At 59.7% G+C, this 56,807-nt stretch carries 53 protein-coding genes and 1 tRNA gene (1 of these 54 running past the window's edge); 13 read left to right on the forward strand and 41 right to left on the reverse strand.

Annotated elements, in window-relative coordinates:
- Window positions 1-98 precede the first annotated feature (98 nt).
- Together HMPREF2920_RS03795 and HMPREF2920_RS03800 are read right to left on the reverse strand one after the other, a co-directional pair.
- Window positions 99-180, reverse strand: a tRNA-Tyr gene (locus HMPREF2920_RS03795).
- A gap of 180 nt (window positions 181-360) precedes the next feature.
- A complete protein-coding gene (locus HMPREF2920_RS03800; protein WP_070566360.1) occupies window positions 361-1,416 on the reverse strand; it encodes a polyprenyl synthetase family protein in 1,056 nt (351 codons plus the stop codon).
- Between the two features lie 118 nt (window positions 1,417-1,534).
- Between HMPREF2920_RS03800 and HMPREF2920_RS03805 the strand changes: the two genes are divergently transcribed.
- Window positions 1,535-2,887 carry a geranylgeranyl reductase family protein gene (locus tag HMPREF2920_RS03805; protein WP_168163878.1) on the forward strand — a complete coding sequence of 451 codons (1,353 nt, stop codon included), beginning with the start codon at window positions 1,535-1,537 and terminating at the stop codon, window positions 2,885-2,887.
- A 51-nt stretch (window positions 2,888-2,938) separates the two neighbouring features.
- On the opposite strand, the gene HMPREF2920_RS03810 is transcribed toward HMPREF2920_RS03805, so the two are convergent.
- The 5 genes from HMPREF2920_RS03810 to HMPREF2920_RS03830 form a co-directional block, all read right to left on the reverse strand.
- Window positions 2,939-3,631 carry a demethylmenaquinone methyltransferase gene (locus tag HMPREF2920_RS03810; protein ID WP_070601339.1) on the reverse strand — a complete coding sequence of 231 codons (693 nt, stop codon included), beginning with the start codon at window positions 3,629-3,631 and terminating at the stop codon, window positions 2,939-2,941.
- Window positions 3,632-3,641: 10 nt separating this feature from the next.
- The gene (locus HMPREF2920_RS03815) at window positions 3,642-4,850 is read right to left on the reverse strand and encodes a glycosyltransferase family 4 protein (protein ID WP_070601338.1); all 1,209 of its coding nucleotides are present in this window, start codon (window positions 4,848-4,850) and stop codon (window positions 3,642-3,644) included.
- A 4-nt stretch (window positions 4,851-4,854) separates the two neighbouring features.
- Complete coding sequence (locus HMPREF2920_RS03820) at window positions 4,855-5,346, reverse strand: DUF3592 domain-containing protein (RefSeq protein ID WP_070601337.1); 492 nt, start codon at window positions 5,344-5,346, stop codon at window positions 4,855-4,857.
- 67 nt (window positions 5,347-5,413) lie between these two features.
- On the reverse strand, window positions 5,414-7,228 hold the full coding sequence (gene menD, locus HMPREF2920_RS03825) for a 2-succinyl-5-enolpyruvyl-6-hydroxy-3-cyclohexene-1-carboxylic-acid synthase (RefSeq protein WP_083308229.1): 1,815 nt from the start codon (window positions 7,226-7,228) through the stop codon (window positions 5,414-5,416).
- 101 nt (window positions 7,229-7,329) lie between these two features.
- Entirely contained in the window at window positions 7,330-8,355 is a 1,026-nt protein-coding gene (locus HMPREF2920_RS03830; protein WP_070601336.1) for an o-succinylbenzoate synthase, read from the reverse strand.
- Window positions 8,356-8,368: 13 nt separating this feature from the next.
- Between HMPREF2920_RS03830 and HMPREF2920_RS03835 the strand changes: the two genes are divergently transcribed.
- Window positions 8,369-9,349: a 1,4-dihydroxy-2-naphthoyl-CoA synthase gene (locus HMPREF2920_RS03835; RefSeq protein WP_016422029.1), complete on the forward strand. Its 981-nt coding sequence runs from the start codon at window positions 8,369-8,371 to the stop codon at window positions 9,347-9,349.
- A 108-nt stretch (window positions 9,350-9,457) separates the two neighbouring features.
- Here the strand turns inward: HMPREF2920_RS03835 and HMPREF2920_RS03840 are convergent, their stop codons facing one another.
- The 14 genes from HMPREF2920_RS03840 to arfB form a co-directional block, all read right to left on the reverse strand.
- Window positions 9,458-10,117, reverse strand: coding sequence for an ABC transporter ATP-binding protein (locus tag HMPREF2920_RS03840; protein WP_080969612.1), 660 nt, complete (start codon window positions 10,115-10,117; stop codon window positions 9,458-9,460).
- Between the two features lie 179 nt (window positions 10,118-10,296).
- A complete protein-coding gene (locus HMPREF2920_RS03845) occupies window positions 10,297-11,346 on the reverse strand; it encodes a FecCD family ABC transporter permease (protein ID WP_042389120.1) in 1,050 nt (349 codons plus the stop codon).
- 95 nt (window positions 11,347-11,441) lie between these two features.
- The gene (locus HMPREF2920_RS03850; protein ID WP_224783767.1) at window positions 11,442-12,563 is read right to left on the reverse strand and encodes an ABC transporter substrate-binding protein; all 1,122 of its coding nucleotides are present in this window, start codon (window positions 12,561-12,563) and stop codon (window positions 11,442-11,444) included.
- Between the two features lie 214 nt (window positions 12,564-12,777).
- Window positions 12,778-14,178 carry an MATE family efflux transporter gene (locus tag HMPREF2920_RS03855; protein ID WP_016422025.1) on the reverse strand — a complete coding sequence of 467 codons (1,401 nt, stop codon included), beginning with the start codon at window positions 14,176-14,178 and terminating at the stop codon, window positions 12,778-12,780.
- Window positions 14,175-15,260, reverse strand: a complete 1,086-nt coding sequence (locus tag HMPREF2920_RS03860; protein ID WP_246816263.1) for a PLP-dependent cysteine synthase family protein — start codon at window positions 15,258-15,260, stop codon at window positions 14,175-14,177. The genes HMPREF2920_RS03855 and HMPREF2920_RS03860 overlap by 4 nt, the downstream gene beginning before the upstream one ends.
- Window positions 15,261-15,280: 20 nt before the next feature.
- Entirely contained in the window at window positions 15,281-16,774 is a 1,494-nt protein-coding gene (locus HMPREF2920_RS03865; protein WP_016422023.1) for a type III PLP-dependent enzyme domain-containing protein, read from the reverse strand.
- A gap of 31 nt (window positions 16,775-16,805) precedes the next feature.
- Window positions 16,806-17,804 (reverse strand): ornithine cyclodeaminase, encoded by a 999-nt coding sequence (locus HMPREF2920_RS03870; protein WP_070653449.1) that lies wholly within the window; start codon window positions 17,802-17,804, stop codon window positions 16,806-16,808.
- A gap of 164 nt (window positions 17,805-17,968) precedes the next feature.
- A complete protein-coding gene (locus HMPREF2920_RS03875) occupies window positions 17,969-18,721 on the reverse strand; it encodes an ABC transporter ATP-binding protein (protein ID WP_016422021.1) in 753 nt (250 codons plus the stop codon).
- The gene (locus tag HMPREF2920_RS03880) at window positions 18,718-19,668 is read right to left on the reverse strand and encodes an ATP-binding cassette domain-containing protein (RefSeq protein WP_016422020.1); all 951 of its coding nucleotides are present in this window, start codon (window positions 19,666-19,668) and stop codon (window positions 18,718-18,720) included. Before HMPREF2920_RS03880 ends, HMPREF2920_RS03875 begins: the two co-directional genes overlap by 4 nt.
- The gene (locus tag HMPREF2920_RS03885; protein ID WP_016422019.1) at window positions 19,665-20,492 is read right to left on the reverse strand and encodes an ABC transporter permease; all 828 of its coding nucleotides are present in this window, start codon (window positions 20,490-20,492) and stop codon (window positions 19,665-19,667) included. Before HMPREF2920_RS03885 ends, HMPREF2920_RS03880 begins: the two co-directional genes overlap by 4 nt.
- Entirely contained in the window at window positions 20,485-21,423 is a 939-nt protein-coding gene (locus HMPREF2920_RS03890; RefSeq protein WP_224783768.1) for an ABC transporter permease, read from the reverse strand. Before HMPREF2920_RS03890 ends, HMPREF2920_RS03885 begins: the two co-directional genes overlap by 8 nt.
- Before the next feature lie 135 nt (window positions 21,424-21,558).
- Window positions 21,559-23,229, reverse strand: a complete 1,671-nt coding sequence (locus HMPREF2920_RS03895) for an ABC transporter substrate-binding protein (RefSeq protein ID WP_016422017.1) — start codon at window positions 23,227-23,229, stop codon at window positions 21,559-21,561.
- A 223-nt stretch (window positions 23,230-23,452) separates the two neighbouring features.
- Complete coding sequence (gene pdxY / locus HMPREF2920_RS03900) at window positions 23,453-24,379, reverse strand: pyridoxal kinase PdxY (protein ID WP_222865278.1); 927 nt, start codon at window positions 24,377-24,379, stop codon at window positions 23,453-23,455.
- 41 nt (window positions 24,380-24,420) lie between these two features.
- On the reverse strand, window positions 24,421-24,864 hold the full coding sequence (gene arfB, locus HMPREF2920_RS03905; protein ID WP_070854045.1) for an alternative ribosome rescue aminoacyl-tRNA hydrolase ArfB: 444 nt from the start codon (window positions 24,862-24,864) through the stop codon (window positions 24,421-24,423).
- Between the two features lie 141 nt (window positions 24,865-25,005).
- Between arfB and HMPREF2920_RS03910 the strand changes: the two genes are divergently transcribed.
- From HMPREF2920_RS03910 to HMPREF2920_RS03935, 6 genes are all read left to right on the forward strand, one after another.
- Window positions 25,006-25,788: an SDR family oxidoreductase gene (locus HMPREF2920_RS03910; RefSeq protein ID WP_070546372.1), complete on the forward strand. Its 783-nt coding sequence runs from the start codon at window positions 25,006-25,008 to the stop codon at window positions 25,786-25,788.
- Between the two features lie 16 nt (window positions 25,789-25,804).
- A complete protein-coding gene (locus HMPREF2920_RS03915) occupies window positions 25,805-26,485 on the forward strand; it encodes an alpha-ketoglutarate-dependent dioxygenase AlkB family protein (protein ID WP_070546371.1) in 681 nt (226 codons plus the stop codon).
- Window positions 26,486-26,518: 33 nt separating this feature from the next.
- Window positions 26,519-27,748 carry a sensor histidine kinase gene (locus tag HMPREF2920_RS03920; protein WP_049192988.1) on the forward strand — a complete coding sequence of 410 codons (1,230 nt, stop codon included), beginning with the start codon at window positions 26,519-26,521 and terminating at the stop codon, window positions 27,746-27,748.
- Window positions 27,749-27,800: 52 nt separating this feature from the next.
- Window positions 27,801-28,508 carry a response regulator gene (locus HMPREF2920_RS03925; protein WP_070546369.1) on the forward strand — a complete coding sequence of 236 codons (708 nt, stop codon included), beginning with the start codon at window positions 27,801-27,803 and terminating at the stop codon, window positions 28,506-28,508.
- A gap of 116 nt (window positions 28,509-28,624) precedes the next feature.
- The gene (locus HMPREF2920_RS03930) at window positions 28,625-29,368 is read left to right on the forward strand and encodes an ABC transporter ATP-binding protein (protein WP_049172353.1); all 744 of its coding nucleotides are present in this window, start codon (window positions 28,625-28,627) and stop codon (window positions 29,366-29,368) included.
- Entirely contained in the window at window positions 29,365-30,798 is a 1,434-nt protein-coding gene (locus tag HMPREF2920_RS03935) for an ABC-2 family transporter permease (RefSeq protein WP_070549784.1), read from the forward strand. The genes HMPREF2920_RS03930 and HMPREF2920_RS03935 overlap by 4 nt, the downstream gene beginning before the upstream one ends.
- 23 nt (window positions 30,799-30,821) lie before the next feature.
- Here HMPREF2920_RS03935 and HMPREF2920_RS03940 read toward each other — a convergent pair whose 3' ends face one another.
- Entirely contained in the window at window positions 30,822-32,003 is a 1,182-nt protein-coding gene (locus HMPREF2920_RS03940) for a YkvI family membrane protein (protein WP_016422008.1), read from the reverse strand.
- Between the two features lie 99 nt (window positions 32,004-32,102).
- Window positions 32,103-32,759 (reverse strand): peptide-methionine (S)-S-oxide reductase MsrA, encoded by a 657-nt coding sequence (msrA, locus tag HMPREF2920_RS03945; RefSeq protein ID WP_048732380.1) that lies wholly within the window; start codon window positions 32,757-32,759, stop codon window positions 32,103-32,105.
- 102 nt (window positions 32,760-32,861) lie between these two features.
- Here msrA and menE point away from each other — a divergent pair, with 102 nt between their 5' ends.
- Genes menE through HMPREF2920_RS03960 form a run of 3 tightly spaced genes read left to right on the forward strand, consistent with a single transcriptional unit; the run spans window position 32,862 to window position 36,133 of the window.
- Window positions 32,862-34,010: an o-succinylbenzoate--CoA ligase gene (gene menE / locus HMPREF2920_RS03950; protein WP_048732378.1), complete on the forward strand. Its 1,149-nt coding sequence runs from the start codon at window positions 32,862-32,864 to the stop codon at window positions 34,008-34,010.
- A gap of 56 nt (window positions 34,011-34,066) precedes the next feature.
- On the forward strand, window positions 34,067-34,963 hold the full coding sequence (locus tag HMPREF2920_RS03955; protein WP_016422005.1) for a 1,4-dihydroxy-2-naphthoate polyprenyltransferase: 897 nt from the start codon (window positions 34,067-34,069) through the stop codon (window positions 34,961-34,963).
- Between the two features lie 9 nt (window positions 34,964-34,972).
- Window positions 34,973-36,133, forward strand: a complete 1,161-nt coding sequence (locus tag HMPREF2920_RS03960) for an alpha/beta fold hydrolase (RefSeq protein WP_049192983.1) — start codon at window positions 34,973-34,975, stop codon at window positions 36,131-36,133.
- Here HMPREF2920_RS03960 and HMPREF2920_RS03965 read toward each other — a convergent pair.
- On the reverse strand, window positions 36,130-36,489 hold the full coding sequence (locus HMPREF2920_RS03965; protein WP_016422003.1) for a DUF4229 domain-containing protein: 360 nt from the start codon (window positions 36,487-36,489) through the stop codon (window positions 36,130-36,132). The two genes, HMPREF2920_RS03960 and HMPREF2920_RS03965, sit on opposite strands and share 4 nt — an antisense overlap.
- A gap of 193 nt (window positions 36,490-36,682) precedes the next feature.
- Between HMPREF2920_RS03965 and HMPREF2920_RS03970 the strand changes: the two genes are divergently transcribed.
- Window positions 36,683-36,949, forward strand: a complete 267-nt coding sequence (locus HMPREF2920_RS03970) for a hypothetical protein (protein WP_016422002.1) — start codon at window positions 36,683-36,685, stop codon at window positions 36,947-36,949.
- Here the strand turns inward: HMPREF2920_RS03970 and rfbA are convergent.
- From rfbA to HMPREF2920_RS04055, 17 genes are all read right to left on the reverse strand, one after another.
- Complete coding sequence (rfbA, locus tag HMPREF2920_RS03975; RefSeq protein ID WP_016422001.1) at window positions 36,946-37,821, reverse strand: glucose-1-phosphate thymidylyltransferase RfbA; 876 nt, start codon at window positions 37,819-37,821, stop codon at window positions 36,946-36,948. The two genes, HMPREF2920_RS03970 and rfbA, sit on opposite strands and share 4 nt — an antisense overlap.
- A 20-nt stretch (window positions 37,822-37,841) precedes the next feature.
- Entirely contained in the window at window positions 37,842-38,531 is a 690-nt protein-coding gene (locus HMPREF2920_RS03980) for a dTDP-4-dehydrorhamnose 3,5-epimerase family protein (protein WP_016422000.1), read from the reverse strand.
- Between the two features lie 102 nt (window positions 38,532-38,633).
- The gene (gene rfbB / locus HMPREF2920_RS03985; RefSeq protein WP_016421999.1) at window positions 38,634-39,626 is read right to left on the reverse strand and encodes a dTDP-glucose 4,6-dehydratase; all 993 of its coding nucleotides are present in this window, start codon (window positions 39,624-39,626) and stop codon (window positions 38,634-38,636) included.
- A gap of 52 nt (window positions 39,627-39,678) precedes the next feature.
- Window positions 39,679-40,689 carry a c-type cytochrome biogenesis protein CcsB gene (gene ccsB / locus HMPREF2920_RS03990; RefSeq protein ID WP_016421998.1) on the reverse strand — a complete coding sequence of 337 codons (1,011 nt, stop codon included), beginning with the start codon at window positions 40,687-40,689 and terminating at the stop codon, window positions 39,679-39,681.
- Between the two features lie 172 nt (window positions 40,690-40,861).
- Window positions 40,862-42,550 carry a cytochrome c biogenesis protein ResB gene (locus HMPREF2920_RS03995; protein WP_070546362.1) on the reverse strand — a complete coding sequence of 563 codons (1,689 nt, stop codon included), beginning with the start codon at window positions 42,548-42,550 and terminating at the stop codon, window positions 40,862-40,864.
- Between the two features lie 14 nt (window positions 42,551-42,564).
- Window positions 42,565-43,425 (reverse strand): cytochrome c biogenesis CcdA family protein, encoded by an 861-nt coding sequence (locus HMPREF2920_RS04000; RefSeq protein WP_070546392.1) that lies wholly within the window; start codon window positions 43,423-43,425, stop codon window positions 42,565-42,567.
- 23 nt (window positions 43,426-43,448) lie between these two features.
- Complete coding sequence (locus HMPREF2920_RS04005; protein ID WP_016421995.1) at window positions 43,449-44,063, reverse strand: TlpA disulfide reductase family protein; 615 nt, start codon at window positions 44,061-44,063, stop codon at window positions 43,449-43,451.
- 55 nt (window positions 44,064-44,118) lie between these two features.
- A complete protein-coding gene (locus HMPREF2920_RS04010; RefSeq protein ID WP_076772585.1) occupies window positions 44,119-44,817 on the reverse strand; it encodes a histidine phosphatase family protein in 699 nt (232 codons plus the stop codon).
- A gap of 7 nt (window positions 44,818-44,824) precedes the next feature.
- Window positions 44,825-46,171 (reverse strand): glutamate-1-semialdehyde 2,1-aminomutase, encoded by a 1,347-nt coding sequence (gene hemL / locus HMPREF2920_RS04015; protein WP_049190552.1) that lies wholly within the window; start codon window positions 46,169-46,171, stop codon window positions 44,825-44,827.
- A gap of 35 nt (window positions 46,172-46,206) precedes the next feature.
- Window positions 46,207-48,798, reverse strand: a complete 2,592-nt coding sequence (locus tag HMPREF2920_RS04020; RefSeq protein ID WP_016421992.1) for a heavy metal translocating P-type ATPase — start codon at window positions 48,796-48,798, stop codon at window positions 46,207-46,209.
- A gap of 19 nt (window positions 48,799-48,817) precedes the next feature.
- On the reverse strand, window positions 48,818-49,198 hold the full coding sequence (locus tag HMPREF2920_RS04025) for a hypothetical protein (RefSeq protein WP_016421991.1): 381 nt from the start codon (window positions 49,196-49,198) through the stop codon (window positions 48,818-48,820).
- A complete protein-coding gene (locus HMPREF2920_RS04030; RefSeq protein WP_016421990.1) occupies window positions 49,195-49,839 on the reverse strand; it encodes a hypothetical protein in 645 nt (214 codons plus the stop codon). Before HMPREF2920_RS04030 ends, HMPREF2920_RS04025 begins: the two co-directional genes overlap by 4 nt.
- 45 nt (window positions 49,840-49,884) lie before the next feature.
- Window positions 49,885-50,943, reverse strand: coding sequence for a porphobilinogen synthase (gene hemB / locus HMPREF2920_RS04035; RefSeq protein WP_049172406.1), 1,059 nt, complete (start codon window positions 50,941-50,943; stop codon window positions 49,885-49,887).
- Window positions 50,944-50,990: 47 nt separating this feature from the next.
- Window positions 50,991-52,658, reverse strand: a complete 1,668-nt coding sequence (locus tag HMPREF2920_RS04040) for a bifunctional uroporphyrinogen-III C-methyltransferase/uroporphyrinogen-III synthase (RefSeq protein WP_070546360.1) — start codon at window positions 52,656-52,658, stop codon at window positions 50,991-50,993.
- Window positions 52,659-52,862: 204 nt separating this feature from the next.
- Entirely contained in the window at window positions 52,863-53,795 is a 933-nt protein-coding gene (hemC, locus tag HMPREF2920_RS04045; protein WP_049190547.1) for a hydroxymethylbilane synthase, read from the reverse strand.
- Window positions 53,796-53,810: 15 nt separating this feature from the next.
- Window positions 53,811-55,253 (reverse strand): glutamyl-tRNA reductase, encoded by a 1,443-nt coding sequence (locus HMPREF2920_RS04050; RefSeq protein WP_042388369.1) that lies wholly within the window; start codon window positions 55,251-55,253, stop codon window positions 53,811-53,813.
- A 224-nt stretch (window positions 55,254-55,477) separates the two neighbouring features.
- Window positions 55,478-55,720 (reverse strand): glutaredoxin family protein, encoded by a 243-nt coding sequence (locus tag HMPREF2920_RS04055; protein ID WP_016421985.1) that lies wholly within the window; start codon window positions 55,718-55,720, stop codon window positions 55,478-55,480.
- A 164-nt stretch (window positions 55,721-55,884) separates the two neighbouring features.
- Between HMPREF2920_RS04055 and HMPREF2920_RS04060 the strand changes: the two genes are divergently transcribed.
- Window positions 55,885-56,807: the 5' portion of an HAD family hydrolase gene (locus HMPREF2920_RS04060; RefSeq protein WP_016421984.1), read on the forward strand. The gene runs 202 nt beyond the window's last position; 923 of the gene's 1,125 nt are visible here — the first part of the coding sequence; the start codon lies at window positions 55,885-55,887; its stop codon lies off the right edge, out of view.

Genomic DNA, 56,807 nt, shown 5'->3' on the forward strand with positions numbered 1-56,807 from the left:
GGCATGCGGACACACTTTTCTTTACTTAACCCTTACTTAACCCTCAACGGGCCCTACAAAAAAATCACCGCGAGAAAATTCTCGCGGTGATTTCACTGTGCCAGATGATGGATTCGAACCAACGAAGGCAATGCCGACGGATTTACAATCCGCTCCCTTTGGCCGCTCGGGCAATCTGGCGTGCACTCTTAAACGGTGCGAATGGAATGCTACCCACTACTCTGTCATTTACACAAATCGGCAGGTCGAGAGGATATTTCCCTACCTGGATTCACCCCTCAGCAGAACTCACCCCAGAGCAGAGCTCACCTCAGAGCAGTGCTCGCCCCTAGGCCCATCTCGCCGATGGAGCTCAATCCACTACCCCACGCGCTCCACGGTGTAGCGAGCAACGTGACGCAGGGCCTCCTTGGCCGCACAGTCAGGAAGGTCAGCGATGACGCGGTCGGACTCATCCAGCAGTTCATTGACCTTCTCCATCGCGCGAGCCACACCGTTGGTCTGAGCCAGGAGCTCGAGGGCCTCGTCGACAAGCGCGTCGTCGGAGACTGGGCCGACGAGAATCTCGCGGAGGCGGTCAGCGGCTGGGGTGTCCTCCTGCAGCGCGTAGAGAACCGGCAGCGTGAAGACGCCCTCGCGCAAGTCAGTGCCCGGAGTCTTGCCGGACTGATCGGTATTGGAGGAGATGTCGATAATGTCGTCGACAATCTGGAAAACGATACCGATTAGTTCGCCATAGCGGCGCAGCGCGTTGGAAATCTCGGCGGACGCACCGGCGTGATAGGCGCCGAGATAACCGGCCGATGCGATGAGCACACCGGTCTTTTCGGCAATGACCTTCAGGTAGCGCTCGATGCGCTCTTCAATCGGCAGGTCCAAGTCGTTGAGGCACTCGCGCATCTGACCTGTGACAAGAACACCGAAGGTCTCAGCGAAGTGAGCCACGCTCTCGGAGCCGAGCTCTGCCAGCAGGCGGGACGCAGCAGCGAAGAGGTAGTCACCGGCCAGAATGGCGACGGTGTTGTCCCAGCGCGAGTTTGCGGAGGGCACGCCGCGGCGCTTATCCGCTTCATCCATGACGTCGTCGTGGTAGAGCGTCGCCAGGTGCGTCAGCTCCAGCACCGTCGCGGCGGTGATGACCTTATCGCACTCCGGGTTCTCACCGAACTGCGCGGCCAGCATGGTAAACATCGGGCGGAAGCGCTTACCACCAGCGTGAGCTAGGTGGGAAACCCGCTCGACTAGGAAGTCCTCGCCGCGCCCCAGCTCGGTAATCAGGAGGTCCTCGCTCTTGCGCATTCCCTCGGTGATTGTTGCTTCCAGCGCCTCATCAACGAAGTGAGAACTAGTGGCGGTGTGCTCACCAGTGCCCTGAGCACTTCCGGAACTAAGCCCGGAGTAGTCTCCAGTACGCATTCGAGACCTGCCTAACTGACGATAAAAGATAAGAAACTGCTAAATAAACTACCTTACGAGCATAGTGGCTAGCAGACCAGTTCCCATATTTGTTTCAACGTCGTTATACGCTGGGGCAATGACCTCAAGCCCGATTTCGCGAGTTTCCCCCACGTTCGACGGCACCGTCGCTCTACCCAGCAGCACTGACGTGCTCATTGTTGGCGCAGGCCCCACCGGCTCCGCAGCCGCAATTCACGCCGCCCGCGCCGGTTTTTCGGTCACTGTGGTCGACTCCCAGCGCTTCCCGCGCGACAAAACTTGTGGCGACGGGCTCACTCCTCGTGCCATCGCTGAGCTACGTCGTCTAGGGCTTGACGACGAGCTCCTGCGCCGCAACCGCAACCGCGGACTCAAGCTGCACGGCTTCGGCGGCTCCATCACCGCACCTTGGCCAGATGATGCCTCCGGCACTTTTCCCGCTGTCGGATCCGCGATGTCGCGAGTTGAGCTCGACACTTTCTTGCTCAATGCCGCCGCTGATGCCGGTGCGCAGGTCTTTGATGGAGTCGCAGCGCGGAAGGTGGTTCTCGGAGCGCTGAACACTGGCGGCACGCGGGGGCACGGCGTGCGCGCGGTGGAGCTTTCCGACCACGAGGGCAAGCCACACACCATCTCGGCCCGCTGGTTGCTCGTGGCCGATGGGGTCCGCAGTACCGTCGGCAAGCAGCTGGGGCGTGCGTGGCATCGAGACAGCGTCTTTGGCGTGGCCGCACGGTCGTATGTCAGCTTCGACAGCGCAGACGTAGCGGATGACTGGATTCACTCGCACCTGGAACTGCGCGACTCCGAAGGGCATACGCACCCGGGCTATGGCTGGATTTTCCCGCTGGGCGAGGGCCGGGCGAATGTGGGGTGTGGGGCGCTGGCGACATCGGCACGCCCGGCGCGCACGAACGTGAAGAAGTTGCTGCGTGAGTACCACGGACAGGTGCGCGATCAGTGGCAGATGAGCGAGCCGGAGCACGTGACGTCGGCGCTGCTGCCGATGGGCGGTGCCGTGTCGAATGTGGCGGGGCCGAACTGGGCGTTGCTCGGTGATGCTGCGTGCTTGGTCAACCCGCTCAACGGTGAGGGCATTGACTACGGCATGGAGTCGGCGCGGCTAGCGGTGGAGCTGATTAGTTCGATTGGTGCGGGCCGCGATGGGCTGACGCACTCCTGGCCCGCCCTACTTCGCGACCACTACGGCACCGGCTTCTCGCTGGCTCGCAAGTTGGCGCTGACGCTGACGTACCCGAGCTTCCTTCCCACGGTCGGCCCGCTGACCATCGGCGCCCCGTGGGGAAGCCAGCTCATGGGTGTTGCCGCACGCCTGATGGGAAACCTGGTCACGGAACACGACCGCGACGTAGTGGCGCGACTCTGGCGCGCTTCGGGGAGGACAGCGCTGGCCTCCGATAAGTGGTTCGGGCGCCAGCCCTGGCAGTAGGAATCGCTTTACGACGGACCCTGCGACCCAGCCCGACTGAGAGCTAGCGAGCTACTGCACGGGCTTGGTTGCCGAGTGCAGCGCTGCGATACCGAAGGTGAGATTCTGCCAACCGGCATCCTCCCAGCCAGAGGCATTGATGTCGCGGGCAAGCTGCGGCTGGTTTGGCCAGGCGCGAATCGACTCCGCCAAGTACACATAGGCCTCCGGGTTCGAGGAGACGACCTTGGCGATCTGCGGAAGTGCCCGCATCAGGTATTCCTTGTAGAAGGTGCTGAACACCGGCACCACGGGGGTGGAGAACTCACAGACTGTTAGCTGGCCTCCGGGCTTGGTCACGCGGGCTAGTTCGGCGAGGCCCGCCTTGTAGTCCACGATGTTGCGCAGACCGAAGCTGATGGTCACCGCGTCGAAGGTGTTGTCCGGGAATGGCAGCTTCATGCCGTCACCGCAGACCTTGGGAACATCGCGGTGTGCACCGGCCTTGAGCATGCCTCGGGAGAAATCACAGGCAACGACGTATGCGCCAGACTTTGCCAACTCCACTGATGAAACAGCCGTACCGGCGGCCAGGTCGAGGACTTTCTGGCCAGGCTGCAGGTTCAGGCGCTTTGCCGTGCGCACGCGCCAGTAGTGGTCAATGCCACCGGTGAGCACGGTATTAGTGATGTCGTAATTCTTCCCCACGCCGTCGAACATCGAGGCGACTTCGCTGGGATTTTTCGTTAAATCAGCCCTAGACACGATGTCCAGATTACGCGACCGACTTCTGACGCGTAGCAGCACCTGCACGGGAGGCATCAATCGCATCTGCTGCGACCTTGCTTGACGTCTCGGCCGCGGAAACCCCAGAAACCTCCTCGTAGTGGCGAACCAGGTCTGCACACAGTGCTTCCCAGGTGCGTTCGGTCACGGTGTCGCGGCAGCGGTTGCGCAGCTGCTTGCGTGCCAGCTCATCGTCGACGAGCAGTAGCTTGTCGACCGCCTCAGACAGATCGCGGGTGAAAGTCTTGGGTTCCAGCAGGTAGCCGTTGACGTCGTTGGTAATCAGGTCGCGCGGGCCGCCTGCGTTCGGAGCGATGGCCGGCACACCGGAGGCGTGGGCTTCCTGTACCGCCTGGCAGAAGGTTTCAAAGTCACCAGTGTGGACGAACACGTCCAGACTGGCGAATGCCGCTGCCAACTTATCGCCGGTGAGCTGTCCGGTAAAGACGGCATTCGGCATCTGCTTCTGCAGCTTCTGCAGCTCCGGGCCATTGCCGACAATGACCACCTGGATACCATCGCGGCCGTTCAGCGCTGCCAGCCGCTCCACAGACTTCTCCGCCGCGAGCCTGCCGACATAACCAACAATCGGCTTGCCCTCCGGGCTCCACTGCTTCCTGAGCTCTTCACTACGCTTTGTCGGGGTAAAGCGAACCGCATCAACACCGCGGCCCCAGCGGTAGACGTCACGAATTTTGTGATCCTGCAGGTCCTCAATAGTCGGCGACGACGGCGCCAGCGTTCGGGCGCAGGAGTTGTGAATCACGCGCGTCCACAACCACGCGGCCGTGGAGAGCCCCGCCAACTTGTAGTTCTTGGCAAAACCCGCAACGTCCGTCTGATAGATGGCCACAGCCGGGATGCCCAGTGCCTTGGCAGTCAGCGCGCCCGCACCACCGAGCACAAATGGCGAAGCCAAGTGGACAACATCCGGCTTAAACTGCGTCAGCGCCGACGCTACCCGACGGTTCGGCACACCAATCGGCAACGAATCAATCAACGGCACCATCACAGTGGGCACACGCTCAATGCGGTAGTCGCAGTAGAACTCTGCCTCTTCCTGCCAGTCCCGAGCACCCGGCGCAATCACCAGCGCCTCGTGTCCTTCACGGCGTAAGTGTTCCAACACCCGCAGCACGGAGTTTGTCACTCCATTGATGTTGGGCAAGAAGCTTTCAGCAATGATGGCAACGCGCATGGTGCTAGTTTTCCATCTCGTCGGAAAGCGAAAGTGACCCTCTGTTTACCTTTTGGGGATCTCTTTGTAAACGACGGGTTGCGCGCAACGACAACCACCACAACGGCGCGACGACGATAAACGCAACCGAAGCGATGCTGGTCGCCGGGAGAAGCGACAACGTCCATGTGCGTCCGGCGACGCGGACGACATTGGGATCAGTGCGGTCGTATTCGACGCGGACGCGCTGCCCCTCTTCCAGACCAACGGGATAGAGCAAACCGGTTGGTGGCGACTGAAAATCACCATTCTCGTCGACGAAATCAACCGTGGTGCGAAGGAGCTCGACCGAGCGCACATTGGCTACGGACTGCCCCATGTTCGACTCGATATTGCGGTCATTAATGAAGCAGCCAACCACCATGGCCAGACACGACAACAGCAGGCAGATGATTACAAAAAGCAGTACCTGACGAAGGAGGCGCGGCCAATTGGCCAGGGCAGTTTTCCACTGCATGGCGGTCGCGACCTCCTATTTTTCTGTCCCTGATTGTTTCCAGCTCTGATTGGATGCTGCCGGCCGGCTAGTGCTTGTCCAGCACCCCAATCTCCGCATTGTATGCCAGCTTGTGGTGCAACTGCCGACGCGTCGCACGTGTGGTCGCCACCTCGATGACGCGGATGCCGTCGACATCGGTATCCGGGTGCAGCTGCGCGAGCAGATCTGGGAGGCGGTCGACACGCACGTGCTCGACTCCGTAAGCCTGGCAGATGCCCTCAAAGTCCACGTCCTGCGGCGTGCCGAAGATGCGCTCAAAGCTTCCCCGCAGAGCCGGGCTGCCCGCCTCCAGCGTCTCGAAAATACCGCCACCTGCATCATTGGCCACCACGATGGTGAGGTTTTCCGGCCTCGGCTCCAGCGGACCAATCGCCAACGCTGCGGAGTCGTGCTGGAACGTCAGGTCACCCATAAGTGCAATCGTCCGCGGCGGGCGGATCTCGTCGGCATGCTCGCGGTCGGACGCCAGCGCAATACCGATTGCCGTCGCCACCGTGCCGTCGATGCCCGCGGCACCTCGTCCCGCATACGTGTTCACACCCGGGAAAGGCAGGCCCGTGTACGACGCATCGCGCACCGGGTTCGACGCGCCCAGCACCACATTGTCACCCGTGCGCAGGCTGTCCGTCAGAGCCGCCGCCACATGAAATCCGGTCAGCGGTTCCTCCGCTTCAATCGACTCGGTAAGCGTCTCTCGCACGGACTTCACCGCCAACTCGCTGGCGGCCTCACAGATTTTCGTCCACTGCGGGTCCTGCTCCCCCACAGTCTGCACATGCCTAACGACGGCCCTTGCGTTCGCCGTCACATCCGGGAACTCCACCCCAAAACCGTGGTTTTCCGCTTCGGAGACAACGGTCAGCTCGATATCCGGATTGGCCAGCAGCTTAGAGATACCTCGGTGCAGCGTCGGCCTGCCGACCAACACAATCTGCTCCGGCGGAATCTGCGCGAAAGTGCCCGCCGCGAGCGGGTGCACCGGGTGCGCCGGCGCATACGCATTCGGCTCAGCGATGGTTGGCAGATCCTCCAGTTCTGGCAGGTGCGAGGCATTCGAACCCGCAATCACGAGTGTGCGGCGGCTGATGTCAATTGTGGCTGTGCTAGCCGCGTTGGCCGGGCCGGTTGCGGTGGCGGCCACGCCGACGTTGTTGCTGTTGGTAGGCGCAATCGTGGTCCAGGGGCCGCCATCGGCGCGGCCCTCGGGGATGTCGGCGACGGAGTCGTCGTCAGGCACGAGCGGTTCGACAAAACGGACGTTAAGGTGGCCGGCGCCGGATGCCATGGCGGCGACAACGCGATCAATGCGAGCGCGGATCTGCGCGGCGGTGGCCTTCGTGACCGGGGCGGTGCCGTCCAGATCGAACTCGACGACGGAGGCATCAGCGAACAGGCGGTCCTGGACGATGGTCTGGTTCGCGCCAGTGCCGCGATAATGCGCGGGGCGGTCGGCGGTCAGTGCCAGCAGCGGAATGCCCGACGCGGTGGCTTCCACCATGGCGGGCACGAGGTTCGCCACTGCTGTACCGGACGTTGTAATTACCGGGGTCACCTTGCGGGTGCGCGAGGCCAGGCCGAGGGCGAGGAAGGCGGCGGAGCGTTCATCGATACGTACGTGGAGGCGAACCTTCGCCGCGTCGGCGGCCTGGACCAGAGCGCGGGCGAGCGGGGCGGACCGGGAACCCGGGCACACCACGGCATCGACCATGCCGAGACGCAGCAGCTCATCGACGATGAGGCCCGCTACCACTGCGGATGGGGCTTGTGTGGACTGGACGGCGTGAGTGGTTTCGACCGCGCCGGTGTCCGGGTCTTGAGAGGTGTCCTGGTTATTGTTCACACTCAATAGGCTACTTGCCGGGAGTTACTGACTAGGTTTATGTCAGTTTGGAAGCCGTTTTTCGGGCTCAAAGTGTCATAAACCTAGTCACTTTCTTGGCGTTATAGATGGGCGTACGCCGCGCGGAGGCGGTCGAACCACCAATCGCGGCGGGGGCCCGGCGCGGCGAGCTCGGCCAGGCGGGAAGGGTCGGGAGCGGGGTTGGTGACGGGCAGTCGGCCATCGATAAGTGGCCGGGGCTCGATGACGTCCTCGATAAACAGCGAGGACGTGGCCAAACCCGCCGCGTTCGGCTCCGGCTGCAGCTCTGTGGCAGGCAGGGCCGCCGCCGTGAACAAACCGGCGGCCATGCCAACACCGGTGTCCAAAGCGCTGGCGGCGGTCACCTTCATCTCCAGTTCCTCGGCCAACCGAAGCAAGCGGCGTGGTCCACCAAGGGGCGCGACCTTCATTACGCCCACGTCAGCAGCCTGCTCGCGCGCAACCAAATACGGGTCCTCGGCCTTGCGAATCGACTCATCGGCAGCAACCGGGCAAAACTCCCCCACTGCGTCGCGGACCTCGCGCAGCTCGGCGACAGTCGCAACGGGCTGCTCCATGTACTCCAGCGGCCCCAACTCATGAGCGGCGCGGATGGCCTGCTCCACCGACCAGCCACGATTCGCATCCACCCGCACCACAGGTTCATAGCCATAGGCTTCCGCCACCGCGGTGCGGACGGCGGCTACGCGCTCGATGTCGTCGTTAAGCGATTGGCCGCTCTCTGCGACCTTGACCTTAAACGTGCGGCACCCGGGGTAGCGCGCCACGACCTCCGGCACCTGGTCGGGTGTGACGGCGGGGATGGTGGCGTTGACCTCGACAAACTCGCGCTTCGGGATGGGCAGGCCGACGTATGCGCATTCGATGGCCGAGCGCAGCCACGCGGCGGCCTCGGACGCCTCGTATTCCAGGAAGGGAGCGAACTCGCCCCAGGTGACGGGGCCGTCGATGAGGAGTGCCTCGCGAGTGGTGACGCCACGGAATTTCACTGCCATGGGCAGAGCCACGACGTGGGCGCGGTCGAGGATGTCGTCGATTGGCGGAAGCTGGATGTTGGGCGCAGCGGACACACACATACCCCTCATGCTAGAGACCTTTATGCTGGAAGCCATGACTGATACCGCGAAGTACTCGACCGATAACCCCTTCCGCCCCGAGCAGTGGAAGACGGTTGATGGTTTTGAGGATTTGACCGACATCACCTACCACCGCCACGTCGGCGAGGGCCGCGAAAACGGCATTGTGCGTATTGCGTTTGATCGCCCGGAGGTTCGTAACGCATTCCGCCCGCATACCGTCGATGAGCTCTACCGCGCGCTCGACCACGCGCGTCGCACCCCGGATGTCGGCGTTGTGCTGCTGACCGGTAACGGCCCGAGCACCAAGGACGGTGGCTGGGCATTCTGTTCGGGTGGTGACCAGCGCATTCGCGGTCGTTCCGGCTACCAGTACGCCACATCCCACGAGCATGACGACGCTACCGCGGACGCATCCACCATCGATACCGCGCGTGCCAAGGTCGAGGGTGGCCGCCTGCACATCCTGGAGGTGCAGCGCCTGATTCGCACTATGCCGAAGGTTGTCATTGCCGTGGTCAATGGTTGGGCCGCAGGTGGCGGACACTCCCTGCACGTGGTGTGTGACCTGACACTGGCATCCCGCCAGGAGGCCCGCTTTAAGCAGACCGACGCTGACGTGGGATCTTTCGATGCCGGCTATGGCTCGGCCTACCTGGCGAAGCAGGTTGGTCAGAAGTTTGCCCGCGAGATTTTCTTCCTCGGCCGTTCCTACGACGCTGAGACCATGCACCGCATGGGCGCTGTCAACGAGGTCGCCGACCACGCTGAGCTGGAAGATGTCGCGGTGGAGTGGGGCCGCATGATCAACGGTAAGTCCCCAACGGCGCAGCGCATGCTGAAGTTCGCTTTCAACCTGACCGATGACGGACTGATGGGCCAGCAGGTCTTCGCGGGCGAGGCTACTCGCCTGGCGTACATGACCGACGAGGCCGTCGAGGGCAAGGAAGCGTTCCTGGAAAAGCGTGACCCGAACTGGGACGAGTTCCCGTTCTACTACTAGGGGCAGTTAGGGGGGGCGCCGGCTGGGGCGCTCGTCGGGCCCTGCACTTTAGCGCTCATTCGTGGCTGTAGAACAGCCGAGAGCGTGCGCTACAGTCACGGGTCTGCGCTAGAGTGCCTCCGACGCTTCGACCGCCAGCCCGCCATTGCGAGTCGGGAGCACCGCACCTTCTACCTGATAAACCTCTCGCAGCATAGCTTCATTAATGACCTCTGCCGGAGGCCCTGCACTGCTGACCCGACCATCGGCTAGAACAACCACATGTTCGCAAAAGCGCGCCGCTTGCCCCAGGTCATGAAGTGTCATCACTACCGCGCAGGGCAATTCCCGCGCACACTTGCGTACCTGCCCGAGAAGCATCAATTGGTTACGCAGGTCGAGTGCGCTGGTGGGCTCGTCGAGAAGCAATACCCGAGGTCGTCGCACAACCGCCTGCGCAAAACTCACCAACTGCCGCTGTCCCCCAGACAACTCAGACATCAGCCGCGATGACAACGCAACCAACCCAAGTCGTTCAATGGTGGCCTGCACTTCTGCCCGCACTGTGGATCCGACACGCAGTGCGGAAAACCCAGAAAACGACTGTTGCCGGGCAAGCAGGACGCTTTCGTACACGGTCAATGAGCTCAGCGGCGGAGGGTCCTGTGGCAAATATAGAGATCTTTCAGCACGTACCTGCCCCGAGCAGTTTTCAAGGCCCGCCAAACACCTCAGCAGTGTCGATTTGCCAGCTCCGTTGGGACCGACCAACGCAGTCACGCTTCCCATCGGAAGAGGCCCAACGTCGACATTGTGCAGGACATGATGGCCGTCGTAAGCAAAAGACACTCCTCGCGCGCTAAGAGCGGACGATTCTGGAGGGGTTTCGCCGAGGGGTTTACCGTCAGGTTTACTGGGGCTGTCGTGATGACCATGTACAGCGTCGTTCCCGACAAAGCGACTTGCCTTTAGCCAACCCACATTTTCCTCCTCTGGCCAGCGATAATCGCGACAAATACGGGCACTCCTACAATTGCGGTAATAATGCCTACGGGAAGAATTACACCCGGTTGAATCACCTTCGACACTGCCGATGCCGCAACCAGAAGCAGCGCCCCTACCAAAGTCGAAGCAGTAAGAAAATAACGTTGATCTTCGCCTACCAATAAGCGCGCAACGTGTGGGCCGACGAGACCGATAAATCCAATCGTACCGGCCATCGACACAGCGGTTGCCGCCATAAAGGACACCACGATAAGGGTCAGCGCACGCAGTCGATCAACGTCTACGCCAAGGGCTTTTGCGCGGTCATCGCCCATCCGGAATGCAGTCAGCGACCAGGCATTGAGGTAAAAGAAGAGTAGCCCCATCACGAATATCACCGCGAGCAACGCAATCTGCGTCCAGTTCGAGCGGGTGAGACTACCCATCGTCCAGAACACAACCTGTTCCAACTGCGTCTCCGAGGCCAGGTATTGCATCAGGGCCAGTAGAGCGTCGAAAAAGAATACAATCGCGATACCGAGGAGAATCATCCCCTCGACTCCTGGGCCACGAAATCGGGAAAAGAGCAGAATCGCAGCGCAGGCCAGCATCGCGAACACCCACGCAGTCCCGGCCATCCCCAGCACCGCACCGATTCCCTCAGAAGCGAAGCCGGTGACCACAGCCAGGGCAGCACCGAATCCGGCCGCCGCTGACACGCCCAGGGTGTACGGCTCGGCCAGGGGATTTCCCAGAATTGTCTGCATTTGTGAGCCCGCCGCTGCCAGCGTCGCTCCGACGAGCACTGCAGTCACGGTCATCGGAAGCCGAATGTCGAAAACAATCTGGTGGTCAATGGGTCGCGCACCAACCGGATGGGTCAATGTATGCAAAACTTCGCTGGCAGGCATGCTACCGCCACCGAGTAGAAAGTCAGCAAGCGATGTCAAAGCCAACACCACAGTAATCAGAGCGATTATCACCCACTTCTTCCGTGCTGCGCGCTGATACCAGTGAAAAGTTGACTGCACCATTACTCTATCAGGGCTGACTTCCTGCTCCCCGCGAACGGCGTCTCCGCTCCCCTGCGTTGTTGCCAGGTTTCCGTGCGAAACTTGCATGTTCGACATCACTCCAGCCCAGTCCAGAAGGTGCCCGAGGCCTCGATTGGCAGGAACTTATCGTGCAGGTCCTGTACCTCTCGTTCAGTGTCAATGTCGCCGAACAAGTCCGGGTGCATGGCCTTTGCAAACATCTCGACTGCCAGGAAGTTATATGGCGAATCGTAAAAATGATGCCATGCGACGAAAGTACGCTTACTTTTCACCGCGTCGACTTCACGCACAGCGGGTTGCTTACCGACGACATCGTGAAGGGCCTTTTGCGCCTCTTCCTTCGATTCCGAGTAACCCAGCGGTACGTAATTTCCTTCCTTGACCGGAGTCTTACCCTGATCCCAGTCTGCGCCTGTGGCAATGATGACTTCAGGATTCTTCCCGGCCAATGCCTCTGGCGATACCTGCCCTTGCTTCGCATCAATCATTTCGTCGCCAAGGTTTAGTCCACCGGCAAAATTGACAATCTGCGCCAGGTTGGACTTGGCGAAGGTTGAGCAGCAGTCAAAGTAACCGGGTGCTCGCCACAGGAATGTCGGTGTCGGTGCTGGTTTCTTCTCGGCAAGGCGGTCAGCGACCTTGTTGACCTTCTTCTCGTAGTAGTTGATAAAGTCTTCCGCCTGCTTTTCACGCCCCAGCAGTTGTCCCATCATTCGAATACTGGGCTCGGTGTTTTTCACTGGGTCAATGAAGTAGTCGACAGTCACCGTCGGCACGCCTGCCTTTTCTAATCCATCAACGATTCCAGCATCTTTAGCCGCGTCGAAGACACCCGCATTTACTACGAAGACATCGGGTCGGGACTCCAGAGCCTGTTCCAGCGACATAGTGTTGTTGTAAATCTCGCCTGTGGTCGGGATGTCCTTGATCTTGGGGAACTTCTCAACGTAGCGGTCGTAAGTGGCTTTGTCGTTTTCCTTCAGGTCCTCTGGCCAGGCAACGATCTTGTCAGTTGGATTGTCTGGGTTCAGAAGCGCCGTCGTGTAAAGCATCTTCTGCCCGCCCATCAGGATTCGCTCGACATTCTGCGGGACTTTAACTTCGCGTCCTAGCGCATCGACGACGGTACGCTTCTCACTGCTAGCGGATGCGTCTCCATTTCCATCTGAGCAAGCGGCGAGAAGGACGAGCGACATGCATAGGAGTACCGCGAAAAGCACCCTTGCGGGGAAGTCACGCAGTAGCACGCTTGGAGTAAGAGGAGAACTAACCTTCATTTTCTTCTTTCCGGAGCAGGCGGTCAGTCGACCGCATATTCAGCTCCTCGGATCCCCTTCGGTAGAGGGAAAACGTCATCTTTACGTGGATGGTTCAGACTATTTCTGGATGGGTGTTACGAAGCTTCGGCCGTCACACGGAACTAGTGGGTTGCAGGTGACGCTGCAGAGCGCGGTAAAGCAGAGCAGCGGTCGTGGAAAAGCCAAGGATGAGCCCAACCCAAACGCCATATCCTTCCCAACGAAGGCCAAGGCCAAGAATCAGGAGAGCTGGAACCCCCACCGCCCAGTAGCCCCAAAGGGTCGCACTGAGACCCGACTTCGTGTCGCGCAGCCCACGAAGGAGCCCCACCAGCACGTTCTGGGAGCCTTTAGCGAACTGCTGAAGCACGGCAAGGCACAACAAGATTGTCGCTATATGGCGTACATCGGGATTGGCACTAACGTTGGAATCAGTAAGGAACAGTCCAACGACGTACTTGCCCAGTAGCAACCAGAGCAAACCGACGACGGCAAGATAAATACCCACTGCGTGCAAAACCCGACGTGATACCTGTTTGACTGCCTCGGCACCATCCGCTAATGCACGGCTGACCAGTATAGATCCTCCGTGCGAGAAGCCGATACATACTTGGTAGACGATATAAGCGAGTTGGTTAACAACGGTGTGCGCTGCCAGCATGACTGGGCTAACCAGGCCCATCGCTAGACCTGCGATAGTAGTAATCGCAGCTTCAGAGCCGTAGGTAAGCGAAACTGGAATCCCAAGCCGAATAATGCGCCTCATGCATGCTGCGTCGCCGGGCCTCGGAATGACCGCGAAGAATTTCCGTAGCTGACGGTCTCTTTGCAGCAAGCCAGCAAAGGACAGCAGGGTAAAAACCTGGACGCAGGTGGTCGACAGACCGATGCCCACCAGTCCCCATGCAGTTCCCCATTCATTGACACTTGTTAGCCGGAGGAATCCAGCGTTGAGAGCAGCGTTGACAACGATGGAGATGAGCGTAACCACCAGCAGAGAGCCCGGCCGACGCATGCCGACTGCAAACTGCCGCAGGACATTGAGCCAAATCATCGGGATAAGGCCTGGTGCAAGCGCGACCGTCATCGAGAACGCTAGCTCGGCAACAGTGTCGTCGATGGGCAAGATGAGTGCAAGCGCACCAAATGAAATCACGATGAGGCCACCAATGATTGCAGTTGCGGTACCGACGGCCATGCAACTGCGTACCGCTTGGCGGATTCGCTCAGCCGCAACTTCCTCGCCTGTCTTTTCCCACTCCGACGCGGCCTCGGCTACTAGGTTGCCTCCGGCGGTGACCATACCGACACACATGGTGCGAATCTGGTTGTAGAACTGCATTGCGAGTCCGCCGCCGGCAATTGCCACTACACCGAGGGTCTGCAGCATCAGCACATCGGTCGTGGTTAGCGCAACCCCCGCTAGCTGAACGCCCGCGATGGGTAGCGCAAGCGAATAGACATCACGGTAGGACACGGTTTGCTGGCCAATTGCACGAGCTGGTTTTATCACCCGGCCACCTCGAAGGAACTAGCAATGGCACGAGAATCACCATAGGCTCTGAGCATTCGCGAAACTTGACGCTCCATAACTTCTGAATACAAATGATTTTTCTGAAGCCAATCAGTATCAAAAATTGTGTCGAGATATTTCTCACCAGCATCACAAACAATGACGACCATTGTTGTTCCTGCCTGAAACTCGTGTAGATGACGCAAACCTTCGTAGATTGCAGCACCTGCTGTGCCTCCAACCATGAGCCCATGTTCCCTAGCCAACACTCGGGCCACAGCGAATGCCTTGACATCGCTAACTTTGACTCCATGGTCGATGAGGTTGTAGCGGACGTTATTGCCGATTTTGAAACCCGACGGAGCACCGGCACCTGATTGCTTATATGCCCCTGGCACCCCACCAAAAATGATGGAGCCTTCGGGTTCAACAGCCAACGACTCGGCGGTATGCCCAAGCTTCCTCAGATGTTCCGTTGTACCGCACAACGTCCCGCCCGTTCCGATTGCCGCAACGAGAACGTCAACCTTTTCTGGGATTTGCTCATCGAGTTCGTATGCAAGCTGCCAGTAACCAGCTGGGTTGTTGGGATTATTGTGCTGATCTGGCCACCATGCATCCGAGGTCTCGGCGACAATTTCTGCGGTCTTCGCACGTCTAAGGCTCGTAGACGGAACACAGGATTCTTTATCCCCGACGAAGACCAACTCTGCTCCAAGTGCTTGCATGGAACGCAGCTTGTCCTTAGCAGCGTGATGATCCACAATCGCCGTAAACTTGTATCCCCGCTGAGAGGCCACAAATGCCAGACCTAAACCAGTGTTTCCACTAGTGGGTTCAATGATTCTTCCGCCCGGCTTGAGCTCGCCGGAGATCTCCGCAGCAACAATCATCTCCAGCGCCATTCGCACCTTTACGCTTCCCGTCGGATTTAGGCAATCCATCTTCAGTAATAACCGGCTTCCGGATCCGGTATTACACAGTTCAAGAATTGGCGTGTTTCCAATTAAACTACAACTCTCAAGCGAACATGTTGCGCAAGGTTTTCTTAATTTTTTTTCAGAATATGGAAAATCAATCATGACAGACCCCAATTAGACATTTAAACCAATTCCCGATATAAAGGCCTATCTATTTTCGGCAAGCTTCCCCGACCTTCCCAAACAAACCGCATGGGCAGGCGAATTTGATGAAATTCGCTTTCATTTTTGTCCATCTGATAACCAGCCGTATTGTGATAAATAACCAAATCCCCAACTCTCGGAATTCGATTCATTTGGACCTTTCGCCAAGTGAGCATGTCATATTCCATACAGCTACTTCCGCCAACACAGACACCAACCGAGCGCGATAGACAATTACTGCCACCGCTAGGCCTGCCCATGTAATTGGCGCCATCATCTGAGCCGGGATTCTCCCATAACGTCATGTCAGGCATGTATTCACTGCCTTTCCATTGCTCAGAAAGGCTCATACTTAAACCCGCAACAGTAATAATTATGTAGTCGTCTCTCCATTTCACACCCTGAATTGGAAAAACGCTCAATCCACAACCATCTAACGCCGCTCGGCCTGGTTCAATGGCCAACTGAAATCGCCCATTTTTTAGCCGTTCCGCAAGCGAAGTGCTAGTTTTATCAATCCTCTCAACTGAAGGCGAATTAGCTACTCCTGAAAGAATTTCATCTAACATTTCAGGGCCATCATTGCCCTGCCCACCATACGGATAAAGCCCTTCTGGAATTCGACCAGAATGAAAATAGTCTCGCTTATCCGGTGAATCAATAACCTTTTCCCGAAACATTTCCCACTGGGATGGCTCACAATACTGAACCGAAAATCCTCCACCTATGTCCAGCATCTCTGCCGTCCATCCTTTAATTCGAAGAATTTCCATAAAATCCAAAGCTTTATGTGCTTGGCGGTTACGCTGAGCGGGACTGTATCCGTTCAAATGGAAGGTCACGCCCCTACAGTCAATCCCATTACTAGATTGTTCTCGCAGGGCCTCAAGCTCTCGAAGCCACTGTGCCATGGAGGTGCCGAAGCGAGTCTCAGGCTGTTCTTCAGGCAGTAACCTAATCAACACCGGAGCATCAACGACTCCAAGATCCTTAGCCAGCGAATTAATTCGGAATAGTTCGCTCGGAGAATCTACTGCAATTAGAACTCTCTGCCTGAGAGCAAGAGTCAAAAGCGATTGCGATTTTTCCGCACCCGTAACAACTAAGTCGGCAGCACACACACCAGCGCCTAAAGCGCCGGTGAGCTCCTCCCCGCTCGCAACATCTACGCGATGCCCCTCTTCGGCGACTGCGGGGATCCAGCACGCAGACTTATTTGCTTTGTGAGCGAAGTAGATATGCGAGTCGACTCCGTGACGCTCGCAAACAGCAGCAAAAGCATTCAAATTCTGGCGAAAAACCTGAGTATTTAGAACATGAAAAGGCCCTGCCGCTAGTGTGGCTAAACGAGTTAGTTCCGAGACGCCGTCACTTGGAATTGACAGTAAATCTTTCGCCCAGTCACGTTGTTTCGGGACCAGGGTCGAGGTCTTGGGCACAGAGGGTGTAGAAGCAAAAGTTTTATCGTTCACTTTTCATTTCCCGTAGTGCCGACAGCGAGCGTTACGACCATAGCGACACCTCCGTACCTCGCCCAGCAGAAAATGCACGAACCGCAAGTTCCTGAGCAACTGGAATATCCGTAATAATCATTCCCGTCGAGAATGCAAAAACTCGGTCAGTTTCATTCGTGCGCCCTGGGGCCTTTCGCGCGAGAATATCGGGTAGTGTTGCATCCAATTCCACTTCTTTGCCCTGGAGCAATCGCTGCCCAACTAGCTCGAACTGTCCGGCACTAGTAGCAATTACCCTGTCTGCAGCAGCAACAGCACCATCCGCAATTCCCTTGGAAGCAACAGAAATTAGCAGCCCACCTTCGGGAATCCATTCAGTTTGAATCGATGGGTGCCAGGCACGACCGGAAGCAACTACGGTGATATCGCTGCTTTGAACTGCCTTCATAACAGAAGCATCATCGCGTTCAACTAGTTCGATATTCCGCTCGGGAAACCAGTGATTAAGCGACTTCCGGCTTTTTTCTAATCCTCCCGGATGAGTTCCATGCAGCTGTAGTTTTTCGAGGCTCGGCACTGCTGTGACCAAGTAGGAAAGTGTGTTAACTGACTGAATCCCAGTGCCAAAAACAGTCACAGTCTTCGCATCAGCGCGTGCACATTCTCGCGCAATCAATGCTGTCGTAGCGGGAGTTCGCGAGGCTCCAACTTTTTGGCAGTCCATTAGCGCGTATGGCATGCCGCTTTCATCGTCGTAGAGACTAATGGTGGTGTAGTACTTATCTGGGTTGTCGCTTCCGTGGCGATAAGAGGTCTTGTATCCAACGAGATCACGGTTGGCATCAAAACCGAGCATCGAAAAAGCAATCGAGTCCCGGCTCTCAACCGGTAAGTCAATCATCATTTTTGTCGGGCACTGCGAGGAACCTTCCGCGAATGCCAAGTATCCATCTTCTACTGCACGGATAACCAGCGAAGGTTCGAGTTCGATATCTTCCAAGTCCGATCGGGTCAAAAGTCGAAGCTTTGGAGTTTTTGAATCAATCAATAGAAGTCCTTCAAGCAAGTAACGATTGATAGCCAACCATTCAACCAACAAAAGGAGAGCCTACACTACCTGTCATAGGTATGGCTACCCTAATTCCTAAATTCTATCGGCGATCACAGGCAGTGAAGGTTCAATGACTCCAAGCTGGGCGCTAAGCAATATCGCTACTCTAAGGCGACGACGCCGTCGCACACGGCGGCGAGAAGCCTGTGTTCATGGCTAATCATGAGAACACCGCCGCCAGATACGGCGAAATCCCGGATGACCTCGACGATTGCCGCGGAGTTGGCGGCGTCGAGCATGGCGGTCATCTCGTCGCAGATGAGGTAGCGTGGACCGGCGGCCAGGGTGCGAGCGACTGCGGCACGCTGGAGCTGCCCGTCTGAGACCTGGCTAGGGAAGCGATCGAGAAGGTCCGGAGTCAGCCCAACGTTTCGGATGAGCTCGTCGATGTCCACACTTTTCCCGGTTCGCTGACCATCCCGTCGCCCTTGCCGCCCCTGTCGTGCGGCTGAGCGAATGGTGCGCCCCAAAGTCATCCGCGGGTCGCAGGACCTTCGGGGAGACTGAAACACCATCCCAATCTGGCCACGAACCCGCTGCCCGGCGCGGCTGCGCACAGCGCCGACCGGCACCCCGTCGCAGAAGCACTGCCCTAAATCGGGCACTTCCAGGCCTGCGAGGATACGGCCGAGCGTGGACTTGCCAGCCCCCGAAGGCCCACGAAGCCCGACGATCTGCCCTGGATCAACCCTGATGGAAACGTCCGATAAAACGACTCTCGCAGAGCCGTCCTTGGCGCCGAATGACTTCGACACGTTCTCGGCGACCAGCGCTTTGCCACTCGCCTGCGCGTCACAGCTCACCGAAGCCTGCTCACTCACCAACGCCTTACTCACCACAGCCTCCTCGTTCATTTCCCCGCCTCCTCGAGCCTGCGCGCGTAGCAATAGTCCTCGTCCAGGTTCGTCAAGCTCGGCACCACGCCGGGCATCGGCCGCATGCCGTTTTCGGGCAGCGCTGCGAGCAAGTCGCGCATGTATTCGCTGGCTGGGGCCTCAATCACCTGTTTTGCCGGTCCCGTCTCCTCAAGGCGCGATGCGTACATCACTGCAACTCGGTCGGCGATGCCGCTATCGCGCAGCTCGGAAATGTCGTGCGTAATTAGCATGACTCCCACACCACTGTCGGCGATTTGGCGAAGCATGCGCAGCAGGGCCATGGTCAGGTCGGGGTCGAGGGAGGCCGTCGGCTCGTCAGCAATCACCAGAGCAGGGTCGCCAGCCAGGGCGAATGCCACTGCTGCGCGCTGCGCCATACCCCCGGAAAGTTCGTGGGGATACAGCGCCGCGACCTCCGCATCCAGGCTGACTCGCCGCAGCATCTCCTCCACCGTGTGGTTGCGTCCCAGAACGGAAATTGTTTCTTTTAGCTGTGCCCCGACCGTGCGCACCGGTGTCAAAAACGTCGCCGCCGACTGCGGTACTAGCGCGATTTGCCGCCCCGCCAGCTCCTCGTCAGTGCGAGCAAGGCCCGCGCCGGTACGTCGCCGCGCCAGAATTTCGATGGGCTCGGCGTTCCTCTCCGCTTCTGCACCACTGTCAGCTGCCCCTTCGCGCGGATAGAAACGCACCTGCCCCTCTACTCTCGCGTGCGGCGGCAGCATGCCAACCACCGCCGAGGCAATAATCGACTTTCCGCAGCCCGACTCACCCACAACCGCGACGACCTCTCCCCTACCCACAGTCAGGGACACGCCCGTCGCGGCATGCACCACGTCACCACCGCGCAGGGGAATCCGCACTGTCAGTCTCTCAATGTCCAGCAGCTTCTCTCGCTTGCCGACGCCCTCCCGAGCACTCACACCAGCACCTCCTGTCCGGTCACCCGCTCCTTCAAATGCGTGCCGACGGCCGCAATACACAACGTTGTGGCGACGAGGAAAAACGAGGGAAACACCAAAATCCACCAATGGCCGAGAAGCAGGGCGCCCTCGGCGTCGGCAAGCAGAGTCCCGAGAGACGGCTTGTGCGGCGGCAGGCCCACCCCAAGGAAAGACAGCGTCGACTCGTGCCAGATTGCGTGCGGGATCAGCAAGATAAGGCCGACCAAGGACTGCCCCAGTGCCGCCGGAACAACGTGCCGAGCTAGCACGCGTGCGCGGCTCATTCCGGACAGGAGCGCGGCCTCGACGAACTCGGCGCCCCGCAGATGCAGCACGGACGCACGGACCGTTCGGGTGATGGTCACCCAGTGCGTCAGTACCAGGGAGATGATGATTGCGGGGACCGAGCCTCGGAAAAGGCTGACGATGAGCAGCCCCAGTAGCAGGTGCGGCAGCGCGTTGGTGACGTCGGCGCTGCGCATAATGACGCGGTCGACGCGCCCGCCGAGCATGCCTGCGGTAACGCCGAGGACGATACCGACGATCGCCGAGCACACTGCCGTGACCAGTGCAATGAAAAGGGAAATGCGCATTCCCGCAGCAACTCGAACGAAAACGTCGTGCCCCTTCGAATCGGTACCGAAGAAGTGCTCAGGCCCCGGGGCGACACCGGAATTGGCGAAGTCGGTGAGCACCAGGTCGGAGTCGTGAAACAGCGGAGTTAAAAAGGCGTAGGCAGCGATGAGGACCAGGCACGCCACGGCCACGACCGGGGCGACCGGCCTCTTTGTCGTTTTAAGCATCTGCATCCACCCGTGGGTCGAGGACGACGAAGGCGACGTCGGCAAGCAGATTTCCGAGCAGGACGATAGCCGTCGTCGCGATAGTGAGAATGCTCAGCAGCGGAAAGTCCAAGCTCTGAGCCGATTTGACCAGCGCGGTTCCGAGCCCAGGCCACGCGAAGACCGCCTCCACCAGTGTCGATCCGACGACCAGCTCAGACAGTCGCGCGCCGATGAGCGCGAGGAAAGGCGGCACTGCGGTCGGCAGGATATGGGAGAAAATGATCGTTCGGCGCGGAATGCCGCGGACCTGCGCTCCGGTGACCGCGCCGGAGTCCATGACCTCGACGATGGACTCACGCAACGACAGCACCAGCCACGGCACCTGCGTAATCGCAAGAACGACAGCTGGCAGCGTAAGGTGCGCCACTGTAGAGGAGAAAGTCACGGGCTCGCCCGGGTAGGTCAGGCCTCCGGTGGGAAATAGCTTCCAGGCCAACGCAAAAAGGCCGAGGCCGCCGAGTGCAACGACGAAGGGCGGGGTCGCCTGAATCACCGTCGAGATCGACAGGACTAGCCGGTCTAGCACTCCCCCGCGCCGCACCGCAGCCCACAGTGCCAGAACGAATGACAGCGCGATAGCTCCGGCAAGTCCGCAGGCGCCGAGCAGCATCGTCCACGGCAGACGCTCGGCGAGCACCTGCGTCACCGGCTGTGAGTAGGACCTCGAAATGCCAAGGTCGCCCACCGCCAGGCCCTGCAGCCACACCAACCACGACTCCCACCAGGGCCTATCCAGCCCCAACTGGTGAGAAATCGAGACTCTCTGCGCTTCGGTCAGGTTGCCCGCCTGACCTTTGAGATACGCATCCAAAGGGTCGAAGGGGCTCACCGCCGCCAGCGCGAACACTGCTGCCGTCACCGCCACAACGATGGGAACGGCTACCAGCACTCGCCTCACGACGATTCCTGCGACCTGCCGTTTCCGGCTCTTGAAACGGGGTTGATGCTCAGAGGGGTGTAGACGCGGGTGTGAGTGCGGGCGCGAGCGAGGGTGAGGACGTGGGTGTGGCTCGGCTTTTGTCATTTACTTGTGCCATGCCCCCAGGTTGAACCACGGGCCGAAGTTCAGGCCGTGGGCATGGGGCTCAAGGATGGCATCCGGGTGCGTGTAGCCACGGTCGCGCTCGACATAGACATGGTCAACGTAGACCAGCTGCAGCATGGCGGGCTTTTCGGCGTAGAGCTTCTGAATCTTACGGTAGAGCTCGTCTCGCTTGGCCTGGTCCGCTTCGACGCGCGCCTGGTCGAGCAGCTTGTCGATCTCCGGGTTGACGTAGTCGGAGCCGTTATCCCACTTGGCACCGGCACCCGGCTCAGCGTACTTGGAGTGCAAGATTGAGTAGATCTGGCCGTCGACGGAGTACGGGGTACCGCCTCCTCCCAGCATGACCGGGGTCTTGGCGTAGTCCTCGCGGGTGACAGACTTGGAATCACGGGCGACCGGATTGACCTCAATGCCGACCTTCTTCAGGTCGGAGGCTGCGGCCAACGTCAGGTCTGTGCGGGCGTGATCGCGGTTCGGGAAGTAGATGACATCGAACGCGGCGCGCTGGCCGTCCTTGACGCGGATGCCGTCCGAGCCCTTCTTCCACCCGGCGTCGTCGAGAAGCTTCTCGGCCTTCGCGGTGTCGTGCTTGATCTCGGCGGTCGGGTCGTAGGCGTCGCCGTAGAAGTCCGCGAGGAAGGTGGAGTTCGGCTTCGCGTGGCCCTTCATCACGTCTTTCGCCATGGCCTCACGGTTGACAGCCAGGTTGACCGCATTGCGGATTGCCTGGTCACCGGTGACCGGGTTGCCCGCTGGAAGGGTGATTCCGCGCCAGTCCGCCGAATGCGCCGACTCGACCTTGAATCCCTCCTGGCCTTCAAATTCCTGCGCCAACGCCGGCTCCATAATGGTTCCGTCGCCCTCGCCGCCGCGCAGCTGCTGAGCACGGGAGTTTTCGTCCTGATTGACTCGGTAAATGACTTTCTTCAGCTCAGGGGCCCCGCCGTGATAATCCTCGCGGGCCGTGAAGATGGCCTCGTCGGCACGCAAAGATTCGAGCTTGAACGGGCCAGTTCCCACGGGCTTGGTATTGAGATCTGAGTCCTCGGCGGGCTTCAAATCATCGAAGTTGAAGGCCTCCGACGGGGCGATGCCGTTGAGGAGCTGGTGATCGAATTCCGCGTACGGGATATTCAGCTCGAAGACGACCTTGTCTCCGTCGGCGTGCACCTCATCGAGCATTTCCCAGTTCGGAGCCTCAGAGGAGGCCGAGCGCTCGTCGAGGATGGCCTTGTAGGTCGCCACGACGTCCTCCGGCCCGAAGGTGGTCCCGTCGGAGAAGGTGATTCCGTCCTTGATTGGAACGGTCCACGTTTTGTTGCCATTGCTCGGCTCGGCGGGGCCGGAGGCTAGCAGAGGCTCAAAGTCGACGGGCTTCGTGGAGGTGTCACCCGACACCGGCTTGAGCCGGAAAAGGCCCTCGTAGACCGGGGAATCGCCGGACCTGCTGTAACCAGCAACCGGGTTGTATCCGCCGGTTTCGTTGTTATCCAGCAGGACCAGGGTCTGCTCGGCGCTGGCGCCGGAGTCCCCGGCGGCACCGGAGGCGGACTTATCATCGGGGTTCGAACAGGCGGTCAACCCGAGGCCACAAATCGCAAGTGCAGAGACCGAGACAGCCAGGGTTCGCCCCGTGCGGGTAGAAAACATTTACTCCCCTTTATTGAAGGATAGGCACAACTAAGTAGTAACCGTTTTCATTATCTACTCATTGGAAACTTTATTTCAATGGTTCAAAATCTTTTCTTCTTGTTGCGCAAATGTTTAGAACCCAGGTAAAAGGCAGAAAAATCCCGAAGACCTGGTACGACGATGGCGGCAACACATAAGTGCTGCCGCCATCGACTCCCCCCCTATATTCGCTTATAAAGCGCTACGCTACCTTCGTAACCTCAAAACGCTGCTCCGGGTGAACGTAGGCCTCCTGCGCGCGCACGAGCTCCAGCTCGCCAGAGCCGGACTCGTGCGTGACCTTCAGCAGCTCAAAGATACTGGCCGCTGTGTTACCCAACGCGACCGAAAGGTCACCGTAAATACCGCGACCGCGCAGCAGGTTGCCTGCAAACAGCGCAGCCGCGACATCGCCGGAACCGTTGCGCTTCAGGGGCAGGTACGGCGTCGCCACCAGCCATGCGCCCGCACCATTGACGGCGAGCATCTCAATCTCGCCCTCCTTGCGCTCCGGACGCAGCACACTGGTCACCAACACGGCCTCCGGGCCCATCTCACGAGCAGCATGGGCTGCCGCAATGGTGGACTCCAGGTCGTTGACCTCGCGGCCCGTCAGGTATCCCAGCTCGAACTGGTTCGGCGTAATCACGTCTGCCACCGGCACAACCTTGTCGCGCAGCAGCGGCGGAATGTCATCCGAGACGTGGCAGCCGCTCTTGGCATTTCCCATCACCGGGTCACACGAGTAAATGGCCTTCGGGTTGCGCTGCTTGGCCATCGCCACGGCCTCGATGATGACATCCGCAATATCGCTACCGCCCTGGTAACCGGAGATAATCGCATCGACGTCGTCAAGCTTGCCCAGCTCATCGATACCCTTGATAACCTCGCGCACATCCGTGGCCGGAATCATCGGGCCGCGCCACTGGCCGTAGCCGGTGTGGTTGGAGAAATCGACGGTGTGGACCGGCCACACTTCAAAACCTGCGCGCTGCAGCGGGAAGACCGCAGCGGAGTTGCCCACGTGGCCATAGCTCACATGCGACTGGATGGACAGAATCGAGGGCACGCGGTTGAACTCCGCGACAGTTTCAGCTGCCTTTTCAGTAGGGGCCTGGTTTTCGCTCATACCATCTATATTGCAACGGATGCACGAAAATCCCATATTCCCTAGTAGGCGCTGGGGCGACGTCGGCTGGCTTTGAGCTCGGAGCGGCGCTGCTTCTGCGCTTTACGACGGGCAATCGAGGCCCGACTCGGTCGAGTCCGCCGGCGCCTCGGAGGCGGTGGCTGCACAGCTTCTCGGATGAGTTCCGCTAAGCACCGCCTGGCTTCCGCGCGGTTGCGTACCTGGGAGCGCTGCGTGGTAACCGACACGGTGAGTGTCGTGCCATCGAGTCGGTGGCTGAGGTTCTGGAGAGCGCGGCGGCGGTAGACGTCGGAAAGCACGCTGAGCTCGGCGATATCGACCGATAGCTGCACCTTGGAATCCGTGGTGTTAACGCCCTGACCGCCCGGCCCTCCGGAGCGCGCGAAGCGTTCGGTGAGCTCCGCCGCGGGGATGACGAGGCCCTTTGGGATGCCGGGACCTGGTGGGATGTTCAGGGGTTTCATGGTGGCCAGTGTAGTCAGGACGCGTTTGTGATCGGGTCCCGTTTCCTCCAATCCGCTGTTAAACAACAAATGCTCACCTAAGCTGGCAAATAACATTTATCCACTTATAAAAACAGCAAGAAAAGGCAGGATTGAGACACCATGGCCACTTCTGATTCCCCGTCCATTTTCATCTCCGGCGGCGCGCAGGGCATTGGCCGCGCGGTGGCCGAGAAGTTCCTGGCTGCAGGCTGGACCGTCGGCGTCTACGACATCAATGAGGATGCCCTGGCGAAGCTCAAGGCTGAGCGCCCGGAGGTAATCGTCGGCAAGCTGGACGTGACGGACTTTAAGCAGTGGGAGGACGCGCTTGCGGACTTCACCTCCCACACCGGCGGCAAGCTGACGGTGCTGGACAATAACGCGGGCATCATCGGCGATGGCGATATCACTGACCAGTCACCGGAGATTATCCGCGCGCAGGTGGACATCAACTGCACCGGCCTGACACTGGGCGCGAAGGCGGCGCACCCGTACCTGAAGCGCACTAAGGGGTCTCACCTGGTCAACATGGGTTCGGCTTCGGGCATTTACGGCCAGCCGCACATCGCGCCGTACTCCGCGTCGAAGTTCTACGTCTCTGGTCTGACGCAGGCTCTGGATCTGGAGTGGCGCAAGGACAAGATCCGCGTCGTCGCAATCATGCCGCTGTGGGCGAAGACCAAGCTGGCGGACGTTTCCGCCGGTTCCACCCGTCGTCTTGGCGTGCGCATTACGCCGAACCAAGTCGCTGATGCTGTGTGGAAGGCAACGCACCCGCAGAACTTCATTGAGCGCCAGCGTCACTTCTACTCGGTGTCGGCGGCAGACTTTATCCTGCGCTACCTGGGCAAGATTGGTCCGCAGTTCCTTTCCCGCCCGGTTAACGCAATCATCGCGGGTTAAGAGGCAAACTAGACCTATGCTCTTCGATCAACTCCCGCGCGACGATGCCCGCATCACGCCGGGAGTTGTTCATTTGCCGGGATGGCTTCCCCTGGACCGGCAGGCGGGCATCATCACGCAACTCCGCGACATCGCCCGCGACGTTGCCGGCACTCCCCTGGCCATGACTCGCCCGCAGCTCAAAAGTGGCCAGATGCAGGTCTTTATGCTGCATCTCGGCCGCATGTGGGCCACCAATCCCTACCGCTACGTCACGCACGCAGGCGGCGTTCGCGTCCCGCCCGTGCCTGACAACCTGCTACAGCTCGCTACCGAAGCACTCGGCGCTGCCGCGCTTTACGACGAATCCCTCAGCCAGTGGCCCACCACTTTTCGGCCCGACATGGCGTTGGTCAACTACTACCCGCCCGGGGCCACCATGGGGATGCACCAGGATCGAAACGAAAACTACCCTGCCCCGATTGTGTCACTCTCTATCGGCGATGAGGCTCTGTTCCGCATTGGCGGGACTGAAAACCGCAACAAACCCTGGGATGACGTGACTCTCGCCAGCGGGGATGTGATTGTGTTTGGTGGTCCGAAGCGGCTTGCGTTTCATGGTGTGCCCAAGACTCGTCCGGGCACGCTGCCGGAAGGGTGCGGGCTTAAAGAGGGCCGCATCAACATCACATTCCGGCAAGTGGAAAACTCACACTAAACCGCGCAAGCCACCGACCGCTAGCCTAGACACATGCAGCGCACCGCTTCCTCCATGCACGCACAGCCTGCCACCGCGCAGACCCCTGCCCCACTCGACTGGCGCAGCCGGGTACGTTTCTTTGTCGGCTCGTTCCCAACTGCCGATCTCGCTATTGCGACTGCTTTCCTGCTGTGCTGCTGGTTGAGCATGACGCCGCTACTTACTTATGGCCCGAGCTTTACTTATGTCACCAATGTGATTCTGTCCGCGATGATTGCCGGGGCCGCAGCGTTTCGTCGTAAAGCAGTGCGTGCATCGTTTGTGGTTACGTACAGTGCCCTAGCGGGTCTCGCCTTGCTGGTGTGGCTATCCCCAGTGAACCTTGGGCTAGACCCCATTATTGTTGCTGCCCCACTATCTCTATGGGCTGTGACCAGGTGGGAACCGAATCGCACCTGGGGCATCGTTGGGCTGTTTTTAGGGTTGATTGGCAGCTTCCTCAACCCGGCAGTTCCTGCCTTCGGCTTTACCCCGGAACGACTATTGGTCTTCGGACTACCGGCGGTGCTTATCACGGCGAGCGCGTACGCAGTGCCACTATGGCTGCGCATCAACGCCGAGGAACATGCCGCGGAGTTGGAGAACGTCGTGGCGCTCAACAAGCTGGAGTTGTCCAGGGAGCTTCACGACGTCGTGGGGCACGGACTCACCTCTATTAAGGTTCAGGCCCAAACCGCTCTGTACCTGGCGGAGATGGATGGCTCACGAGCGGAATCCGCTGCTGAAAAGACCACGCTGGAAGGTATTGCCCAGACCGCAGACCAATCGTTGCGGGATGTGCATGCGCTTGTCGATGCGCTACGTGATGGCGGCGAGATTAGCGCTGACCCGAATGAGATTCCGCGTCTGGTTGCGGCAGTTTGTCCGCCGGGTCGCGATGTTTCGGTGACTCTGCCGGAGTCTTATGGAGACCTGGCGGATTGGCCACTCGCGAAGCGTTTGACTTTGGTGCGGGCAGTGACGGAGTTGGCCGCGAATATGGCCAAGCACTCATCGGGCGCTGGTCAGCTGGCACTGGTAATCGATCCACCTGCCGATGCTGATGACAGCCCGGCGCGGGTTCATTTGGTGACTGCAAACCGGGCTGAGAGCGAAACTTTGGAACCCAGGAAGCGAGCTGGCGCTGGCCTGATTGGTCTGGAAGAACGCGTGGCTCAGCTCGGTGGCGAGATGACTTATGGTGAAAGCGACGGCATGTTCCGCGTCAGTATTCGGCTGTAAGCGGTTCGACCGAAGCAGGGCTGACTGTCAATCCTGTTGAGAAAGACGAGCAATGGATGTAATTCGAGTATTAGTGGCTGAAGATCAGGCTTTGATTCGGCAGTCTTTCGCGCAGCTTATTGATGCCCACCCGCAGATGAAAGTCATTGGTGCCGTGGGCGACGGCGCCGAGGCTGTGCGTCGTGCCTCCGGAGCCGATGTGGTCGTCATGGACATTCGAATGCCCGTGATGGACGGTATCGAGGCCACACGACAGATTGTGCAAGGCGTGCCGTCCGGAGGTGCGGCTCGCGCTTCCACTCCAAAAGTCTTGGTACTGACCACTTTCCGCGAAGAAGACCTGGTGCTCGGCGCTTTAGAAGCTGGGGCCGCAGGCTTTTTGCTCAAAGACTCCAATCCCCGTGAGCTGCTTTCGGCCATCATGCGTATCCACCGTGGTGAAGGAGTCATCGATCCGAAGGTGACGCCGATGGTGTTGCGGCATGTTTCACCGCGCGCACCGCACTCAGGACAGCCAGCGAGAGCGTTCTCGACACATGGCGCTGACTCAGACCCCACTCACACAGGAACCCAATTCACACCCCGCGAACAGGAGATTTTGAACCTCGTCTGCCAAGGGCTTTCCAATGACGAAATTGCTCGCAGGTTGGTTGTCGCCACGACGACAGTGAAAACCCATGTGAAATCCCTGTTGACCAAGACAGGCTCACGCAGTCGCGTGGATCTTGTCATTTGGGCTGCGAAAAACGGGCTGCTGTAGCTTCTCCTCGCTGGTACCGTCATCCTCGCTATCGCCTCCTCCCTAGGGAGGATATTTCCGCCACCTCATCCTCAGGGAGGGCGCGAACCGTGCCAAACACTCCTATTACTTAAGGCATGAACGCACCAACCCCCACCTCAGGCCCTTCCGCAGACGCCGCCGCTCCCCTCCTCCAGCTGCGCGGCATCACTGTCTCCTACGGCAAGAACGAACCTGTCCTGAACGGCCTCGATATGAACGTCCGCGCCGGCGAGGTCTACGGGCTATTGGGACTCAACGGCGCAGGTAAATCCACGTTGATGAGCACGGTGCTTGGGCTAATTCCCTACTCCGGTGAAATCAGCATCGCGGGACACCCGTGGTCCGTTGTCGACCTGGACCGCATCGGCGCCTCCATCAATGGCCCGGCGTTCTACCCACAGCTCTCAGCCACCGACAATCTCAAAGTGCACGCACATCTGACCGGCACGGACAAGAGCCGTATCGCCGAAGTCCTCGACTTGGTCGGGCTTCATGCTGGTAACAAGCGTGGCCGCGCTTTCTCAACGGGCATGAAGGTTCGTCTTTCCCTGGCGATGGCGCTGCTCACCGACCCCGACATTGTGCTTCTCGACGAGCCCACCAACGGCCTCGACCCCGAAGCTATCGTGGGCCTGCGCACCTTGTTGCGAAATCTTGCCGCTAGTGGCAAGGCCGTCGTGGTGTCCTCCCATCAACTCGGAGAGGTCGAGAAGAGCGTTGACCACCTTGGCGTCCTTGCTGGTGGCCGACTGGTCTACGAAGGCCCGCTGGCTGACTTTGCGGCTGCTGGTCAATCCCTCGAGCAAGCTTTCTTCACCGCAGTAGGTGTTGCCCGATGAGCACTCAACCGCACACGCGCACTCTTAACACGCGCACCGTTCCTGCCCGCCGCTACTTCCGCGCCGAGCTACTGCGGGCAAAGTGGTCACTCACCATGTTTCTTCCCATCATCATGGTGGCAATCGCTCTGGTCAGCATGGTCTTTTCTAGAGGCGTTGACGCCACCGCCATGGCGAGCGCCCACATCTACTCGCTTATCCTGCTTCCTCCCCTGGCTGCTATTACGTCCGTCATCGGCCAAAACCGTGAAGAAAAACTCCGCCAAGGCGGCCTAATCTGGCGCAATATCTCGGGCACTCGAGTGCTCCTTGCCCGCGCAGCCACTGTCATTGCCTCCGCGGCCCTCGGTCACGCATTGATGGCTGCACTCCTTGCCCGGAGCGTGAGCACCGCATTGCAATTCACGCTCTTTAGCACGTTGTCATTCTTCGTCTTCTGGACATTCGGCCTTGCCCTATGGCGCCTTGTGCCACGCGCAGCTCTCTTCCTCGCTCCGCTCGCTTCCATCGCTTGGGCCATCGCAGGAACACTGGACGCCATGAGCCCAAACTGGAAAGTTCTCCCGTGGACCTGGGCAATCCGCCCAACGTTACCTATCCACGGAGTGCAGGCTAATTCCATCTCGGCTCCCGCCGACAGCGAGATCTGGAACATCGCCATCCTGCCGCCCGCGTTGCTGCATTTACTCCTCGGGCTAGGTCTATTTGCCATCGCATTGCTTGCGCACGGAAAATCTCTCAGCTTGCCGACGGGCCGGGAACGCAGCACTTCGTCGTTAAGCCATGGCATGAGCGCGACCCTTCCCTGGCGCACCTGGTGGAGTCTCGCAGCGCTGATGCTTGCCGGACTTGCGGTCGTGCGTGTGGTGTGGAACCCGGAGTATGCGCTGGGGCTGCTGAGTTTCGTCTGCGTGCCGACGGCCGCAACCGTGGTGGCCATCATGACATGGACTTCGCAAGCCGATGCCTGGCCAGCACTGATGCATCGGCGTGCGCGACGCAGCATCACGCTCCGACTGTTTGCCTTGGATATGGCGTTTCTCCTGCCGGTGCTGGTGGTTGCGGTGGTTATCAGTGGTGCAGGCGGCGAGACCAATAGCCAGACGGGCATTAACCCCTGGCCGTACCAGGCGGTAATCGCGTCTCTTGTGGCCGCGATGATTGTGGCCGTGACCGGCTTAATTGCGCGTCGAAGTGTGGCGGCCGCAATCTTTGTCTCGGTCGCGCTCGGCGGTTGGGCGGTGATGGTTGGCGGTGATGTCCTCAGCGCCTCACCGTTGTGGTGGACCTCGGAATGGGGATGGACTTGGGTAGTCCGTGATTACCCCGATCGGTGGCCAGTGATGGTTCTCGTGTCCGCCATTGTGATGGCGGCGTTCGTGGCTTGGGCTCGGGCGACATCATTGAAAGCGATCCGATCCCAAGACTGACGGCGGCGCTACGAGCAGCCCACCTACTCCTCGATCGCCTCGCGGACCTCTTCGACACTGAGGTTGGAGTCTTCAATCTCCTCGCGGGCCTCCTTGTTCCGGCCACGGCGGACCAGGCGGAAGATGCGCTTGCGGCGGGAAGTCTCTTCACTGATGCGCTCGCGGCCGCGCAACCAGGCAACAAGCATGACAGTAATGAGCAGCAGACCGATGTAGCCCAGGATTGGGTAGACCCAACCGATTAGGTTCTGGAAGCCCATGAAGCTCAAGGCGAAACCGAGCAAGACCAGCGCGACGTAGACAATCTTGAATTTTTCCGGGTGATTTGCGGTGACGCGACGCCCCAGTGCGTAGAACATGCCAAGTGCCGTGTTGAAGATCATGCCAAGGATTACCACGGCCATGGCCTGGCCCAGCCACGGGTGCAGTCGATTAATGACGGTGAGCATTGGCACGGCATCGGTGGCGACAGTACCAACAGTGTGGAACAGCGTGATGGTGGTAATCAGCAGCATCGCGGAGTAAATCAAACCACCGGTAAACCCACCGGCTCCAGCGGCGCGGGGATTGAACAGGCTACCGCCAATAACAATCGCCATGGAAACCGCAACCATCAGGTTAAAACCAACATAGTTCACTGCGGCGACAACCCAGTTCGGCAGGGTAGTCGGGACTTCCGCAACGGCAGCTGCCTGCTCCGCGGCCGGGGTGGCATCGGTGAACGCCAGCGTATAAACACTGGCCAGCAGGATAAAGCCGACGATAAACGGCGTGATGGAACCGATCACTGTGGTCACTCGGTCAACATCGAGGAAACCGGCTGCAATGGTCACCAACACCATGATTACGGCACCGATCCACACAGGGATGCCCCACTGCTGCTCCATGTTGGCACCGGCACCGGCGAACATGACGAACCCGGTGGCGAAGAGCGTGATAATCACGCCAATGTCCAGTACTCGCGAGAAGATGGGGTGCGATACGCGTCGGAAAACTTCGCCGTGCTCGCTGGCCTGAAAATAGCTTCCCAGCTGCAAAATGATCATCGCCATCAGGCTCATGATTACCGCTGAGAGAACGGCACCCCAGACACCATTGATGCCAAAGGCGACGAAGTATTGCATGATTTCCTGACCCGTCGCAAAGCCCGCGCCGACGACCACGCCGACGAAGGCAAATGCAACGCGCAGTACTTGCTTCACCACAAGGGTTCACTCCTATTCGACTATCGGATTAATATAACCACCTTACTTTTCTCAGTGAGTTTTACTAATCGCAATTAAGCGTTCTACGAAGTTTCGCCTTTAAATTCCGCAGGCCACGCCGGTCGAATGCACTGGGCAGTAGCCGTTCGGATTCTTAAACAAGTACTGCTGATGCTCATCCTCAGCCCGGTAGTACTCCCCTGCCGGGGTCTCCGCGAGTGGCTTAATCTCCGTGGTGATGGCCCCCAGGCCAGCGTCGGCAAGCTTCGGCGCGTAGGCATCGGCGATCTCCTGTGCCCGGCGCGCTTGCTCGGGCGTCGTCGTGTAGATCGCGGAACGGTACTGCGTGCCGACATCATTACCCTGGCGGTAGCCCTGCGTGGGATCGTGGGCCTCGAAGGCCTTGGCGATCAGCTGGTCGAAGCTAATCTGCTCCGGGTCGTAGACGACCTCCACAATCTCGGTGTGGTTGGTGCGTCCGGTGCAGGACTCGCGGTAGGTGGGATTCGGCGTCATGCCCCCGGCGAACCCGACCGATGTGCTGAGCACGCCCGGTGTTTCCCAAAACAGCTTCTCAGCACCCCAGTAACAGCCAATCCCGATGTAGACGACCTCCTGGCCTTCCTCCCATGGGCCGGTGATCGGCGTGCCGAGCACCGCATGCGGCTTCGGATTTTCCAACACCGGGTGCGAGCCGCCCTTTAGCGCCTCATCTTCCGGCACCAGCTCCGCTGATCTACCAAAAATCCAACCCATCTTCGACGCCTTTCTATCTATGACTGTCTTTGGTCTGCGCAACGCGCCCGAGGCCACGATTGTTCCGACCTCGCCACCAGAAACTACGGAATAACACCGACTATGGTTTGGGTTGTGCGTACGCTCAGCCTGCTTTCCATCAATCCCCACAACCCGACCGCCATCCTGCCCGACCTCCGCGCTGCGCTGGACGGTGAGGTCTCTCTTCTTCCCGTTCCGCTTCACGACGGCACGCGCGCCTCAATCTTGCGGAACTCGCAACGCGCAGGTGAGCCAATTGATGAATCCATCGCGCTTGTTGTCGGCACCTCCGGTTCCACCGGCACACCGAAGGGTGCACAGCTGACGGTGGATAACTTGGTCTCCTCTGCTACCGCTACACATCAGTGGCTCGGCGGTGAAGGGCAGTGGCTGCTGGCGATGCCGGCCTACCATATCGCTGGCCTGCAGGTTCTCATTCGTTCGCTGCTCGCGGGCACGAATCCGGTGTGTGTGGATGTGACCGACGGTTTTGATGTGGCCGCATTCGCCGACGGCGCCGAGGCCCTCACCAGCGACCGTGCCTACACCTCGCTGGCTCCGATGCAGCTGGCCAAGGCCATGGAAGAACCCTTTGGCGCGGCAGCCCTGCGCCTGTTTGATGCTGTCCTTGTCGGCGGCGCAGCCTTGAACCCGCAGGTGGCAGCGCGCGCCGAAGAACTCGGCATCAACGTCGTGACCACCTATGGTTCCTCCGAGACAGCCGGCGGCTGCGTCTATGACGGACAGCCCATCGAAGGTGCACAGGTCGCCATCGAAAATGGTCGCGTTTGGCTGGGCGGACCGATGATTGCACACGGTTACCGCAACGCGCCCAGTCACGAGGCTTTCCATAAACCAGGTTGGTTCGCCACCTCCGATGCGGGCGAGATCCACGATGGCCGACTAGTCATTACGGGACGCCTGGACACCATCATCGACTCCGGCGGGTTGAAGCTGCACCCCGAAGTCCTCGAACGTGAACTGCTCGCCATCGATGGAGTTACGGGAGCCTGCGTGGTCGGTGTGCCACACCCAAGGCTCGGCCACGCTATCGTCGCAGCGTATGAAGGCATCGCTGAGCTCGGCGATGTCATGGACGGGCTCGGCGATGCTGAAGACGCCGGGCGAATCAATCACTGGATGATTCCCAAGGACCTGCGTCGCGTGGAGGTCCTGCCACTGATTGGTCCGGGCAAGGTCGACCGGAAGAAAGTCGCGGCGCTCTTTTAGCTCATTCAGACACGCATTAGTTCAAGGCATTTGGTGTCACGTCCTATTATTAATTCATGTCTGAAGCACCAAAGAGTCCTGCAACGGCGTCGTTAAGCGATTGGCTGGAAGGCGCGCGCCCCCATACCTGGGCGAATGCGTTTGCGCCGGTCATCGTCGGTGTCGGAGCGGCATCGACGCACGCGCCGATTATCTGGGGACGTGCGGTGCTCGCGCTGGTTGTCGCGTGGGCGTTGATTGTGGGCGTGAACTTCGCCAACGACTACTCCGATGGCATCCGCGGCACTGACGATGACCGCTCGGGCCCGCTGCGCCTGACGGGTTCTGGTCTGGTCGAGCCGAAGGTTGTGAAGTACGCGGCGTTCGGTTCCTTTGGTGTCGCCGGTCTTGCCGGTGTGGCGCTGTCCCTGATGAGCGCGTGGTGGCTCATTCTGGTCGGTGCACTGTGCATCGCGGCTGCGTGGTTCTACACCGGCGGTAAAAATCCCTACGGTTATCGCGGACTTGGCGAGGTCTCGGTCTTCGTCTTTTTCGGTCTCGTCGCGGTGCTCGGCACGGAATTCACCCAGACGGGCTCGCTGTCTTGGGTCGGCCTGGCCTGCGCAATTGGTATTGGTTCGGTGTCTTCTGCCGTGAACCTGGCGAACAACTTGCGCGACATCCCCACCGACGCCGCTACCGGCAAGATCACCTTGGCAGTTCGCCTGGGCGACTTCCGCACCCGCATCGTCTGGCAGATTCTCTCCCTCATGCCCGCGCTGGCCAGCAGCTTTATCGCTTTCTGGCGCCCATGGGCGCTGGTGGGTCTGCTCATCGTGCCGCTGTGGGTGAAGGCCTCCGAGCCAATTCGCATGCATAAGAAGGGCAAGGAGCTCATCCCGGTACTGGGGCTTACCGGCAAGATGATGCTTGCCTGGTCCGTCATTACGGCACTCGCACTCGCGCTCAGCTAGGGGGTACCGATGGACTTCCGCACACTGACGCACAAGGCGCTTGACGACGTCCAGGAGGCCGCAACCCGAGTTGGCGACACAGCAGCCAAGGCTCCAGCTTTCGCCCGCAGCGCTGCTCTGCGTTTGACCAAATCGGGACGCCGCCGACTGGCGCTGGAGCACGGTGCGCTGCATTCGCAGACCCGTGAACCGGGACTCACCGATCTCACGTCAACCGGCGTGGTGCATATCAAGACCGCACCGGTCACGGCCGAGATTGCGGCCAAGGACGACGAGCGGAAGGCCAGCGACAAGCCGGATGCTGTCACCACCGATATTCCGGTGCACTGGTACGAGGTTGAACCTAGCGAACCCGCCAAAGAACCCGTGACCATCGTCTTCGTCCACGGCTTCACCCTGGCTGGTGAGTCCTGGTACCGGCAGTTCAACGCGCTGCGCAAGTCGCACCCGGAAGCACGCCTGTTGACTATGGATCTGCGCGGCCACGGCCAGACCGGAGCGGTTCCGGCTTCACTCTGCACGGTCGAAGGGGCTGCGGCCGATGCGCTGGCCGTGATCGCCGAGCGTGCCGCGACCGGAAAACTCATCGTGGTTGGGCATTCGCTAGGCGGTTTGATTGCACTGCACATGGTGCGGGCTGCCGAGGAAAGCATTCGCCGTCGGATAGCAGGCGTAGTGTTGATTTCCACGTCTATCGACAAGCTGGCCGCCCAGGGTGTGCCGCAGATTCTGGCGTCCCCGGTGGCGGATGCGGCGCGCAATGCAATTGAGTCCTCGCCGAAGGAGATTCGCAAGTTCCGCGAGGCAATCGCGTCACTGATGGCGCCGTCGTTGGCGGTGGCGGTGTTCGCCCGGCGCACGGACTACGAGATCATCGAGTTCCACGCGGCCATGATTAATGAAACACCGCTGGAAACTTTCGTGGGATATCTCGACGACCTGCAGGATCACGACGAGTTCGCATCCGGGCCTTACTTGGAGGGCTTGCCAGGAGCGGTACTGGTGGGCACGAAGGACGATGTCACTCCGCGCAAGCAAGCAGACCTAATTATGGAAAAGTGGCCGGACGCCGAACTGGTTGAAGTCGACGGGGCCGGCCACATGTTGCCGCTCGAGGCTCCGGAAGCGGTGAACCGGGCTATCGAGCGGGCCCTGGAGAAGGTGCGCTAGTTTTCCTCGCGGTCCTTAATCTGCTGCGCAATGTATTCCTTGTGCGCGCGGCGGTTCTCCGACCACACTGCAACAGACTCATTGGCCTGGACGCGCAGCTTCGGGAACACAAAAACCGACAGCGGCATCGCAATAATCAGTGCGAACACAGCCGTAATTGCAGCCGGAATCTGCACATTAACGAGGTAGATAATCACGAGCAGAATGAAGAACAGCACTAGGAATAGCAGCAGACGAGCAAGGCCGTACCAGAACAGCCCCTTCATGGCATTGCCGCGACCAGCATTCTTGGTCACCGGAGCTGCTGGCATCTGAGCCTCAGAAGCCAACTTGTCCTGCTCTGCTGGATTGGTCATTAAACCCTCACCTCTACGTGTTACGCCTGTGCTGTGCCCGGGCGTTGCTAGCGTCCATGGCTGTTCGTGTCCAACGTTCCTTTGTACCCTAACGAACTCTGTACGCCGTACCGCATGCAGTGCGATACCCCTCGTGGGCACTACGGGACTCGTTGCGTATTCTAGTCGGTAAATCCAGGAGGTTAGCTATTACATGGGTCGGCTCATTCTGCTGCTGTTCATCATCCTTGTCGTAGTCATGCTGTGGAAGGCATTTGGCCCCGGCAGTCGCGGCAACGGCATGCGACGTATTTCCGCTCCGCAACCGGAACCCCGTCCGCTCGCTCCCGACGATGATCCGGAGTTTCTCTGGAAGCTCAAGAAGGCCGAATTCGATCGCCGTAAACGTGAGCAGGAGCTGCAGGAGCGGCGCGAACGGGAGCAGGACGACAACCCCGATAATCCCGGCGAAACTGACTAAACGTCCTTGCCACGCAGCAACAACTGCTGTAGATATTCCCCGTAGCCACTGGCGCTGAGGGCGTCGGCACGCGCGCTAAGCGCAGCATCGTCAATGAATCCCATGCGCCACGCCACCTCTTCCGGCGAGCCAATCTTTAGCCCCTGCCGCTGCTCAATCGTGCGCACGAAATCACCCGCGGCCATCAGATTGTCCACCGTGCCCGTGTCCAGCCATGCCGTGCCGCGCGGCAGCACCTCTACCTGCAGTTTCCCGCGCTCCAAGTAGGCGCGGTTAACATCCGTGATTTCCAATTCGCCGCGTGACGACGGTTGCAGCGAGCGAGCTATCTCAACAACCTCGGCATCATAGAAGTACAAACCAGGCACCGCGAAATGGCTGCGTGGTTTCTTCGGTTTCTCCTGGATCGCCACGGCTTTGCCGCTTTGGTCGAAGTCCACGACTCCATAGGCTGTGGGATCTGCGACCCAGTAGGCGAAGATCGCTCCGCCATCGACGTTATGGAAGCGGCGCAGCTGCGTGCCCAAGCCAGCACCGTAAAAGATGTTGTCGCCGAGGATGAGGGCAACGGAGTCATCGCCGATGTGGTCCGCACCGATGATGAACGCTTCAGCGAGACCACGGGGCTCGTCTTGGGTGGCAAAGGTGAGGGTGAGGCCCCACTGCGAGCCGTCGCCAAGCAAGCGTTCAAACTGCGGGGCATCATGTGGCGTGGTGATGACGAGGATGTCCCTGATTCCCGCTAGCATCAGCGTGCTCAGCGGGTAGTAGATCATCGGCTTGTCATAGACGGGAACCAGCTGCTTGCTTACGCCAAGTGTGATGGGAAACAGCCGAGAGCCCGTACCACCTGCGAGGATGATGCCCTTCATAGTGCTCGCGCCTTTCTGCCTTACTGCCCGGCCGCTTCGTTGGCGATTGCCCACTCGTCGCGAGCCATGTTCTCAAGATCCTTGCAGTCAAACTCACTGGGGAGCTTATTGCCCTCGGCCTCGAACTGCTCGATAGTCGGAGCCTTCTGATCGCGCTCGGAGAGAATCATGTCCGCGTCGGTGAGACCACCCTTGGCCAGCAGCGCAGCCAGGTCAATTCCGAGAGTCGGGTCCTGGATGCTAACAGCACGCTCTGCCTCCGGGTTGTAACCGGTGGAAGTGAGGTAAGTGAGCACAGAGTCGTCGGCAAGCGAGACGAAGCCATGTCCGATGCCGTTGGGCAGATAGACCACTCGGCGGGTCTTGCTGTCGAGCTCGAAAACCTCGACCTTGCCGAAGGTATCGGAGCCGCGACGCAGGTCAACCGCAATGTCGAGGATGTGGCCCGCGGGACAAGTAACCAGCTTCGCCTGGCCGGGGTGGCCATCTGGCGCGGTGCTGACGTCAGCGAAGTGCAGGCCACGGACAACGCCTGCGGCGGAGACACTCATGTTGGCCTGCTCCGGGAAGAACGGGTAGCCCGTGGCCTCGGCGAATGCGTCGAGGCGATACCACTCGTGGAAACTACCGCGGCTGTCGCCGTGGATGACCGGTTCGAAGGTGAAAACGCCGTCGATAGAAGTGGGCTGGAATGTGCTCTTAGGGCTCATGGGTAACAAGTGTAGACGGGGCGCCCGGGCTGAGGCTGTGGCACGCGTTGAGTGTGCACTGAGTGTGCGTTGAGGGTTCGCTAGGCATGCCCCAGCAGCGAACTACAACTCCTGCTCGCGCTCCGCGTAGCCAGCCTCAGCGGCATCGTAGGCCGCCGCCCACCAGGACTCGTTGGCGCGATACCAGTCGATGGTCTCGGCGAGCCCCGCGGAAAAGTCTTGGTAGCGCGGCTGCCAGCCAAGGCTGCGGATGGATGCGGGGTCAATCGCATAACGACGGTCATGCCCCGGGCGGTCAGTGACATGGACAAAGTCGGACCGCTCACGACCGAAGCCCTCCAGGATGTCTCCGACCACGTCGAGGTTGGAACGCTCGCCATCGGCACCAATCAGGTAGGTCTCCCCCACCTCGCCAGAATCCAAGATTGCCCAGACCGCGTCGTTGTGGTCATCGACGTGAATCCAGTCCCGAACATTCTCGCCAGTGCCGTACACGCGAGGGCTACGACCGCGCAACAGACCACAGATCTGGCGGGGAATCAGCTTCTCCGGATGCTGCCTCGGCCCGTAGTTGTTCGAGCAGTTACTAATCGTCGCAACCAACCCGAAGCTGCGCACCCACGCCCGGACAAAGTGATCCGCTGAAGCCTTGGAGGCCGAGTAGGGGCTGGAGGGTTTGTACGCGGTGGCCGTCGTAAAGCGTGCTGGATCGTCGAGAGCGAGATCGCCGAAGACCTCGTCGGTGGAGATGTGGTGAAGGCGGACGTCGTGGGTGGCGCAAGCCTTGGCCAGATTCACGGTGCCCATGACATTAGTGGTGACGAAGGGATCGGCATCCACCAGCGAATTGTCGTTATGGCTCTCTGCGGCGAAGTGGACGACCACGTCGAAGCGGGGCACGAGGCGATCGATCAGCTCCGCGTCACGAACATCGCCGCGGATGATTTCACAGTCCGCGCCATCCAAGCTCGCAGGGTTCGCGGCATAGGTGAAAGCGTCCAGCACCGTGACATTCACATCGGGCCGTGTAGCCAGAGTGCGGAGAACGAAGTTGGAACCAATAAAGCCGGCACCACCGGTGACGAGAACGCGCATGGAAGCGATTCTAGTTCACCCGGCGATGCCGGCTTTGTACAAGTGTGAAGACTTAGTTCAGACCAGCGTAGGAGTGCAGGCCCGAAACCACCTGGTTGATGAAGAAGAGGTTGAACACCATGGTGGCAAAACCGAAGATGTTGATCCACGCGGCCTTGGTATTACGCCAACCCGAAGTCGCGCGAGCGTGCAGGTACAGGGCGTAGATAATCCAGGTAATCAGCGCCGTGGTCTCCTTCGGGTCCCAGCCCCAGTAACGACCCCATGCGGACTCGGCCCAGATAGCGCCCAGCACAATGCCCAGACCGAACAGTGGGAAGGACCAAATAGCGGTGCGGTAAGCAATCGCATCCAGCTTTTGAGCATCCGGCAGCGGCGCGACCAGTTTGCCCAGGAAGCCCTTTTCCTTGCCCTCGCGGTTGTACATCCGCAGCATGTAGAGAATCGAGGCAACACCGGAAATCAGTGCGATACTGCACCCGATAGAAATAATCGAGACGTGAACCGGAATCCAAATCGACTGCAGTGCCGGCACCACCGGAGCAGCCTCAACATATAGGTTCTTACCACCGTAAAACATCAGCGCCAGAATCGGAGCCAACAGCCACGGCCAGAACACACGCATGGTTTCACGATGCAGTACGCCAGCTGCAATTGCCATAGCAAAGAGGATTGAAACTGATACGTACTCGTAGAGGTTGCCCCACGGGAAACGCTGCACGGCCAGGCCACGCAGCAGCACCGATGCAAAGTGCACGGCCACCCCGACGTAAATCAGCATTTCCGTCACAACGCCGAGTCGGTTCGTCAGCACCTGGTTCTTAGGCTCGCTTGCCGACGACTTCGTCGCCGACTCCCCCGAGTCAGCAACACTAGCGGTGGTAGCTCCCTCACCCGCACCGGCGGCTACCAGCTCGCGTTCCGCAACCTGGCTTTTCGCTTCAGCGGCCGCGATACGACGACTGTAGTAGGCAATGGAAATAACAAAGGCCACAAGATAAAAGGCGAAGGCCGTGAAGTACGACCAGTCCGAAAACTGCGCCAGTGTCTTATTGACGAGCATGTACTTGGCTCCAAAGTGTGGAATTAGCGGAATACTTCTTCAAACCCTAGTACTAAAGCAGGACTAAGCAAAAGGGGACCGGGGACACGGGGGACGCAAAAATGCGCGGAGGCGCAATTCTCGCCCCCGCGCATTCACCCTGCAGTAATGATGGACCAGACTTAGTGGTCAGTTAGCTTTTGTCCTTGTCGTCCGCGCTCTCGTCGGTCGCAGCATTGTTGTCAGCAGCATCCTCGTCATCACTGTCACGTTCCAGGATGTCATCTACGATGTACTGGAACTCCTCGCCCCAACCTGCCTTGTCGGTGCGGGCAAGGCCACCGAACTCAACGCGAGTGCGGCCATCTTCCAGCGGGAACATGCGCACCCAAACACGTCGGCGCTTAATGCCCAACGAAAGAACCATGCCCGCCAGTGCGGCCACAGTTGCCACCAGCACCCAGAACTGCGTGGGATCGTGCGAAACCTGCAAGTTGACGAATTCCTTCGCACCGAGGAATTCAATCTTGGTGCCGTCGGCAAGCTCGGTGGATTCGCCCTGCTTGAGGTTGACGCGGGCTTCCTTAGCCAGCTGACCCGAGTGCATCAGATCGCGGTCGAGGGAAAACAGCCCCTGCGAACGACCGGTGTCCAAGCCCGCGTCGCCGCGGTAGATGTCGACAGCCACGGCCGGGTCTTGCATCGCCGGGTAAGAGGACTGCAGCAGAGCACCCTTTTCACCAGTAAACTCCGCGGTCGGAGCGAACAGTCCCTCGATTGCAATCTGGTTCTGGCGGCGCTCGAACAAGTCCGGGTACATGCCTGCTGGTGGGTCGAAGCGCAGCGCACCAGAGGACAGGAAGAAGGTCGGATCATCCGGACGGAACTGGACAATCGACGTACGCGACTCGCCATTCGGCCAGGTCACCTTGAACGCAGGCGCAAAGCCGTGCCCCTGCAGGTAGACGCGGTCACCGGCGATGCGCAGAGGGTGGTTGACCTGCAGCGTGGTCTTTTCCCACTCATCGACCGGCTTGCGCATATCCTCTTCTTCTGCGAATCGGATATGAGAGGTAAACATCTTGGCCTGACCGTTCGGCAGGTAATCGGCGAAGAAGTCATCGACCTGAATACAGAACGGGTTCAGAGTTGTACCGTCGAAGGTGTTGCCAGCACGCAGCGAGTCATAGTTCGCAGCAGCGGTGTTACAGAACGGAACGCCCACCGCGCTATTGACGTTGTCGTCAGAAATCTCGGTGCCGGTGTTGGTCAGCAAAATGACCTGACCCTCGTAATAGATCATGCGGCCCAAGCCGACGATGATAATCAGCAGCGCAATGCCCAGGTGGAACACCAGGTTGCCAAACTCACGCAGGTATCCCTTCTCCGCGGAAAAGGATCGTGCCCCAGCGCGATCTTCATCTGCTGGAGTCTCGGTCAACGCCCACTTGTTCAGGCGCTCACGCACCCGCTTAGAAACTTCATCCGCAGAGGCATCGACCACGGCTTCGTCGTGAAGCGGAAGACGCGCCAACCGTTTCGGCGCCTTGGCCGGTGGCGTCTTCATGGCCTTGTAGTGGTCGATGGTGCGCGGAATAATGCAGCCAACCAGGGAAATCAGCAGCAATGCCACGATGGCGACGAACCAGACGGACGAGAAGACATCGAAAAGCTGCAGCTTATCCATGATCTCGGCGGTCTTGCCGTTGGCGGCTAGATACTGGTCGACCTTGTCCTTATTCAGCGAGCGCTGTGGCAACAGGGCGCCCGGAACCGCTGCGAAAGCGAGGATGAACAGCAGAATCAGCGCTGTGCGCATGCTGGTCAACCAGTTCCAGACCTGCTGGAAGGGCTGTCGTACCTTATTCCAATTCACCGACATCGAAAAATCTTTCACTAAATTGGCGTTACCGTATCAGTAATAAAAGCGGCCTGAACCCAGGCAACAAAAACATCCCACAGTCCCGTGACCAGGGCAATTCCGACCAGCACCAGCGCCACACCACCGATGAGCTGAATAGTTCGCGAGTGCTTACGCAGGAAGTCCACTCCACGCATCGCGCGTGCCGACCCCAGCGCCACCAAAATGAACGGCAGCCCCAGCCCCAGGCAGTAAGCGATAATCAGCGCCACTCCCCTGGCCGCGGTCATACCCTGCGTGCCCGCGGACACCGAAATAATTGCAGTCAGCGTCGGGCCCAGACACGGCGTCCACCCCAGCGCGAACACCGCGCCAAGCAGTGGCGCTCCCAGCCACGTGGTCCAGCGCTTCGGCGCCATGCGGGTGTCCTTCTGCAGCGCCGGCACCATGCCCATGAAGGCGAGTCCCATCACGATGGTCACCACGCCACCGACAATCGTCAGCGTGCGCGCCTGCAGACGCAGCGTGGACACGAGCCCGAAAATTGAGGCCGACCCCAGCACGAAAATGACAGTGAAGCCCAGCACGAACAGCAACGCAGCCAGGCCGACGCGGGCAGTTGCGGAACGCTTGCCACGCCCTCCATCGCCGTCACGCTTATCGACGGCGGTTGCGTCCGCAGTGCCCGTCGTCAAGCCCTGGCCCTGCGCCCCCGATGCTCCGGAAAGACCGGTGAGATACGAGACGTAACCGGGCACGAGCGGAATGACGCACGGGCTGGCAAACGAGACGAGACCAGCCAGCGCAGCAGCGAGCAGGCCTAATAGGATGGGACCGCCGGTGGCGGCGTCGGCGAACTGCTGGCCGATGCCATCGGCAAGATAAATCGTGTCCATGGCAAGAGTTCCCATGCTGGGGCCTAGCCCTCCGCCTTCACTTCATTAACAGCCTTCATCAGCATGGTGTGATCGACCTCGCGGAGGAAGACCTTGGCCGGGCGGTGCTGCTTGTCCAGAATGATGGTTGTCGGAATCACCGAAGCCGGGATGCCGCCGAGTGCGCTGGCGTTGACGAAGGCCGGGTCATAGATGGACGGGTAGGTGATGCCGTTGTCCTTCACAAAGTCGATGGGAGCCTGGCGGACATTGTCGCGGACGTTGATGCCGAGAACGGTGCCGATACCTTGCTCTTCCATCTGTTCCTGGACATACTGCAGGTCATCCGATTCGGATCGGCACGGTGCGCACCACTGCCCCCAGGCGTTTAGGACCACAATCTGGTCCTTGAAGTCATCGAGGGAGATTTTCTTGTCGTCGTCCTCTAGAGAAGGACCGAACACCTTGCCGACCGGTTTGCGCTCCTCGGGTGCGTAGTCAATGATCTGCTGACCCCCTGGAGAAACAAACTCGAACTGACCGCCGACGGCAACGGCATCGTGTCCCACTGAATCTCCGGGGTTACATGCTGCGAGCGACAGAGACAGAGTTGCTGCCGCTAGCGTTGCTGCAATTCGGGACGATGAGACCTTGGCCACTTGGGGTGCCACCTTCCGGGGGTCAGTGAAACTTCAACAAAACTATTTATTCACCTTACAGGTGACCGGCCGGTTCACTGTAGCGCACGTCGACAATGGTGTCGCCGACGAAGACCAAGGAGGTCACGCTGGCCAGATCGCACTGCCTAGTTGCCGGGTTGTGGGCGAGCTTCAAGTACCGCGCACGACGCTGAGCTGCAATGATGCACAGCTGGTGCGTCACCAGCACCGCTTCCGCTCCTTCGGCGGCCTCGCGGGCTCGCTCGATGGCGTGGAACATACGGTCCGCGATCTCCTCGTAGGGCTCGCCCCAACTGGGCACGCTCGGACGACGCAGCCGTGGCCAGTACTTCGGATTCCACAGTGCGGAGTCAATGCCCTTGATGTGTAAACCCTCAAAGGAGTTGCCAGCCTCCAGCAAATCTTCATCCAGGGTCGGCTTCATGCCGATTATCTCGGTGAAGGGCCGTGAGGTTTCCTGCGTGCGCTGTAGCGGGGAACAGGCGAAGTAGCGGATGTCGTGGCCTTCGAAGGACGAGGCCGTGGCCGCTGCCTGACGCTGACCGCGCTCAGACAAGTGCCAGCCGGGCAGGCGACCGTAGAGAATCTTATCCGGGTTATAAACCTCGCCGTGGCGGACGAGATGTACGACCGTGGTCTTGGCGTGCTTTGTTGCACGCTTAGACGCCTGGTTTTCCGGCTGTGTCGGCTGCGATTCCTGCTGTGCTGCCTGCGAATTGGTCTTGTTCGGCACGTGTCACCTACTCCGGCTTGGCGGTTGCCGCCGCCTCGGCCGCGCGGGCTGCTGCACGCTCGATAATCTCGAAGTCGGCGTCGGTCAGCGCAGCGGAGACGAACCAGGTCTCGTAGCAAGAAGCCGGCGGGTAGACACCATTGGCCAGTAGGGCGTGGAAGAAAGCCGGGTAGCGGAAAGTATCCGCTGCCTGCATCTGCTCAAAGTTATGGCCCTCGCCCTCGGCGAAGCGTGGCGAGAGCATCGTGCCCGCACGCTGAATGTGGTGGGCCACGCCCTGCTTGGTCAGGGCGTCGGACAGAATCGTGGCCAGGCGATCTGCATTGGCTGCGACGGTGTCATAGACATCCTTCGTGGCATTCTCCAGGTTGGCCAGGCCAGCTGCCATAGCGACCGGGTTACCGGAGAGTGTGCCTGCCTGGTACACCGGACCGTTCGGAGCCAAGTACTCCATGACGTCGCGGCGACCACCGAAGGCAGCTGCCGGCAGACCACCGGAGACGACCTTGCCGAAGGTGGTCAGGTCACCGGCCACACCATCAATGCCGTACCAGCCGTTGTAGGAAGCGCGGAAGCCAGTCATGACCTCATCGAGAATCAGCAGTGCGCCGTCTGCGTGGCAGACTTCCTTCAACTTCGCGTTGAAGTTGTCCTGCGGTGCGACGGTACCCATGTTGCCCGCTGCCGCCTCAGTGATGACACAGGCAATCTCGCCCGGGTTCTCAGCGAATGCGGCCTTGACGGCCTCAATGTCGTTATAAGGAACAACAATGGTGTCGGCAGCCGATGCACCGGTGACACCCGGCGAATCCGGCAGACCAAAAGTAGCGACACCGGAACCGGCCGATGCCAGCAGCGCGTCCACGTGACCGTGGTAGCAGCCGGCGAACTTGATGATCTTGGAACGGCCAGTGAAACCGCGAGCCAGGCGTACTGCGGACATAGTGGCCTCAGTGCCGGAGTTGACCAGACGCACCTCATCTACCGACGTGCGCTCAACGATGTGACGAGCCAGGTCGGTCTCAGCCGTCGTCGGAGCGCCGAAAGACAAACCGCGAGTGGCGGCGCTCTGAACGGCCTCCACCACTGCCGGGTGCGCGTGGCCCAGAATCATTGGACCCCACGAGCAGACCAAGTCCACATATTCGTTACCATCAACATCCACGAGACGAGAGCCCGCGGCGTGGTCAATGAAACGTGGGGTGCCACCGACGGAACCGAAGGCGCGGACCGGCGAGTTCACGCCACCCGGCGTCACTGCCTGAGCCTGCGTAAAGAACTCTGCCGAACGATCGGTGAGCTCAACGTTTTCTGGGACATGAGGAGCATTAATGTCTTGAGTCACGGTGACCATCGTAGACGGCCACTCGGATGAAGGGCTACCCTGCCCTACCAACGTCCCAGCTTCACCCTGAATAGATGCTTGCGGCGAGAGGACACTCGACGGGATCGCCAGTCGATCCACAAGCTGGAGAAAATCATCAAAAGCGATGCCAGCAGCGGGTGAATCATACCGGTCATACCCAGCAGGATGACCGCAACGTTGTAGAACCACGCAAAGTAGATGTTGGAGTCCATCATCCGCACCACAGCACGTGCGATTTCAATGGCCTCCGGAATCGACAACACGTTGTTACGCAGTGCCACGACATCGGCGTAATCAACATCAAGATTCTGATTGCCTTCGGTGTTGTCCATCAAAACACCCACGTCAGCGGCACGCAGAGAGTCCCGGATGTCCTTGTCGCCAACCATCACGACAGTCTCGCCGTCACTGTGGACCGAACGCACCGCAATGGCCTTGCGGGAGGCAATGATGCCCGCGAATACTCGTGAGATATTCAGCCGGTCAGCAAAACGACGGGCTACTGGATACGGATCTCGCGTGATCATCATGGTGTCCACGCCCATATCCTCAAGCTGGTCAATGCTCTCGACCGCATCGGGCTTAATGTCCTCACCAATGGTGATGACACCACGGACCTTGCCACGCCACGACACCACCATCGGAGTACCGCCACTGAGCGCAGCCACGGCCATTTTCTCGCTGAGTGCAGTGAGATCACGCGGACGCCAAACGCGCCCCTCAACAAAGCGCATCTCCAACTTGTCGTCCGAGTCCTTCACCGGGATCTCTACCTGGCCAACGAACGCACCGTCTTCCGCAATTGCGACGTGTACAGTCTCAATCCAGTGCGGCACCTCGCCACCGCCGGAACCGGCGTCGCGGGATACACGGCACGCGCGCACGATTGCCGCTGATGCCGGGTGGTTGCTCTCCATCATGAGAGCGCCCGCCACACGCAGAACCAGATCCGGATTTTCATTGCGCTCAGCGGCGACACCGAGCACGTGGGTGTCACCCTCGGTCAGCGTTCCAACTCGGTTAAAAATCACCACATCGGCAGCGGCCAGCTTTCGGAAAGTCTCATTGCCACGAATCAAGATTCCGTTACTAGCACCGGCCAGAATCCCGATGCGCTGCACGGTCGACGTAGACATTGCCAATGCCACCGGCGCGATGCCCGAGAGCATAGCCAGCGCCACCGCGAGGGCACCGCTCATCGTGCCAGTCGCCAGCCACCAGCCGCAAAAAGCCACGCCCGCCAACGACAGCGTCCATGGCACCAGCTCTGATGCCGAGTGCACTGCGGTCTGGTGCATCACCGTTTCTTCTCGAACCGCTTGACGAAGCCAGCGCGCTATCGATGACGCCCGGGTCTTGAAACCGGTGCGTTCCACGCGCACCTTGAGCTCCGAATCCAGGTTGATTGCACCGGCCCAAACCTTGGAATTGACCTTGACCTTCTGCGGTTCAACGCCGATACCGAGTAGCTGCGCATCCATCGTGGACGCACCACCGATGACTGAGCCATCAACCGGAATCACCGAGTGCGGTGGAACCACGATGTCATCACCGATATTGAGCTCCGCGACCGTCACCTCCACCCGTTTCGGCTCCGCGGATTTAGCGCTCTTGCGCACGACTGTCACGTTTCGCTCAGCTGGAATGCGCAGGTTGCGCAAGATTTGTCCAGTACGCACCTTGTTGTAGCGCGTAAACATGCGACCTGTTAGCAACAGCACAGTCAGACCGCAGGCAACGTCGAAAAACACCTCTGCCGAGGCGCTTTCCCGGTAGTTGAAAGCAAACCAAGTGGGCGCAGTGGTATATCCAATCTGTCCCGCGGGACCAAAGATAAGCTGCGCTAGCGACCACAGCCACGCCAGCAGGATGGCAATGGAGCTCGCCCCATCCAGCGCCGACATCCGCCGACGCAGGGACGCCGCCATTGCCCGGTGGAACGGCCAACCACCCCACCACACCACAATCGTGGTCAGCACAAGACACATCCACTGCCAACCCGGGAACTGCCAGTTGACGTTCAACGACGTCACCAGCACCGGAATCGATAGGAACAGGCTTCCCCAAAAGCGTTGCTTGGTCACCAGTTCACGCGCCGTGAACAGTACTTCCGCGCCACCGCCGCTTCGGCGCAAGGCCGCTTCACGACGGCGAATGCGCTCCTCCTCATTCTGTTGAGCGGCAGCCGGAACAGCGGGACGGCGATGTTGTGACACATCCAGCCGAGTTGCACGACGCCGAAGCGTGCTGCGCGTGAGGTACGACTCGACCCCAATTTCGCGGAGAGCTTCGATGAACTGATTCGGATCGATGGTATCGGGCGCGGTAATCCACGCGCGTCCGGGCTTGTAGACCACAGAGGCGGTCACATCTGGAAAGGATTCCAAAACATGCTCAGCACGCTCAGCGCTCTCGGCGTTTTCCAAGTTTTCCAGGATGAGTGCGAAAGCTGTGTTGGACTGGCCTCTGCGGTGTGCAAGCCGCTGATGGGCACTTTCTTCGTCGATGTCCTGACGGCTTCGTGGCAATGCCTTACGAGCAGCGACCTTGGCATCCACAATCGCTTGTTCAACGCGATTGTCCAGAGAGAAATCAAACTCACCGGTGTCACTCATGGCCTTTGAAACTTTCCGTCTAATCCTGTGGCTGGTTGGCGCGCGTGAGCGCTAATTCACGATAGAGCAACAGTAGTCCACACGCCATCGCCAGGCTGGGCGCGATAACCCATACAGTCAGCGCTCCAGCCATAATGGCAAAGAACATGGCGAGAGCCGTGATAATCACCATGATGAGCAGGCAGTTCCGGGAGAGTTTGAACTCAGTGGCCGTCGGCAAGCAGCCGCTACCAATAAGCGAGCAGACCAGCGTCACACCGGCGACGATGTAGATATCGCGGCCAACGGCGGCGGGAGCCTGCGAATAGTCGCCGGTGACCAGTATCAAGCTCAGGACAATCTGGGCGATGAGCGCGACGAAGAGCACCCACTGCCAGGGCCGACTCGGCAGGGACATCATCGCTTGGACTCCTCAGGCTGCTTGGATTGCTTGGGCTGTGACTGGCCCAGCTGCTGTTGCCGCTTTGGATCAGCGCCATGCTTCGACGCTCTCGGCAGATGCGATTCCGGAGCGGACGGGGTCCACGGTTTCGACGGGCGCTGATGATCGAAGTAGTCCTTGGATTCCTTCGAAGCGGCGAGCACTAGACCCGCTACCGCGGCAGTGGCCGAGGCGATTCGCACAATTCCGCTGATAAGAACGAGGGATGCCGGCACTCCCGATTCTGAAGCCGTAGAAGAGAAGAAGGACATCAGCGCCGACAGTGCCAGGTAAAGCGAGCCGATAACCAGCACGGTGCGAGCACCTTCGCTCCCCTTGCGCATTCGCTCGATAATGGCGAAGAACGCGATGCAAAGCCCCACTGCGAAAAAGAACGCGATAACGATAGTCGCCTTCATGGCAGCATCAATCTGGCCCTCGCTGAAACCCGGGAAATTCTCCTTAGCGGTTGAGGGGCTCATCAGCATTTCCGGATGCAGCCAGTAGGTCACCGTAGCTACCGCAGCGACGAGCAGCTGCAACACGGCCGTAACCCGCCACGCCTGCCTAGCTCCCTCGACCTGCTCGGGAATTGCGGGCTTCTTCTCTTCTTTAGTCATCCGTCCACTTCTCGATATTTGCTACTGCACGTTCACCCGAGCGAATTAGAACTGGGCGCGCAGCTTCTTCGCCAAGTCCACCGCTGCGTAGGTCAAAATCTGCTCCGCACCGGCACGGCGAATGCTCAGTACTGCCTCCATCATCGCAGCATCCAGGTCAATCCACCCGTTGGCGGCAGCGGCGTGAATCATCGCGTACTCACCAGAGACCTGGTAGGCGGCAACCGGCACCGGCGACATATCCGCGACCTCGCGCAGAATGTCCAGGTAGCTCATGGCCGGCTTGACCATCACCATGTCCGCACCTTCGTCAACGTCGAGCTGCACTTCAAGCAGGGACTCACGACGGTTTGCAGGATCCTGCTGGTAGGTACGGCGATCACCCTGCAGCGAGCTGCCCACAGCTTCACGGAATGGACCGTAGAAGGCGGAGGCGTACTTTGCCGAGTACGCCATGATGGAGACATCCTCATGGCCAGCGGCATCCAAGCCCTCGCGAATTGCGGCAATCTGGCCGTCCATCATGCCCGAAGGGGACACGATATGGGCACCGGCGTCGGCCTGCGCAACGGCCATCTTGATGTAGTTAATCAGCGTGCGGTCATTCTCAACGACCGTGTTGCCGAAGCGGTCCTTGCCCAGCACACCACAGTGGCCGTGGTCAGTGAACTCATCCAGGCAGGTGTCGGCCATAATCAAAATGTCATTCCCGAACTCGTCGCGGAGACGACGCAGGGCACGGTTGAGTACGCCCTCCGGATTCCAGGACTCAGAGCCCTCGCCGTCCTTGTCCGCATCCAGCGGGACACCGAAGAGGTCAACTGCCGAGATACCTGCCTCAACAGCCTCGCGCACAGCTTCTACCAGGGAGTCCTCGGTATGCTGCACTACCCCGGGCAGGGAGCTGATTGGCTTCGGCTCATCAATCCCATCTGCAACAAACATGGGCAGGATGAGATTTTTCGGAGTCAGTGTCGTCTCCGCCGTCATCGCACGCATCACCGGGTTGGTGCGCAGCCTGCGTGGGCGACGAATCGGGAGAGGAAATCCAAACTGTTCGAGATCGATTTCGCGGGATGATTCAGAAGCTCCAGATGTAGTCATAAAGACAACCTTAATCAAAACGCGAACTCGCTCCGGTACGCCCCTGCTCAGTCCTTGGTTTTACGCGAACGACGACGCTTCTTGCGCGGTGGTGGCAGCTGCCCTGCCGCCCGCAGTTGCGCAACATGCTCTGCCAGCGCATCCACCAGCTCCGGGATGCTTGCGCGCTCCGGCACGACATCTACCCGCAGGCCGTACTCGCGAGCCGTGGCTGCGGCCATCGGCCCGATGCAGGCAATGATGGTGCGAGCATGCGGCTTACCCGCGATGCCGACCAGGTTCTTCACCGTCGACCCCGAGGTGAAGCACACTGCGTCGAAGCCACCGGACTTAATCATGTCGCGGATATCCGCACTCGGTGGCGCTGCCCGCACGGTACGGTAAGCGACCACATCATCAACTTCCCAGCCCAGGTCAATCAGACCGTCGACAAGCACATCGGTGCCGATATCGGCGCGCGGCAGCAGCACGCGGTTGACCGGATCGAGATCCTCGATGTACTCCGGGAACACGTCGACAATGCCCGCGGCATTTTGACGAGTGTCATCCGGAAGCAGCTCCGGAGTGATGCCGAGATCGCGGATGGCAGCGGCGGTGCGATGGCCGACGGCTGCGATGCGGACCCCAGCGAAGGAGCGCGCGTCCAAGCCGAATTCCTGGAACTTCTCCCACACTGCGGTGACGGCGTTGACGGAAGTGAAGACAACCCACTGGTAACGGCCGTCGACAAGCCCCTTGATGGCGCGTTCCATCTGCGCCGGGCTGCGCGGTGGCTCGATTGAGATGGTCGGGACCTCAATCGGGATGGCGCCGTGCGCAACGAGACGGGCACTCATCGGGCCTGCCTGCGCCTTGGCACGTGGGACCAGCACCTTCCATCCGTAGAGAGCGCGGTTTTCCCACCATGAGTACTTCGAACGATTGTCCACACCCTTGCCAAGCGTGACCACCAGCGGACCGGTCAGGTCACCCGAGAGCTGCGCCAAGGTGCCCAGCGTGACGTCGTAGGTGCGCTGCAGACGAGTCGTACCGTTGACAGTCACCGACACCGGCAACGACGACGGCAGGCCGCGTTCGCCGAGCTCAGTTGCAATGGCGGACAGGTCGTCCTGCACGGCCTGCAGTACCAGCGGCTGCGGTGCCTGGGCCAGCTCGTCCCAGTCCACATCGGCGCGATCGAGATCGGTCTCCGTGTACGTCGAGCCCAACGCGATACCGGCAAATGCCGGGACGGTGGAGGGCACGGACATGCCAGGGACGATCTGGAACTCAACATCGGCGTGCGAGACCTCGTTGATTTCGGCCAGCAGCGAATCGTTGGTCAGCGGATTGCCTGCCACCAAACGCACCACGTCATTGCCTTTAGCGGCTTCCTCGACGAGCAATTCTGCCATCTTCTTGGGATCGTCGATAGGCGTGCGCAGATCTGCGGCGGTCGGTGGTGCCGGACGCGGCGGCTTACGACGAGATCCCTTGGCCTTGGCTGCGGCGCACATGCGCTCGTACTCTTCCTCGGCTTCCTTCAGCAGCTCGGGAGGAACAGGCACATCGGTTGCGACGAGCTCTCGAACCCCCGGCATGACATCGGCGTCGACGTAGGCGATAGCGGTGTCTGCGAGAATCTCACGGGCGCGAAGCGTCAGCAGGTCGGGATTTCCAGGACCAGCGCCGACGAACAGGATGCGTCCCGTTGCTGAGGGGAGGGAGGTGTTCATCGTTGCGGAGTGATTTCTTTTCTATTGGTTGTTCACTTTTCGTGCCGATGAGTCTCTAAGGAAGAAAGCGGACATGCGCCAACGCATGTGAGGGGCAGGTAGATACCTGAATCTCACATGCGAGCACACGAAGGAAACCCTTATCCCAACGGCATGCATACAGGCCTATTAGCATAAAGGGTTTGAGCCAAATTAACTAACCGGCTACTTTTGAGATTCCCGCAGGGTATCGCCCATTACCTCATGAGCACCCCGTTCGAGCAGGGCCGCCGCAACCTTCCGGCCAAGCTCATCGGCCTTATCCACGTTTGCGGTAGCGGTCTCGAGCAACTGACGCGAACCGTCGAGTGCGAACACCCCCGCCTGCAGGGTGAGTTCACCACTGTCGCTCACGGTTGAGTAGGCCGCGACCGGAGCGGTGCAGCCCGCTTCCAGCTCATTGAGTACCGCGCGCTCAGCGACAGCCCGGGCATGGGACACCGGGTGGTCAATCTTGCGCAGAATATCCACAATTTCGCGGTCAGCAGTGCGGCACTCCAGCGCCAGGGCGCCCTGAGCCGGGGCTGGCATGAGGACATCCACATCCAGGGATTCCGCAATCTCTCCGAGGCGACCCGTGCGCTCCAGCCCAGCGCGAGCCAGAATGACAGCGTCCAAGTCCTCAGAGACGCGCCCCATGCGGGTTTCGATGTTTCCACGCAATGGTACAAGTTCCAGATCGGAGCGCAGCGCACGCAGCTGAGAGACACGACGCGGCGCGGAGGTACCCACACGAGCCCCCTCAGGCAGGTCCATCAGCGGCGTGGCATCGCGGGAAATCAGCGCTTCTCGCGGATCGACGCGCTCCGGCACGGCTGCGACCATCATGTCGTCTTCCGGCAGGGTCGGCAGGTCCTTAAACGAGTGCACGATAATGTCGCACACCCCCTCGCGGAGTGCATGACGCAGCGCCTGGGTGAAGACACCGATGCCAATCTTTTCCACCGGGTCGTGGCGGTTATGGTCACCGGCGGTCTTTACAATCACCAGCTCTGCAGGCTGTCCCAGCTCAATCAGTGCATCACGGACGTGACCGGCCTGTGTCGTGGCCAGTTCCGAGCCCCTGGTACCGATACGAATAGTCGCTGGGTCAGGCATGTTTCCCTCCGGGTGTTAATTTTTGGTGGTTTCAGCAACGCCTTCAATGATGGCACTACTGTCAAGACCATACTGCTCAAATCCCTGCATCCGCCCAATTCGGCCCTCTACCATGAGATCTGCGGGGATATCGGTGTCAGCATACAGGCCAGAGGGGGTGGATAGGGGCAGGTCGAAGAGCTTCTGCAGGGCAAGCGCGTAGTTGCCACCACCCTGCTGGCTAGAAAGCTTCTTGACCTGAACCGTTGGCGCGTGCAAGAGCTTATCGACGACGCGGCGAACCGTGGACTCGACCTCGCGACGTTCCTTTTGAGTAAGACCCGGTGTCTTCGCCTCCAGGCGAGCGAGCTCAGCCGCCGCCACATCCGCCGCGCGCTCACGCAGAGCGCGAACAGTCGGTGCTACCTCGCTTGCGCGCTGCGCCGTGAGGTAGGACTCCAACTCTTCGGCCACAATGTCGCGCGCTGCAGCCTCATCATCACGACCCGGAACCTCCGTGCGAGTCATCTGCAGCAATTCGATGTTGAAGAGTGCGATCCCCTCAAGCCCGGAGACATCCTCCGCGACGTCGCGAGGCATAGACAAATCGACGATGGCGAGCGGGCCGTGGTCGACAACATCTGCAGCTGAGACCACTGGAGTCATGGCTCCGGTGGCACTGACGAGAATGTCCACATCATCGAGGACATCAGCGAAATCATGCAACGCAATAGCAGTAGCGGGGATGCCCGCTTCGATCGAGTGGTTAGCCAGGTTCTGCGCCCGGTCAACGGTGCGGTTGGCAATAATCAGACGATCAATGCCGCAGCGCCCCAGGTAACTGGCGGCCAGCGAACTCATCGCACCGGCGCCGAGGATAAGGGCCGAACGTCCGGCCAGAATATCGGTACCCTCAGCGACGTCAACACCAGAGTTGAACCCAGGATGCAGCGCAGCAATCGCCTCGTCGATGGCCACGGAGACCATCGATGCGCCCGCATTATCAATCAGTGTTTCGCTGTGGACTCGCTTGCCTGTGTGCAGCGCCTTCTGCGCCAAGTCATGCAGCATGCGACCGACGGTGCCGGCTTCGTCCGCTTCCTGGTAAGCATTGCGAAGCTGACCGATAATCTGCTGTTCCCCCAGCACCATCGAGTCAAGACCAGCACACACCGAGAAGGCATGCTCCGCTGCGGCCTGTGCGTACCGCACATAGAGGTGCGGTGTCAGTTCATCGAGTTCGAGCCCAGTACGACCGACAATTTCACGGACCACGGCCGATAGGCCAGAGTGGAAGCCGTTGGCCACCACGTAGTACTCAACGCGGTTACAGGTCGACAACAGCATCGCTTCGCTGATCGCTTCATCCGCGACCAGCCGAGCCAAAATGGCCTCTCGCTCAGTTTCACCGACGGAGACCTTTTCAAGAAGGGTCACCGGTGCAGACCGGTACGACATTCCGACGAGAAGCACACTCACCGCTCAATCACCGCTCTATTGCTCCTTCACAGGCCCCGCTACGGGCTTTTTCACACAGCTATGACTGTTAACGCTAGACAACTCTGCCATCTCGTCACAACAAAGGCATACTTTACTTAGTCTCTACCTCGATGTTCGCAGCACTCCCCTACTTCTTTGCCGCTACTCCACATTCTGCCATGTCTCCGCAGCTCCTAGCAGTTCGGCAGAGTTGTCTCCCGAACTTATTCGGCCTCCGCTATCGCTTCCAGGAGTTCATCATCATCGATTTCCCAGCAAGCGATTTCCTCATCATTGACCAAAATCACCGGCACGCGATCGCCAAATTCCATGGCCAAGTTCGGATCGGTATCGACGTCTTCCACCTGGAACTGCGCATTTTGGTCCCGAACTAGCGGCTCAATCTGCGCAATCACTCGGGCGCACGAACCGCACGTCTTCCTACTCATCACCGTCACAGTCACCATAACGGCCAGTCTAAAGGTCGACTGTTTCGCTTTACGACGTCCCCCTCCCCACACTTCCCCTGCAAAAGTGACTCTTCTTATCCTTGCCCCATCCGCTCCTTGAATCTCAGCGCGCAGCTTTGCCTAAAGACCGGATACTATTCAACAAGAGCTTCCGATAACGGATGTCGGTTGCATACACCGTGGAAAGAGATTTTCGTGCCGTGAGTGAGTTCAGTGCCGACAACCGCTCCCCCTTCCCCATCGACATGCTGGGTGACCTTGCGTCCTCGCAGGGTAACGTCCGCAACTTCCTCGAGCAGGTAGTTCTCGCTCCGCTCAATGACGAAGCACAGGAGGAAGCTGGTGCTGCAGCGGCTGCCAATGCACTGGAAGCTCTCGGCGAAGTCTACGACGTCGGCGGCGAAGAACTGGCTACGGGATTTCGCAGTGTAGCTGGTGCCGAAGATGCCGCTGGCGGTGCCCGTGTGCTCTCGCAGCCCATTCCAGGTGTCGAACGCGATCAGGGCGCAGCCGCTTTCTTCGATGTGGACAACACGCTTGTCCAAGGCGCATCAATCTTCCTCTTTGCCATGGGTTTGGTCGAGCGCGGCTTCATCAAGAAGCGTGATTTGGCCGGCATGATTTGGAAGCAGCTGAAATTCCGAATCTCAGGCGCGGAAAACGCTGCCGACGTAGCTAAGGCCCGTGAACAGGCATTGGAGTTTTTCGCCGGCCACGATGTGAATGAAATGGTCAAACTCGGCGAAGAAATCTTTGAAGAAAAGATCAGCGACCGCGTTTACCAGGGCACCCGCGATCTGGCGGAACTACATATCCAGGCTGGCCAAGAGGTCTGGCTGGTCACCGCCACCCCGGTGCAGCTGGCCCAGGTTATCGCTAAGCACATCGGACTGACCGGCGCCCTTGGCACGGTCGCCGAGGTCAAAGATGGCAAGTTCACTGGCCGCCTGGTAGGCGATATTCTCCACGGCCCGGGTAAGAAGCACGCGGTGGCAGCTCTGGCAGCCTCTTCCGGGTTGGACATGTCTCGCTGCACGGCATACTCAGATTCCGCCAACGACATTCCCATGCTGTCCATGGTGGG

Source organism: Corynebacterium sp. HMSC075F02 (assembly GCF_001838335.1).
Lineage (GTDB): Bacteria > Actinomycetota > Actinomycetes > Mycobacteriales > Mycobacteriaceae > Corynebacterium > Corynebacterium jeikeium_D.

What these genes read in the sequence shown, in the direction of transcription:
- HMPREF2920_RS03955 (WP_016422005.1), top strand. Translation starts at nt 34,067, where the DNA reads ATGTCTGAAGCACCAAAGAGTCCTGCAACGGCGTCGTTAAGCGATTGG.
- hemC (WP_049190547.1), bottom strand. Translation starts at nt 53,795, where the DNA reads ATGCCTGACCCAGCGACTATTCGTATCGGTACCAGGGGCTCGGAACTG.
- HMPREF2920_RS04000 (WP_070546392.1), bottom strand. Translation starts at nt 43,425, where the DNA reads ATGGACACGATTTATCTTGCCGATGGCATCGGCCAGCAGTTCGCCGAC.
- HMPREF2920_RS03850 (WP_224783767.1), bottom strand. Translation starts at nt 12,563, where the DNA reads ATGTCGCTCGTCCTTCTCGCCGCTTGCTCAGATGGAAATGGAGACGCA.
- HMPREF2920_RS03835 (WP_016422029.1), top strand. Translation starts at nt 8,369, where the DNA reads ATGCTGGAAGCCATGACTGATACCGCGAAGTACTCGACCGATAACCCC.
- arfB (WP_070854045.1), bottom strand. Translation starts at nt 24,864, where the DNA reads ATGAAACCCCTGAACATCCCACCAGGTCCCGGCATCCCAAAGGGCCTC.
- HMPREF2920_RS03830 (WP_070601336.1), bottom strand. Translation starts at nt 8,355, where the DNA reads ATGAGGGGTATGTGTGTGTCCGCTGCGCCCAACATCCAGCTTCCGCCA.
- HMPREF2920_RS03845 (WP_042389120.1), bottom strand. Translation starts at nt 11,346, where the DNA reads ATGGTGCAGTCAACTTTTCACTGGTATCAGCGCGCAGCACGGAAGAAG.
- HMPREF2920_RS03930 (WP_049172353.1), top strand. Translation starts at nt 28,625, where the DNA reads ATGAACGCACCAACCCCCACCTCAGGCCCTTCCGCAGACGCCGCCGCT.
- HMPREF2920_RS04030 (WP_016421990.1), bottom strand. Translation starts at nt 49,839, where the DNA reads ATGACTAAAGAAGAGAAGAAGCCCGCAATTCCCGAGCAGGTCGAGGGA.
- hemB (WP_049172406.1), bottom strand. Translation starts at nt 50,943, where the DNA reads ATGACTACATCTGGAGCTTCTGAATCATCCCGCGAAATCGATCTCGAA.
- HMPREF2920_RS03920 (WP_049192988.1), top strand. Translation starts at nt 26,519, where the DNA reads ATGCAGCGCACCGCTTCCTCCATGCACGCACAGCCTGCCACCGCGCAG.
- menE (WP_048732378.1), top strand. Translation starts at nt 32,862, where the DNA reads ATGGTTTGGGTTGTGCGTACGCTCAGCCTGCTTTCCATCAATCCCCAC.
- HMPREF2920_RS03800 (WP_070566360.1), bottom strand. Translation starts at nt 1,416, where the DNA reads ATGCGTACTGGAGACTACTCCGGGCTTAGTTCCGGAAGTGCTCAGGGC.
- HMPREF2920_RS03915 (WP_070546371.1), top strand. Translation starts at nt 25,805, where the DNA reads ATGCTCTTCGATCAACTCCCGCGCGACGATGCCCGCATCACGCCGGGA.
- HMPREF2920_RS03860 (WP_246816263.1), bottom strand. Translation starts at nt 15,260, where the DNA reads ATGATTGATTTTCCATATTCTGAAAAAAAATTAAGAAAACCTTGCGCA.
- ccsB (WP_016421998.1), bottom strand. Translation starts at nt 40,689, where the DNA reads ATGCTCGTCAATAAGACACTGGCGCAGTTTTCGGACTGGTCGTACTTC.
- HMPREF2920_RS03805 (WP_168163878.1), top strand. Translation starts at nt 1,535, where the DNA reads ATGACCTCAAGCCCGATTTCGCGAGTTTCCCCCACGTTCGACGGCACC.
- HMPREF2920_RS03875 (WP_016422021.1), bottom strand. Translation starts at nt 18,721, where the DNA reads ATGAACGAGGAGGCTGTGGTGAGTAAGGCGTTGGTGAGTGAGCAGGCT.
- HMPREF2920_RS03935 (WP_070549784.1), top strand. Translation starts at nt 29,365, where the DNA reads ATGAGCACTCAACCGCACACGCGCACTCTTAACACGCGCACCGTTCCT.
- HMPREF2920_RS03960 (WP_049192983.1), top strand. Translation starts at nt 34,973, where the DNA reads ATGGACTTCCGCACACTGACGCACAAGGCGCTTGACGACGTCCAGGAG.
- HMPREF2920_RS03965 (WP_016422003.1), bottom strand. Translation starts at nt 36,489, where the DNA reads ATGACCAATCCAGCAGAGCAGGACAAGTTGGCTTCTGAGGCTCAGATG.
- HMPREF2920_RS03995 (WP_070546362.1), bottom strand. Translation starts at nt 42,550, where the DNA reads ATGTCGGTGAATTGGAATAAGGTACGACAGCCCTTCCAGCAGGTCTGG.
- HMPREF2920_RS03925 (WP_070546369.1), top strand. Translation starts at nt 27,801, where the DNA reads ATGGATGTAATTCGAGTATTAGTGGCTGAAGATCAGGCTTTGATTCGG.
- HMPREF2920_RS04020 (WP_016421992.1), bottom strand. Translation starts at nt 48,798, where the DNA reads ATGAGTGACACCGGTGAGTTTGATTTCTCTCTGGACAATCGCGTTGAA.
- HMPREF2920_RS03820 (WP_070601337.1), bottom strand. Translation starts at nt 5,346, where the DNA reads ATGCAGTGGAAAACTGCCCTGGCCAATTGGCCGCGCCTCCTTCGTCAG.
- rfbA (WP_016422001.1), bottom strand. Translation starts at nt 37,821, where the DNA reads ATGAAGGGCATCATCCTCGCAGGTGGTACGGGCTCTCGGCTGTTTCCC.
- HMPREF2920_RS03895 (WP_016422017.1), bottom strand. Translation starts at nt 23,229, where the DNA reads ATGTTTTCTACCCGCACGGGGCGAACCCTGGCTGTCTCGGTCTCTGCA.
- HMPREF2920_RS04040 (WP_070546360.1), bottom strand. Translation starts at nt 52,658, where the DNA reads ATGAACACCTCCCTCCCCTCAGCAACGGGACGCATCCTGTTCGTCGGC.
- HMPREF2920_RS03910 (WP_070546372.1), top strand. Translation starts at nt 25,006, where the DNA reads ATGGCCACTTCTGATTCCCCGTCCATTTTCATCTCCGGCGGCGCGCAG.
- HMPREF2920_RS03980 (WP_016422000.1), bottom strand. Translation starts at nt 38,531, where the DNA reads ATGAGCCCTAAGAGCACATTCCAGCCCACTTCTATCGACGGCGTTTTC.
- rfbB (WP_016421999.1), bottom strand. Translation starts at nt 39,626, where the DNA reads ATGCGCGTTCTCGTCACCGGTGGTGCCGGCTTTATTGGTTCCAACTTC.
- HMPREF2920_RS04025 (WP_016421991.1), bottom strand. Translation starts at nt 49,198, where the DNA reads ATGATGTCCCTGCCGAGTCGGCCCTGGCAGTGGGTGCTCTTCGTCGCG.
- msrA (WP_048732380.1), bottom strand. Translation starts at nt 32,759, where the DNA reads ATGGGTTGGATTTTTGGTAGATCAGCGGAGCTGGTGCCGGAAGATGAG.
- HMPREF2920_RS04055 (WP_016421985.1), bottom strand. Translation starts at nt 55,720, where the DNA reads ATGGTGACTGTGACGGTGATGAGTAGGAAGACGTGCGGTTCGTGCGCC.
- HMPREF2920_RS03970 (WP_016422002.1), top strand. Translation starts at nt 36,683, where the DNA reads ATGGGTCGGCTCATTCTGCTGCTGTTCATCATCCTTGTCGTAGTCATG.
- hemL (WP_049190552.1), bottom strand. Translation starts at nt 46,171, where the DNA reads ATGGTCACCGTGACTCAAGACATTAATGCTCCTCATGTCCCAGAAAAC.
- pdxY (WP_222865278.1), bottom strand. Translation starts at nt 24,379, where the DNA reads ATGAGCGAAAACCAGGCCCCTACTGAAAAGGCAGCTGAAACTGTCGCG.
- HMPREF2920_RS03840 (WP_080969612.1), bottom strand. Translation starts at nt 10,117, where the DNA reads ATGGGAAGCGTGACTGCGTTGGTCGGTCCCAACGGAGCTGGCAAATCG.
- HMPREF2920_RS03885 (WP_016422019.1), bottom strand. Translation starts at nt 20,492, where the DNA reads ATGCTTAAAACGACAAAGAGGCCGGTCGCCCCGGTCGTGGCCGTGGCG.
- HMPREF2920_RS03815 (WP_070601338.1), bottom strand. Translation starts at nt 4,850, where the DNA reads ATGCGCGTTGCCATCATTGCTGAAAGCTTCTTGCCCAACATCAATGGA.